Source organism: Blautia sp. CAG:257 (assembly GCF_000433815.1).
Lineage (GTDB): Bacteria > Bacillota > Clostridia > Lachnospirales > Lachnospiraceae > Blautia_A > Blautia_A caecimuris.
The window spans coordinates 1-57,671 of sequence record NZ_HF999069.1; the positions used below are offsets into that span (position 1 = coordinate 1).

General features: G+C 43.7%; 56 protein-coding genes (1 of these 56 running past the window's edge). 47 read left to right on the top strand and 9 right to left on the bottom strand.

Features of this window, described 5'->3' with window-relative positions:
• Nucleotides 1-262: 262 nt before the first annotated feature.
• The 10 genes from QVP40_RS08360 to QVP40_RS08405 all read left to right on the top strand — a co-directional run bounded on the left by QVP40_RS08360 (nt 263) and on the right by QVP40_RS08405 (nt 12,290).
• On the top strand, nt 263-592 hold the full coding sequence (locus tag QVP40_RS08360; protein ID WP_022068006.1) for a nucleotidyltransferase family protein: 330 nt from the start codon (nt 263-265) through the stop codon (nt 590-592).
• Nucleotides 577-915 (top strand): HEPN domain-containing protein, encoded by a 339-nt coding sequence (locus QVP40_RS08365; protein WP_022068007.1) that lies wholly within the window; start codon nt 577-579, stop codon nt 913-915. Before QVP40_RS08360 ends, QVP40_RS08365 begins: the two co-directional genes overlap by 16 nt.
• Nucleotides 916-987: 72 nt before the next feature.
• On the top strand, nt 988-2,340 hold the full coding sequence (locus tag QVP40_RS08370) for an alpha-amylase family glycosyl hydrolase (RefSeq protein ID WP_022068008.1): 1,353 nt from the start codon (nt 988-990) through the stop codon (nt 2,338-2,340).
• A 28-nt stretch (nt 2,341-2,368) separates the two neighbouring features.
• Nucleotides 2,369-4,255, top strand: coding sequence for a 1,4-alpha-glucan branching protein GlgB (glgB, locus tag QVP40_RS08375; RefSeq protein WP_022068009.1), 1,887 nt, complete (start codon nt 2,369-2,371; stop codon nt 4,253-4,255).
• A gap of 205 nt (nt 4,256-4,460) precedes the next feature.
• Complete coding sequence (locus tag QVP40_RS08380; RefSeq protein WP_022068010.1) at nt 4,461-4,694, top strand: hypothetical protein; 234 nt, start codon at nt 4,461-4,463, stop codon at nt 4,692-4,694.
• Between the two features lie 136 nt (nt 4,695-4,830).
• The gene (locus QVP40_RS08385; RefSeq protein ID WP_022068011.1) at nt 4,831-6,030 is read left to right on the top strand and encodes a CobW family GTP-binding protein; all 1,200 of its coding nucleotides are present in this window, start codon (nt 4,831-4,833) and stop codon (nt 6,028-6,030) included.
• Nucleotides 6,031-6,049: 19 nt separating this feature from the next.
• A complete protein-coding gene (locus QVP40_RS08390) occupies nt 6,050-7,000 on the top strand; it encodes a TIGR03943 family putative permease subunit (RefSeq protein ID WP_022068012.1) in 951 nt (316 codons plus the stop codon).
• Between the two features lie 10 nt (nt 7,001-7,010).
• The gene (gene pth, locus QVP40_RS08395) at nt 7,011-7,589 is read left to right on the top strand and encodes an aminoacyl-tRNA hydrolase (protein WP_022068013.1); all 579 of its coding nucleotides are present in this window, start codon (nt 7,011-7,013) and stop codon (nt 7,587-7,589) included.
• On the top strand, nt 7,586-10,903 hold the full coding sequence (gene mfd / locus QVP40_RS08400) for a transcription-repair coupling factor (RefSeq protein ID WP_022068014.1): 3,318 nt from the start codon (nt 7,586-7,588) through the stop codon (nt 10,901-10,903). Before pth ends, mfd begins: the two co-directional genes overlap by 4 nt.
• A gap of 112 nt (nt 10,904-11,015) precedes the next feature.
• Nucleotides 11,016-12,290: a peptidyl-prolyl cis-trans isomerase gene (locus QVP40_RS08405; protein ID WP_022068015.1), complete on the top strand. Its 1,275-nt coding sequence runs from the start codon at nt 11,016-11,018 to the stop codon at nt 12,288-12,290.
• A 71-nt stretch (nt 12,291-12,361) separates the two neighbouring features.
• On the opposite strand, the gene QVP40_RS08410 is transcribed toward QVP40_RS08405, so the two are convergent.
• On the bottom strand, nt 12,362-13,504 hold the full coding sequence (locus QVP40_RS08410) for a DUF4317 domain-containing protein (RefSeq protein ID WP_022068016.1): 1,143 nt from the start codon (nt 13,502-13,504) through the stop codon (nt 12,362-12,364).
• Nucleotides 13,505-14,002: 498 nt separating this feature from the next.
• Here QVP40_RS08410 and QVP40_RS08415 point away from each other — a divergent pair, with 498 nt between their 5' ends.
• On the top strand, nt 14,003-15,076 hold the full coding sequence (locus QVP40_RS08415; RefSeq protein WP_022068017.1) for a galactose ABC transporter substrate-binding protein: 1,074 nt from the start codon (nt 14,003-14,005) through the stop codon (nt 15,074-15,076).
• Nucleotides 15,077-15,102: 26 nt separating this feature from the next.
• Complete coding sequence (locus QVP40_RS08420; protein ID WP_022068018.1) at nt 15,103-15,807, top strand: FadR/GntR family transcriptional regulator; 705 nt, start codon at nt 15,103-15,105, stop codon at nt 15,805-15,807.
• A gap of 136 nt (nt 15,808-15,943) precedes the next feature.
• On the opposite strand, the gene nhaC is transcribed toward QVP40_RS08420, so the two are convergent.
• Together nhaC and QVP40_RS08430 are read right to left on the bottom strand one after the other, a co-directional pair.
• Nucleotides 15,944-17,428: a Na+/H+ antiporter NhaC gene (gene nhaC / locus QVP40_RS08425; RefSeq protein ID WP_022068019.1), complete on the bottom strand. Its 1,485-nt coding sequence runs from the start codon at nt 17,426-17,428 to the stop codon at nt 15,944-15,946.
• Nucleotides 17,429-17,444: 16 nt separating this feature from the next.
• Nucleotides 17,445-18,611, bottom strand: coding sequence for a trans-sulfuration enzyme family protein (locus QVP40_RS08430; protein ID WP_022068020.1), 1,167 nt, complete (start codon nt 18,609-18,611; stop codon nt 17,445-17,447).
• 251 nt (nt 18,612-18,862) lie between these two features.
• Here QVP40_RS08430 and QVP40_RS08435 point away from each other — a divergent pair, with 251 nt between their 5' ends.
• From QVP40_RS08435 to QVP40_RS08450, 4 genes are read left to right on the top strand one after another with little or no spacing between them, the layout of a single operon-like run.
• Nucleotides 18,863-20,485, top strand: a complete 1,623-nt coding sequence (locus tag QVP40_RS08435) for a response regulator (protein ID WP_022068021.1) — start codon at nt 18,863-18,865, stop codon at nt 20,483-20,485.
• Nucleotides 20,486-20,506: 21 nt separating this feature from the next.
• Nucleotides 20,507-22,309: a sensor histidine kinase gene (locus tag QVP40_RS08440; protein ID WP_022068022.1), complete on the top strand. Its 1,803-nt coding sequence runs from the start codon at nt 20,507-20,509 to the stop codon at nt 22,307-22,309.
• Complete coding sequence (locus QVP40_RS08445) at nt 22,306-23,268, top strand: sugar ABC transporter substrate-binding protein (RefSeq protein WP_022068023.1); 963 nt, start codon at nt 22,306-22,308, stop codon at nt 23,266-23,268. Before QVP40_RS08440 ends, QVP40_RS08445 begins: the two co-directional genes overlap by 4 nt.
• Nucleotides 23,269-23,287: 19 nt before the next feature.
• Nucleotides 23,288-24,355, top strand: a complete 1,068-nt coding sequence (locus tag QVP40_RS08450; RefSeq protein ID WP_288200407.1) for a galactose ABC transporter substrate-binding protein — start codon at nt 23,288-23,290, stop codon at nt 24,353-24,355.
• A 56-nt stretch (nt 24,356-24,411) separates the two neighbouring features.
• Here QVP40_RS08450 and QVP40_RS08455 read toward each other — a convergent pair whose 3' ends face one another.
• A complete protein-coding gene (locus QVP40_RS08455; protein WP_022068025.1) occupies nt 24,412-24,864 on the bottom strand; it encodes an Hsp20/alpha crystallin family protein in 453 nt (150 codons plus the stop codon).
• Nucleotides 24,865-25,132: 268 nt separating this feature from the next.
• Between QVP40_RS08455 and QVP40_RS08460 the strand changes: the two genes are divergently transcribed.
• The 3 genes from QVP40_RS08460 (at nt 25,133) to QVP40_RS08470 (ending at nt 27,148) form a co-directional block, all read left to right on the top strand.
• Nucleotides 25,133-25,519 (top strand): DUF6483 family protein, encoded by a 387-nt coding sequence (locus tag QVP40_RS08460; RefSeq protein WP_022068026.1) that lies wholly within the window; start codon nt 25,133-25,135, stop codon nt 25,517-25,519.
• Between the two features lie 537 nt (nt 25,520-26,056).
• On the top strand, nt 26,057-27,001 hold the full coding sequence (locus QVP40_RS08465) for a tRNA dihydrouridine synthase (protein WP_022068027.1): 945 nt from the start codon (nt 26,057-26,059) through the stop codon (nt 26,999-27,001).
• A gap of 21 nt (nt 27,002-27,022) precedes the next feature.
• On the top strand, nt 27,023-27,148 hold the full coding sequence (locus QVP40_RS08470; RefSeq protein WP_022068028.1) for a hypothetical protein: 126 nt from the start codon (nt 27,023-27,025) through the stop codon (nt 27,146-27,148).
• Between the two features lie 87 nt (nt 27,149-27,235).
• Here QVP40_RS08470 and QVP40_RS08475 read toward each other — a convergent pair whose 3' ends face one another.
• Nucleotides 27,236-28,903 carry an alpha-glucosidase gene (locus QVP40_RS08475; protein WP_022068029.1) on the bottom strand — a complete coding sequence of 556 codons (1,668 nt, stop codon included), beginning with the start codon at nt 28,901-28,903 and terminating at the stop codon, nt 27,236-27,238.
• Between the two features lie 309 nt (nt 28,904-29,212).
• On the opposite strand from QVP40_RS08475, the gene feoB reads away from it, so the two are divergent.
• The 18 genes from feoB (at nt 29,213) to QVP40_RS08565 (ending at nt 46,596) form a co-directional block, all read left to right on the top strand.
• Nucleotides 29,213-31,564: a ferrous iron transport protein B gene (gene feoB / locus QVP40_RS08480; protein WP_022068030.1), complete on the top strand. Its 2,352-nt coding sequence runs from the start codon at nt 29,213-29,215 to the stop codon at nt 31,562-31,564.
• Between the two features lie 218 nt (nt 31,565-31,782).
• Nucleotides 31,783-32,775, top strand: coding sequence for a beta-ketoacyl-ACP synthase III (locus tag QVP40_RS08485; protein WP_022068031.1), 993 nt, complete (start codon nt 31,783-31,785; stop codon nt 32,773-32,775).
• Between the two features lie 44 nt (nt 32,776-32,819).
• Nucleotides 32,820-33,044: an acyl carrier protein gene (acpP, locus tag QVP40_RS08490; RefSeq protein WP_022068032.1), complete on the top strand. Its 225-nt coding sequence runs from the start codon at nt 32,820-32,822 to the stop codon at nt 33,042-33,044.
• A 111-nt stretch (nt 33,045-33,155) separates the two neighbouring features.
• The gene (fabK, locus tag QVP40_RS08495; protein WP_022068033.1) at nt 33,156-34,094 is read left to right on the top strand and encodes an enoyl-[acyl-carrier-protein] reductase FabK; all 939 of its coding nucleotides are present in this window, start codon (nt 33,156-33,158) and stop codon (nt 34,092-34,094) included.
• A gap of 124 nt (nt 34,095-34,218) precedes the next feature.
• Complete coding sequence (gene fabD / locus QVP40_RS08500) at nt 34,219-35,145, top strand: ACP S-malonyltransferase (RefSeq protein WP_022068034.1); 927 nt, start codon at nt 34,219-34,221, stop codon at nt 35,143-35,145.
• Nucleotides 35,146-35,385: 240 nt separating this feature from the next.
• Entirely contained in the window at nt 35,386-36,135 is a 750-nt protein-coding gene (gene fabG / locus QVP40_RS08505; protein ID WP_022068035.1) for a 3-oxoacyl-[acyl-carrier-protein] reductase, read from the top strand.
• Entirely contained in the window at nt 36,132-37,370 is a 1,239-nt protein-coding gene (fabF, locus tag QVP40_RS08510) for a beta-ketoacyl-ACP synthase II (RefSeq protein WP_022068036.1), read from the top strand. Before fabG ends, fabF begins: the two co-directional genes overlap by 4 nt.
• A gap of 170 nt (nt 37,371-37,540) precedes the next feature.
• On the top strand, nt 37,541-38,023 hold the full coding sequence (gene accB / locus QVP40_RS08515) for an acetyl-CoA carboxylase biotin carboxyl carrier protein (protein WP_022068037.1): 483 nt from the start codon (nt 37,541-37,543) through the stop codon (nt 38,021-38,023).
• Nucleotides 38,024-38,036: 13 nt separating this feature from the next.
• Complete coding sequence (gene fabZ, locus QVP40_RS08520; RefSeq protein WP_022068038.1) at nt 38,037-38,465, top strand: 3-hydroxyacyl-ACP dehydratase FabZ; 429 nt, start codon at nt 38,037-38,039, stop codon at nt 38,463-38,465.
• Between the two features lie 9 nt (nt 38,466-38,474).
• A complete protein-coding gene (locus tag QVP40_RS08525) occupies nt 38,475-39,830 on the top strand; it encodes an acetyl-CoA carboxylase biotin carboxylase subunit (protein ID WP_022068039.1) in 1,356 nt (451 codons plus the stop codon).
• On the top strand, nt 39,827-41,650 hold the full coding sequence (locus QVP40_RS08530; RefSeq protein WP_022068040.1) for an acetyl-CoA carboxylase carboxyl transferase subunit: 1,824 nt from the start codon (nt 39,827-39,829) through the stop codon (nt 41,648-41,650). Before QVP40_RS08525 ends, QVP40_RS08530 begins: the two co-directional genes overlap by 4 nt.
• A 308-nt stretch (nt 41,651-41,958) precedes the next feature.
• The gene (locus tag QVP40_RS08535; protein ID WP_022068041.1) at nt 41,959-42,810 is read left to right on the top strand and encodes a CPBP family intramembrane glutamic endopeptidase; all 852 of its coding nucleotides are present in this window, start codon (nt 41,959-41,961) and stop codon (nt 42,808-42,810) included.
• An 82-nt stretch (nt 42,811-42,892) separates the two neighbouring features.
• Nucleotides 42,893-43,576 carry a C39 family peptidase gene (locus QVP40_RS08540; protein ID WP_022068042.1) on the top strand — a complete coding sequence of 228 codons (684 nt, stop codon included), beginning with the start codon at nt 42,893-42,895 and terminating at the stop codon, nt 43,574-43,576.
• 21 nt (nt 43,577-43,597) lie between these two features.
• Nucleotides 43,598-44,305 (top strand): response regulator transcription factor, encoded by a 708-nt coding sequence (locus tag QVP40_RS08545; protein ID WP_022068043.1) that lies wholly within the window; start codon nt 43,598-43,600, stop codon nt 44,303-44,305.
• Nucleotides 44,289-45,629 (top strand): HAMP domain-containing sensor histidine kinase, encoded by a 1,341-nt coding sequence (locus QVP40_RS08550; RefSeq protein WP_022068044.1) that lies wholly within the window; start codon nt 44,289-44,291, stop codon nt 45,627-45,629. Before QVP40_RS08545 ends, QVP40_RS08550 begins: the two co-directional genes overlap by 17 nt.
• 153 nt (nt 45,630-45,782) lie before the next feature.
• Nucleotides 45,783-46,106: a hypothetical protein gene (locus tag QVP40_RS08555; RefSeq protein ID WP_243271002.1), complete on the top strand. Its 324-nt coding sequence runs from the start codon at nt 45,783-45,785 to the stop codon at nt 46,104-46,106.
• A 129-nt stretch (nt 46,107-46,235) separates the two neighbouring features.
• Nucleotides 46,236-46,403: an ATP-binding protein gene (locus QVP40_RS08560; protein WP_022068046.1), complete on the top strand. Its 168-nt coding sequence runs from the start codon at nt 46,236-46,238 to the stop codon at nt 46,401-46,403.
• Nucleotides 46,390-46,596, top strand: a complete 207-nt coding sequence (locus tag QVP40_RS08565) for an ATP-binding protein (protein ID WP_022068047.1) — start codon at nt 46,390-46,392, stop codon at nt 46,594-46,596. The genes QVP40_RS08560 and QVP40_RS08565 overlap by 14 nt, the downstream gene beginning before the upstream one ends.
• A gap of 76 nt (nt 46,597-46,672) precedes the next feature.
• Here the strand turns inward: QVP40_RS08565 and glgD are convergent, their stop codons facing one another.
• On the bottom strand, nt 46,673-47,788 hold the full coding sequence (glgD, locus tag QVP40_RS08570) for a glucose-1-phosphate adenylyltransferase subunit GlgD (protein WP_022068048.1): 1,116 nt from the start codon (nt 47,786-47,788) through the stop codon (nt 46,673-46,675).
• Between the two features lies 1 nt (nt 47,789).
• Nucleotides 47,790-48,929 (bottom strand): glucose-1-phosphate adenylyltransferase, encoded by a 1,140-nt coding sequence (locus QVP40_RS08575; protein WP_022068049.1) that lies wholly within the window; start codon nt 48,927-48,929, stop codon nt 47,790-47,792.
• A gap of 367 nt (nt 48,930-49,296) precedes the next feature.
• Here QVP40_RS08575 and QVP40_RS08580 point away from each other — a divergent pair, with 367 nt between their 5' ends.
• From QVP40_RS08580 to QVP40_RS08590, 3 genes are read left to right on the top strand one after another with little or no spacing between them, the layout of a single operon-like run.
• The gene (locus QVP40_RS08580) at nt 49,297-50,658 is read left to right on the top strand and encodes an exopolysaccharide biosynthesis polyprenyl glycosylphosphotransferase (protein ID WP_022068050.1); all 1,362 of its coding nucleotides are present in this window, start codon (nt 49,297-49,299) and stop codon (nt 50,656-50,658) included.
• Between the two features lie 10 nt (nt 50,659-50,668).
• A complete protein-coding gene (locus QVP40_RS08585) occupies nt 50,669-51,412 on the top strand; it encodes a glycosyltransferase family 2 protein (RefSeq protein ID WP_022068051.1) in 744 nt (247 codons plus the stop codon).
• A 15-nt stretch (nt 51,413-51,427) separates the two neighbouring features.
• On the top strand, nt 51,428-52,597 hold the full coding sequence (locus tag QVP40_RS08590; RefSeq protein ID WP_022068052.1) for a CDP-glycerol glycerophosphotransferase family protein: 1,170 nt from the start codon (nt 51,428-51,430) through the stop codon (nt 52,595-52,597).
• Nucleotides 52,598-52,642: 45 nt separating this feature from the next.
• Here QVP40_RS08590 and QVP40_RS08595 read toward each other — a convergent pair whose 3' ends face one another.
• Nucleotides 52,643-53,380 (bottom strand): ABC transporter ATP-binding protein, encoded by a 738-nt coding sequence (locus tag QVP40_RS08595; RefSeq protein ID WP_022068053.1) that lies wholly within the window; start codon nt 53,378-53,380, stop codon nt 52,643-52,645.
• A 1-nt stretch (nt 53,381) separates the two neighbouring features.
• Nucleotides 53,382-54,167 (bottom strand): ABC transporter permease, encoded by a 786-nt coding sequence (locus QVP40_RS08600; RefSeq protein WP_022068054.1) that lies wholly within the window; start codon nt 54,165-54,167, stop codon nt 53,382-53,384.
• Between the two features lie 361 nt (nt 54,168-54,528).
• Here QVP40_RS08600 and rpmG point away from each other — a divergent pair, with 361 nt between their 5' ends.
• The 7 genes from rpmG to QVP40_RS08635 form a co-directional block, all read left to right on the top strand.
• Entirely contained in the window at nt 54,529-54,678 is a 150-nt protein-coding gene (rpmG, locus tag QVP40_RS08605) for a 50S ribosomal protein L33 (RefSeq protein WP_138270457.1), read from the top strand.
• Nucleotides 54,679-54,703: 25 nt separating this feature from the next.
• Complete coding sequence (gene secE / locus QVP40_RS13895) at nt 54,704-54,922, top strand: preprotein translocase subunit SecE (protein WP_022068056.1); 219 nt, start codon at nt 54,704-54,706, stop codon at nt 54,920-54,922.
• Nucleotides 54,923-54,938: 16 nt separating this feature from the next.
• Nucleotides 54,939-55,454, top strand: coding sequence for a transcription termination/antitermination protein NusG (gene nusG, locus QVP40_RS08615; protein ID WP_022068057.1), 516 nt, complete (start codon nt 54,939-54,941; stop codon nt 55,452-55,454).
• Between the two features lie 56 nt (nt 55,455-55,510).
• The gene (gene rplK, locus QVP40_RS08620) at nt 55,511-55,936 is read left to right on the top strand and encodes a 50S ribosomal protein L11 (protein ID WP_022068058.1); all 426 of its coding nucleotides are present in this window, start codon (nt 55,511-55,513) and stop codon (nt 55,934-55,936) included.
• Nucleotides 55,937-56,019: 83 nt separating this feature from the next.
• Nucleotides 56,020-56,712, top strand: a complete 693-nt coding sequence (rplA, locus tag QVP40_RS08625; protein ID WP_022068059.1) for a 50S ribosomal protein L1 — start codon at nt 56,020-56,022, stop codon at nt 56,710-56,712.
• 57 nt (nt 56,713-56,769) lie between these two features.
• Entirely contained in the window at nt 56,770-57,573 is an 804-nt protein-coding gene (locus QVP40_RS08630) for an EcsC family protein (RefSeq protein WP_022068060.1), read from the top strand.
• Between the two features lie 69 nt (nt 57,574-57,642).
• Nucleotides 57,643-57,671: the 5' portion of a D-alanyl-D-alanine carboxypeptidase family protein gene (locus QVP40_RS08635; RefSeq protein ID WP_022068061.1), read on the top strand. It continues 931 nt past the right edge of the window; the window shows 29 of its 960 coding nt (coding positions 1-29); the start codon lies at nt 57,643-57,645; its stop codon lies beyond the right edge, outside the window.

A 57,671-nucleotide genomic window follows, 5' to 3' on the forward strand; every position in this document is an offset into this window, starting at 1 on the left:
GTCCGTCGAGCCACCCGTTTTACGGGTGGGGGCGACTGGCTCTATGTCAAGTTTTGGGGTGGGATTATTTACCGGGAAACCAGCATATTTTGTCCTGTTCATCCCGGTAAATAAAAAATAATCTGTGAGAAAGTGAATCGTGCAGACAGTAACAGAATCGCCGGCAGAATGTCTGAAACAATACAAAATGCAGTTGAAGAGCCCGGGAAACTTGGGTATAATATGGATAGAGGAATTGCGGATCAAATCTGGGGGTGATCATATGCTGTCATCTATTATTGTAAATGAATTGATAAGCGGATTAACAGAAATTTTTCAGGATAAGATTTCCAGAATCATTCTGTTTGGTTCTGTTGCCAGGAATGAAGCAACAGAAGAAAGTGACGTTGATATTGCGATTATTATAACAAATGAAATAGATGAAGAGACAAAGGATAAATTCATCAACTGGGCTGCGGAGCTTGATATTCGGTTTAATCAAGTGTTCTCTATTGTTGATATTCCTGAAGAACGTATGAAAAAATGGGGAAAAATTCTTCCGTTTTATAAAAACATTGAGGAGGAGGGAATTGTACTTTGGAGGGCAGCTTAGAGGATTTGGCACAATATCGCATTAAAAGAGCGTGGGAGATGTTAGAAGCGGCAAAAGAGAATTTAAAAATAGGACAGTATAAAACAGCGCTCAATCGTTCTTACTACGCGGTTTTTCATGCTATGCGTGCAGCAAATATTTTAAGGGGATTTGATTCATCAAAGCATTCTGGTGTAATTGCTTTTTTTACAAAAGAATTTTTGAAAACTGAATATATGGATAGAAAATTATCATTTATTATTAAAAGCAGTTCGTTATTACGTGAGAAATCTGACTATGATGATTTTTTATTGCAAGCAGAACAGAGGCTGAGAAACAGGTAGAAAATGCTGGTCTGTTTGTGGCAGAAGTAGAGAGATTTATAAATATCTAGAACATCTCGGGAGGGCAGCTTAGTGGGAAAGTGGTATGAAAACGCAGTGTTTTATCACATGTATCCGATCGGAATGACAGGAGCACCAAGAAGAAATGAAGGTGGGGAGACGGTTCACAGATTTCAGGATCTGATGAAATGGCTCCCTCATATAAAGGAACTGGGATGTACGGCAATCTATATCGGGCCGTTATTTGAATCAACATCCCATGGATACGATACAAAAGACTACCGCATGGTGGACAGGCGTCTGGGAGACAACCGGGACTTTAAAGGCTTCGTGGAAAAAGCCCACGAAATGAATATACGAATTGTAGTGGACGGTGTATTTAACCATACAGGAAGAGAGTTCTTTGCCTTTCAGGATATTCAGAAAAACAGAGAACAGTCTCAGTACTGCAGCTGGTACAAGGGAATTAATTTTGGGTGGAATTCGCCTTATAATGACGGATTTGGCTATGAGGCATGGAGAAACTGTTTTGAACTGGTAAATCTCAATCTCCGGGAGCCAAAGGTGTGGGAATATCTTCTGGATGTAATCGGCTTCTGGATCCATGAGTTTGATATTGACGGAATCCGCCTTGACTGTGCGGACTGTCTGGAGTTTTCCTTTATGGAAGAAATGAGGCGGTTTACCAATGAAAAGAAAGCGGATTTCTGGCTGATGGGCGAGGTGATCCACGGAGATTACAGCCGCTATGTAAAACCGGAAATGCTGGATTCCGTGACAAATTATGAGCTTCACAAGGGGCTTTATTCCGGTCATAACGACCACAATTATTTTGAGATCGCTCATACTATCCGGAGAGAATTTGATGAAAACGGCGGAATATACAAAGGACTTCGGCTTTATTCCTTTGTGGACAATCATGATGTGGACAGGATCGCATCCAAGCTCAATGTTCCGGAGCATATTTTCACCGTATATACGCTTTTATTTACACTTCCGGGAATCCCTTCCATTTACTATGGATCTGAATGGGGTATACAGGGACGTAAAGAAGGCGGAAATGACGATCCTCTTCGTCCGGCAGTTGATATTGAGGAAGCGCTTCTGCATCCGGATAATCCGCAGCTTCTTAAGTGGGTGACGCTTCTTGGCAGGATCCACAGCCAGGAACCGGCTCTTGCGGACGGCAGATATCAGGAGCTTCTTCTGACTAACCGGCAGTATGCGTTTGCAAGAATACTGGGAGAAGAAGGGATCGTAGTGGCAGTGAACAATGATGACAGGCCTGCGGAGCTTTGCATCAGGGAACCTCTGAGCGGAAAGTCCTGGGCAAGCCTTATTGACGGCCGGGAGCCGGAACTTCAGGACGGCAGTCTCAGAGTGACACTGGCGCCGGGGGAAAGCCAGATTTATAAATTGAAATAGAAACAGGGATTAAGGGAGGTATTTCCGGATGGGAGAGAAAATGCATTTTTCAGAGTTAGACCAGTATTTGTTTGGTCAGGGAACACACTATGATATTTATAAAAAACTTGGTGCGCATCCCACAACGCAGGGAAGAAAAAAAGGAGTTTATTTTGCGGTGTGGGCGCCAAATGCTCAGTCTGTTTCTGTAGTTGGCGATTTTAACAGCTGGGATACAGAGGCAAACCCAATGGTAAAGGCAGGGCCTATCGGTGTGTTTGAGGTATTTGTGCCGGGGGCAAAGATCGGAGATCTTTATAAGTTTTTTATTGTGGGAATGCACGGCGAGGAGCTTTACAAGGCAGATCCTTATGGCAATGAAGCAGAGCTTCGTCCGGGAACCGCGTCAAAGGTTGCAGATATCGGGGACTATAAATGGAAAGATTCTACATGGATGAAAAAACGTGTGGAATTTGATGAAAACACAGATGCCATGTCCATTTATGAAGTGCATCCGGGTTCATGGAGAAAACATGCGGTGGAAAATGAGGACGAAAACGGATTTTACAATTACCGTGAGTTTGCTCATGAGCTGGCAAAATACGTAAAGGATATGGGGTATACTCATGTGGAGCTGATGGGAATCGCAGAGCATCCCTTTGACGGCTCCTGGGGCTATCAGGTAACCGGCTATTATGCGCCTACCTCCCGTTATGGAAGCGCCCAGGATTTTAAATATCTGGTAGATTATCTGCACAGAAACAAAATCGGCGTTATTCTTGACTGGGTTCCGGGACATTTCCCGAAAGATGCCCACGGTCTGGCGAATTTTGACGGAACAGCCGTATACGAACATCAGGATCCGCGCCAGGGTGAGCATCCCGACTGGGGTACAAAGATCTACAATTACGGCCGCCCGGAGGTTAAGAATTTCCTTATAGCAAATGCTCTTTTCTGGGTTGAGGAATGTCATGTGGACGGACTTCGTGTGGATGCAGTTGCTTCCATGCTGTATCTTGACTATGGCAAGCAGGACGGACAGTGGGTTGCCAACAAGTACGGGGACAATAAAAATCTGGAAGCCATTGAATTTTTTAAACACCTGAATACGGTTGTGCTGGGAAGAAATCACGGAACCGTGATGATCGCAGAGGAATCAACTGCATGGCCGAAAGTAACAGGCAAGGCAGAGGACGACGGACTTGGATTTTCCCTGAAATGGAACATGGGATGGATGAACGACTTTCTGGAGTACATGAAAACAGATCCGTACTTCCGTAAATTCAACCATAATAAAATGACGTTTTCCATGACCTATGCCTACAGTGAAAAGTACATTCTGGTTATTTCTCATGATGAGGTAGTTCATCTGAAGTGCTCCATGCTGAACAAGATGCCCGGGTATCCGGATGATAAGTTTAAGAACCTGAAGGCCGCCTATGCATTTATGTTTTTCCATCCGGGCAAAAAGCTTCTGTTTATGGGGCAGGAGTTTGGACAGCTTCGTGAGTGGAGCGAGGAAAGGGAACTTGACTGGTACCTTCTGGGAGAGGAGAACCACAAAGATCTTCAGTCCTTTGTAAAAACACTTCTTCATATGTACAAAAAATATCCGGCGCTGTATAAAGCGGACAATGATCCGGAAGGCTTTGAGTGGATCAATGCAGATGACGGAGACAGAAGTATTTTCAGCTTTGTGCGCAAATCTCCTACAAAGAGGAACAATCTTTTATTTGTGGTTAATTACACACCGGTAGAGAGAAGCGATTACAGAGTGGGCGTTCCGAAGAAAAAACAGTATAAGCTGATCATGGATGAGAACGGACTTCTGGAAAAACCACAGACCTTTAAGGCGGAATCCAAAGAGTGTGACAACCGGGAATTCTCTTTTGCATATCCCCTTGCGCCATACGGAGTAGCGGTATTTACATATTAAATATAAAAATGCTATCGTTTAAGGTGACTTGGAATACATTCTGACCGGTTTCCGGATATAAAAAACAAGTAATGTTTTGTCAGATTTTTTGGCAGAAAAACCATTGCATTTTATAAAAAGATGCGTTATACTGTACGCGTCTGAAGGAACAGACAATTACTTATGACGAAGAACCGATAATAGAAATTCTGAAAGGAGAATAAAAATGAAAGTATCCAATATTAAAGATGTAGACAAATTTTTTGAAGTAGTAGATAGCTGTAACGGTAAAGTTGAACTTGTAACAGGAGAGGGAGACAGACTGAACCTGAAATCCAAACTGTCCCAGTACGTATCTCTGGCAAACATTTTTTCCGGCGGAGAGATTCCGGAGCTGGAAATCGTTGCATATGAGAAAGAAGATATCGATAAGCTGTTAAACTTTATGATCAACGGCTGATATTATGAAGCAAAAAGCGGGGGCATGACAGGTTCATGTCCCCGTTGTGTGCATATATAAGTGGCTGCGACCAGGGGGTGTTTTTGCTTCCTGGTCAAATGTACGTTGAAAACAAAAACAGAAAAGAGGCAAAATCATGACAAAAATTGATATTATTTCAGGTTTTCTCGGAGCTGGAAAAACAACTCTTATTAAAAAACTTCTGAAAGAAGCTTTCCAGGACGAGCAGGTAGTTCTGATCGAAAATGAATTTGGAGAGATCGGTATTGACGGCGGATTTCTGAAAGAGGCAGGAATTGAGATCCGTGAAATGAATTCAGGCTGTATCTGCTGCTCTCTTGTAGGAGACTTCGGAGCATCTCTGAAAGAAGTGATCGACAAATATCATCCGGACAGAATCCTTATCGAGCCGTCAGGCGTAGGTAAGCTTTCTGACGTGATCCGCGCTGTGCAGGATGTTCAGGAGGAAACAGGTCTTGTGCTGAACAGCTATACAACAGTGGTAGATGCAAAAAAATGCAAAATGTATATGAGAAACTTTGGCGAGTTCTTTAACAATCAGGTAGAGTATGCAGGCGCTATCATTATGAGCAGAACAGACATTGTGGATGAGGAAAAGGCAATGCAGTCTATGGAACTTCTCCGCAGCCTGAATAAGAAAGCAGCTATCATTACTACCCCTATAGAAAATCTGGACGGAAAGAAGCTTCTTGAGGTAATGGAAAATCCGGTATCTCTGGAACAGGAGATGATGGAAGAGGAGGTATGCCCGGAGTGCGGACATGTACATGAACATCATCATGACCACGAATGCGGCTGCGGACACGATCATGAAGAGCATGAGCATCACCACGATCACGAGTGCGGCTGCGGACACGATCATGAAGAGCATGAACATCATCATGACCACGAATGCGGTTGCGGACACGATCATGAAGAGCATGAGCATCACCACGATCACGAGTGCGGCTACGGACACGATCATGAAGAGCATGAACATCACCACAACCATGAGTGCGGCTGCGGAAATCACCATCACGATCACCACCATCATCATGCAGATGAGGTATTTACAAGCTGGGGACGTGAGACTGTTAAAAAGTATTCCAGAGAGAATCTTGAAAAGATCCTTGCTACCCTTTCTGAGTCAGGGGAGTATGGCGTGATCCTTCGTGCAAAGGGAATGCTTCCGGCTGAGGACGGAACCTGGATCTATTTTGATATGGTTCCGGAAGAAACAGAGATCCGTGAAGGCGCGCCGGAATATACAGGCCGTCTCTGTGTTATCGGCTCCAAGTTAAATGAGGAAAAACTGGCTGAGATCTTTGGATTATAAGGCAGATCAGGAGGAATAAATGAACGAGATTACAGTACCGATTTATCTGATCACAGGCTTTCTGGAAAGCGGAAAAACCTCTTTCCTGAATTTTACCCTGCAGCAGGACTATTTTTATACAGAGGGAACTACTCTTCTGATTCTCTGTGAAGAGGGAGAAGTGGAATATGACAAGGCTGTTCTGGAAATGAGCAATACAGTAGTGGAGATCATTGAAAAAGAGGAAGACCTTACTACGGACCGTCTTGCTGCCATGAACATTCTGTACCAGCCGGAACGGGTTATCATTGAGTATAACGGCATGTGGCTTGTAAGCAATTTTGAAAAAATGCAGAAGCCGGAGGGCTGGGGAGTAGAGCAGCAGATCACCTGTGTAGACGCCAGCACCTTCCAGATGTATATGGCAAACATGAAATCTATTTTTATGGACATGGTAAGAAACAGCGATATGGTTGTGTTTAACCGCTGTAAAAAAGAAGATCCTCTTCCTACCTACAGAAGAGGGATCAAGGTGGCAAACCAGAGAGCTGAGATTATTTTTGAGGACGAAGAAGGCGAGCTTGACGATATTTTCCAGGATGAGATGCCCTTTGACGTCAATGCGCCTGTGATCGATATTTTGCCGGAGGATTATGGAATCTGGTTTGTGGACGCTATGGATCATCCGGAAACCTATGTAAATAAAACTGTAAAGTTTAAGGCAAGGGTAATGAAGCCCAGAGGAATGGGAAGCAAATTCTTTGTTCCGGGCCGTACGGCAATGACCTGCTGTGCAGACGATACAACCTTCCTTGGCTATGTGTGCAAAAGTGCATTTGCGCCTAAGCTTCAGCAGGGCCAGTGGGTAGAAGTGACTGCAAAGGTAGGAATTGAGAACCGTATGGAATACCAGGGAGAGGGAATTGTGCTTTACGCAGATTTTGTAGAGCCATGTGAACCTCTGGAAGAAGAAATGGTATATTTTAATTAAGGAGAGCGGCATGTATTTAGTAGTTGGTCTGGGAAATCCAGGAAGGCAGTATGAAGCCACCCGGCACAACATGGGCTTTGATGTGATCGACCGTCTGGTGGAGGAACACAGGATTCCCCAGGGCGGCGTTAAGTTCAATGCCATGTACGGAAAGGGAATCATCGGGGGAGAGCAGGTGCTTCTGATGAAACCACTTTCTTATATGAATTTAAGCGGCGGCCCGGTGCGGGATATGGCAAATTATTTTAAAATTGATCCGGAAACAGAGATGATCGTAATTTATGACGATATTGATCTGGAGCCGGGACAGCTAAGAATCCGCAAGCAGGGAAGTGCAGGCGGACACAACGGGATCAAGGATCTGATCAAACAGCTTGGAACGCAGAAGTTTGTGCGCATCAAGGTGGGCGTAGGAGCCAAGCCACAGGGCTGGGATCTGGCAGATCATGTACTGGGAAGGTTTTCCACACAGGAGCGCAAGCTTGTGGATGAGGCTCAGGAAAGAGCCTGCAAGGCTGTGGAAATGATCCTTTCCAGAGGAACAGATGCAGCAATGAATGAGTTCAACAAAAAGACGGGGGTCGTATGAAAACATTTTTGCAGCCTCTGCAGAATCTTGCAGAGATGGAACAGATACGGGAACAGGCAAAAGATAACCGTGGCGTCCTGGCTGTCAGCGGTTGTATGGAGTCCCAGAAGGCACATATGATATATGGGCTTTCCGGGCTTTTTCCATGTCATCTGATTATTTCCGAGGACGAGCGCAGCGCAAAGCAGATTTATGAGGACTATCGTTTTTATGACAAAAATGTTTATTATTATCCGGCAAGGGATCTTCTGTTTTTTCAGGCGGATATCCACGGAAATCTGCTGATACGGCAGAGGATGCAGGTGATCCGGGCTCTTCTTACTTCAGAAGAGATCACAGTGGTTACAAGTGTGGACGGATGTATGGACTTTCTCGCTCCTCTGGAGGAAATCCGGAAGCAGCTTCTCTATTTCCACAATGACAGCCAGCTTGATATTGATAAATTAAAGGCTGCTCTTGTAAGCATGGGCTATGAGCGCGTGGGGCAGGTGGAAATGCCCGGACAGTTTTCTGTGAGAGGCGGGATTATTGATATTTATTCTCTGACAGAAGAAAATCCCTGGCGAATCGAGCTGTGGGGAGATGAAATCGATTCTATCCGAAGCTTTGATACCCAGAGCCAGAGATCTCTGGAAAATCTGGAAGAGATCACCATTTATCCGGCGGCAGAGCAGCAGGCGGAAAAAAGCGGCCTGACCTTTCTGGATTATTTTGACCGGGAAAAAACAATGGTATTTCTGGATGAGCCCAACCGCCTTTCGGAAAATGCACAGGCTGTGGAGGAGGAATTCCGTCAGAGCTGCCGCAACCGTCAGGAAAAAGGCCAGCAGAATCTTTCCGAGGGATGGATGTGCTCCTGGGAGGAGGTCTGCCATAAGCTGAATAAACGCAACTGCGTTTCTCTTTCTGCGCTGGACCCCAAAAAATCAGGATGGAATATTACCGGAAATCACAATCTTACAGTGAAATCCATGAGCTCCTATCAGAGCAGCTTTGAGCTACTGGTAAAGGATCTTCAGCAGTACAAAAATAAGGGCTATCAGATCGTTCTTATGTCAGGCTCCCGGACAAGGGCGGAGCGTCTGGCAAAGGATCTTCAGGATCAGGGTCTGAATGCTTTTTACGGACAGGACAGCGAACGTATTCTGAATCCCGGAGAGATCATGGTGGTTTACGGCCATGCAAGAAAGGGCTTTGAGTATCCTCTTGTAAAGTTTGCGGTTATTACAGAAACGGATATTTTTGGCAAGGAGCAGAAGCCGCGCAAAAAAAAGAAAACCTATAACGGGCAGAGAATCCAGGATTTTTCCGAGCTGTCCATCGGAGATTTTGTTGTCCATGAAAAGCATGGACTTGGAATTTATAAAGGAATTGAAAAGGTTGAAGTAGACAGGATCGTAAAGGATTATATTAAGATTGAGTATAGGGGCGGAAGCAATCTTTATATTCTTGCTACTCAGCTGGATTCTCTTCAGAAATATTCCGGGGCAGAGGCTTCCCGAACACCCAGACTGAACAAGCTGGGAGGCCAGGAGTGGAAAAAGACAAAATCAAAAGTAAAGGGTGCTGTGCAGAACATAGCAAAGGAGCTGGTGGAGCTTTATGCGGTGCGCCAGGAAAAGGAAGGCTATGTGTGCGGTCCGGATACTGTGTGGCAAAGAGAATTTGAGGAAATGTTTCCCTATGAGGAAACAGAGGATCAGCTTGCCGCTATTGAGGACACAAAAAAAGATATGGAAAGTACCAAGATCATGGACCGTCTTGTGTGCGGCGACGTAGGCTACGGAAAAACCGAGGTGGCTCTGAGGGCAGCATTTAAGGCTGTTCAGGAAAGCCGTCAGGTGATTTATCTTGTGCCAACCACCATTCTTGCACAGCAGGTTTATAATACCTTTGTCCAGAGAATGAAAGAGTTTCCTGTACGAGTGGATCTTCTGTGCCGGTTCCGGACAGCCGCCCAGCAGCAGAAAACGATCAGTGATCTGAAAAAAGGCCAGGTTGATATTATTGTGGGAACTCACAGAGTGCTTTCAAAGGATGTGGAGTTTAAGAATCTGGGACTTCTGATCATTGACGAGGAGCAGCGCTTCGGCGTAGTCCACAAAGAAAAGATCAAACAGCTGAAAAAAGATATTGATGTTCTGACTCTGACTGCAACGCCTATTCCAAGAACACTTCACATGAGCCTCATCGGAATCCGTGACATGAGCGTTCTGGAAGAGCCCCCTATGGATCGTGTTCCCATTCAGACCTATGTTATGGAGTATGATGAGGAAACGGTAAGAGAAGCGGTAAACCGTGAGCTTCGCAGGGGCGGACAGGTATATTATGTATATAATCGTGTAAATGATATCGCAGAGGTTGCGCTGAGATTATCCAGACTTCTGCCTGATGCCAGGGTGGATTTTGCCCACGGACAGATGAGCGAGCGGGAACTGGAAAATGTTATGTTTGCATTTATCAACGGAGACATTGACGTACTGGTTTCCACAACCATTATTGAGACAGGCCTTGACATTTCCAATGTAAATACAATGATCATCCATGATTCAGACCGGTACGGACTTTCCCAGCTTTATCAGCTCAGGGGGCGGATTGGCAGATCAAACAGAACCGCCTATGCTTTCCTCATGTACCGGAAAAACACCATGCTGAAGGAAACGGCAGAAAAAAGACTTTCTGCTATCCGGGAATACACAGATCTGGGAAGCGGGTTTAAGATTGCCATGCGGGATCTGGAGCTTCGAGGGGCGGGAAATCTTCTGGGAGCAGAGCAGCACGGACACATGAATGCAGTTGGCTATGATCTTTACTGCAAAATGCTCAGTGAGGCTGTCAAGGAAGCAAAGGGTATTCATACAATGGAGGACTTTGAAACTACCATTGACCTGACTATAGACGCTTTTATTCCGGATACCTATATCAGCAACGAATATCAGAAGCTGGATATTTATAAGAGAATTGCAGGAATTGAAAGCCAGCAGGATTATGACGATATGCTGGAAGAGCTTCTGGACCGTTTCGGGGAAATGCCAAAGGCAGTGCTGAATCTTCTTGCCATTGCAAGAATGAAGGCTCTGGCCCACCGTTCCTATGTAACAGAGATCAAGCAGCTTGGAAGGGATATGAGAATCACTCTTTACGAAAAAGCGCATATAGATCCTGCAGGAATCCCGGTTCTTATGCAGAAGTACAGAAGAGGACTGCAGTTTAAGGCAGAGCAGGAACCGAAATTTATCTACACACCTCAGGGAAGGCCTCTGGAAGCTCTGACAGATTTCCTGACAGAGCTGAACAGCCTGGTAGAGGAGTAGGGAATCTGTGCAAAATGTGTGAAAAATCATGGAATTTTGTGATTCTCCTTGCTCTCAGGGTGAAAAAAGATTATACTTGTAGAAATGAAGTCAGGCTACAATGGAGGAAAATATGAGAGAAAGATTAAAAAGAGCAGCCGTTGCTGCGCTTGCAGGCGTAATGACTATGGGAATGCTTGCCGGCTGCGGTGAAAAGAAATTAGATGGAACTCAGACAGTTGCTACAGTAAACGGAACCGATATTCCAATGGGAGTATTAAGCATTATGGTTCGCCAGAGCCAGGCACAGGCAGAGGCAATGTATGCAAGCCTTATGGGAGGCGGACAGGCCGGATATCCCATCTGGGAATCCGAGGCAGAAGGCGGCGGAACCTATGGAGAACAGGCTGTAGAGGATTCTCTGAAGGATCTGGAGACCCTGTACATTCTGAAGGAAAAGGCAGCAGATTACAAGGTTGAGGTAACTGAGGAAGACCAGAAAGCCATTGCAGAGGCTGCATCACAGTTTATGAAAGCCAACAGCAAGGAGACGATAGAGACTCTTTCTGTAACAGAAGATCAGATAAAAACCTACCTGGAGCTGCGCACTTATCAGATGAGAATGCATGATGCCATCATAGCCGAGGTAGATACTGACATTCCGGATGAAGAGGCTCAGCAGTCCTCTTTCAGCTATGTAAGCATCAGTACAGCGGACCTGGAAGAAAAGGATGTTGAGGCCAAAAAGAAAGATGCGCAGAAAATCCTTGATGAAATGAAAAAAGATCCGGAAGCTGATTTTGACGAGACAGTAAAATCTGTCAGCGAGGATTACAACGCTCTGGAGGGAACCTTTGACACAAACGAAAAGAAAGAGGACAAAGAGGAAGGCGAAGAAGATCTGACATCCTCCGGTTATCCGGAAGAGGTTATTTCCGTGCTGAGAACTCTCAAAGACGGAGAATTTGCACCGGATGTAATTGAAACAGATACTGCTTTTTATGTTGTAAGACTGAACAAAGTAAACGATCCGGAAGCTACTGAGAACAAGAAGACATCAATTCTCAATGAGAAACAGAACGAGTTTTATGCAAATACAACCGGTAAATGGTTGGAGGAAGCAGAGGTCACTGTTGACAAAAAGGTGTTGAAAACTCTGGAACTGAAGGACAACCATAAATTTTTGATCGGTACAACTGCAGAACCTACAGAGACACCGGAAGCATCGGAAGAAGCTGCAGAGGAAACTACAGCAGAAGATGAAATTCTTGAGCCGGTAGAAGAAACAGAAGAGGAACCCACTGCAGCGCCGGAAAGTGATGCAGAGGAAACTGAAACAGAGAAAGCAGAAGAAGAGACTGCAGAGACAACAGTTACTCCTGAGCCAACAGAAGAAGCAGAAAAATAAGATGATTTCAGAAAGGGGATACCACAACAGGCTGACAGCCGTTTGTGATATCCCCTTTTTTATGAAGAGACTTAATGAGAAGAAGAGTCTTCTTTAAAAGACACATGGATTCCATTGATCTCCACATCGCCTTCCATGGGGATCACAAGACATTTTCTTCCGTCAATGATCTTTGTTTCCACAAGCTCTGCCCGGTCGGGATCTACATGGATCACCACATCAGGGGTTTTGATCTCCATGCGGCGGGTATTGGTAATATTGGAAGCCATGAGAGATGTGTTTTCTCCGGCAGTGGCCTCATAGCAGGAATCAAAGGTTTCCAGCTTTTCATCCTCCACACCGCATTCCTCAAAGAGCCGTTTTACTTCCGGCTTTGTCAGTACAGCCGGTTCCGGAGAATCTTTTTGCGTTTCTACCCATTCATTTAATTTTTCATGGATGTTCATGACCGTATCATAGGCACAGTCTTCGCCAAGAGTTTCCTCCACAAGGGCATTAAAGGAATCCCGCTGGCCTCCTGCAGACAGAGGAGTAACGCAGCCGAAAAGCTCGTCCACAAAGGTACTTCTCAGCTGTTCTGCATTTTTTGAATAATAGAGAAGCCCGTGGATATCTGTACTTCTGTCATTAAATACAGGAAACAGAAAGCCCAGATCCGGCATTTCCACGATCCAGTCGCGGATGCGGTCCTCAATATTATTTGTTTCCGCATTGTAGCAAAGTCCTGCCTTGGAAAGCTTTACCGGACAGATGCTGCAGAGAATATGGTCGTAGATCTCGTCAGAGGCATCAAACATTTCCATGCCGTCAGAGGACTTGCCGGGAATATCGTAAACTGCATGGATCAGTATAATGTAGTAGTTTTCCCCATAATCGTAGAACTGGATGATCTTATCATAAAATTCCTCCAGAAGTGCAGGATCCTGAAGCTTGCTTCCCCGGAGCTTCAGAAGGAATTCCTGGGTTCCTCCTTCTTTTTCCTGTTCCAGGGGAAATTCCATATTGATCAGATTTTTTCCGATGGTGCCGGAAAGAGTTTTTTTGAAAATTTCAAAGTATTTAAAAGCTTCCTCTTCAGAAAGAGAAAGGAAAGCTTCTTTCAGCTCTGTTTTTTTGTTTTTTTCACCATCCACATAACAGCCGCAGATACGGGTGATACAGCAGCGGTCAGGGGTAAACTGTTTTTTTATTTCAGATATTTCTTTTTTGTTCATAGGCTGGGACTCTCCTTTGTATGACAATATTCAGATTACTGTTAATTCTGTTCACAGCAGCTTTTTAATAAGAATACTCTGTGAACACTAACATATCCAGAACCTTATATCGGGCTGGGTTTTGCGTTTATTGAACTGATTTACAGTTCCGTATTACAAAGTTTTCGTATAAAAATGTAAGCAGCCGCTACAGAAATAGAAACGGCTGCAAATACAGTATAATGATAAAGACAGATGTCGTCTGTTCTTTCTTTTTTAATATAACACACGGGTTTTTCTTCTGCAAGTAATTTACCCCGGCATTTAACTTCTGGTTCAATTACAGTCTGAGAGGGGAAAATCCGGCTACTGTCTGCACAGTATTATTTTTGCATATGGTTGACATATTGATGCCAAAATCCCGGAACTCTAAAAAATATGTATATTTTTGGCAGCAATACTGTTAAAATAAAGATACCGGGAGTCAGATTTTCGGGCGCTTTGAGGGAGGAAAATGAAATGAAACGTAAGATACTGGCAGCAGTGTTCTGGACGATGGCGGCTGCATCAGCATTTGCAGGAGCAGAACCGGTTCCGGCTGCAGAGAAATCGGAAGAAGCCACCTGGCAAAAGCCGGATATGGAGGGCATAGATACAGAAAATACAAAGATCGGGATTTCCATTTATCAGTTTGACGATACGTTTATGACTTTGTATCGAACAGAACTTGTACGTTATCTGACAGAGGAACTGGGTTTTGATGAAAAAAATATCATTGTGGAAGATGGAAAAAACGATCAGGAGAAGCAGACAGATCAGATTGAAAGATTTATTGCGGATCAGGCAGATGTGATGATCCTGAATCTGGTTCACGCCTCTGCGGCTCCCATGATAACAGATTTTTGCAGCGAGGCAGGGATTCCTGTTGTTTATATAAATCGTCAGCCGGATTCCATGGAAATGGAAAGATGGGATCTGGAGGGGATCCAGGCAGCTTATATTGGCGCAGACGCAAGGCAGTCCGGTATTTTTCAGGGAGAGGAAATTGCGGCAACAGAGAATCAGGGCGATATTAATGGCGATGGAGAAGTTTCCTATATTATGATACAGGGGGAGCCGGAAAATATAGATACTCAATACAGAACAGCGTATTCTGTTAAGGCTCTGGAAGAAGCAGGAGTGGAAACCAGGGAGCTTCTGGATCAGACAGGAGACTGGAGTCAGTCACAGGGACAGAAGATCATGGAGGAAGCCCTTGATGAGTTTGGAAATGATATAGAAGTGGTATTCTGCAATAACGACGCTATGGCTCTGGGAGCCTTAGAAGCAATCCGGGAGGCAGACAGAACAGTAGGAGAGGACATTTACCTGACAGGGGTGGATGCCCTGGAAGAAGCAGTTCAGAGTGTTGTTGACGGAGAATTTACAGGCACGGTTTTTAATGACTATTTCAGCCAGTCACACGGGGCGGCAGAGCTTGCTGTTAGGTTTCTGAAGGGTGAGGAAACAGAGCCCGTTACCCTGGTTGATTACGTAAAAGTGACACAGGACAATGCAGAAGAGATTCTGGAACTTGTTAATTCGAAAAAATAATGCAATTAGTCGAAAAAGAGGAGAATATGAAAAAAAATGATGTTTTATTGAAACCTGTTGAAAAGGACTCACTTTATCTGAAAATTTCTGATGCTGTTTACAGTTATATAAAAATGAACAATCTGCAGCCGGATGATAAGCTTCCATCTGAGAGGGACATGGCGGCAATGCTTCAGACAAGCCGTAATTCTGTCAGAGAAGGCCTTCGTATTCTGGAAGACAGAGGACTTATTTATGTAAAAACAGGAAGCGGAGTTTTTGTAAAGGATCCGTATGGAGAACACAGCGCCATTTCTGTCCGTTTAACAGAATGTACCACAGAAGAGCTTCAGGAACTTCAGACGATTCTGGATCATCAGGCTGTTCTGAATGCAATCAGCAGAGGAACCAGGGAAGAAAAAGAAAAGCTCGTTTCTATTGCGTCTGAGCTTATGGAAAAGTATTCCAAAAATATCTACAGCCACACGCTGGATTACAGCTTTCATACAGAGCTTTATGAAATGGGAAGAAATAAGGCTGTGCATCAGGTGATCCAGGGAATCCGTGACAGGCGTTTTGTACAGCGGGAGAATGCTGATGGTGAAAATGATTCTGTGTGGCTTGCAACGATCCCGCAGCATTTTCAGCTTGCAGAAGCGATTTTTAATTCTAATTCTGCGGCGGCTCTGGCAGCTGTTGATGAAATCCTGGAGCATGGATTTAGTCTGCTCGATCATTCCAGACAGAAATAGTTGGACAGGAGTACTATATAGGAAGTGTGCTGGTTTTAGACAGAATCGTTTACCGGAACAGATTCTGGAAAAACAGCAGGTTATAAAAACAGACAGGAACCTATTTGATATCAATGTCGGTTCCTGTCTGTTTATTTTATAATTCTTTTCCTGTCAGTTCCACATATTCGTCGTAGTTATCTCCGCCCTTTTTAATTTTGGCAATACCAAATCCGGTAAAGCCCCAGATAATGGCAAAAATAACACCTGTGTAGCAAAGACATGCCCATGGAGCGTACTGAGCAGTAGGAACTCCCAGAGTGGAAGTCATGTAAACACCTGCCAGTGACCAGGGAACCAGAGGTTCCACAACAGTGATACTGTCTTCCAGTGTACGGGAAAGATTCTTTGTTTCAAGACCACGTTTAATATATTCTTCCCGGAACAGTCCTCCGATCATCAGGAAGGTAACAGAGGCCTCTCCGATTACAGTGATAATGATCACGCCCAGAAGAGCAGTAACAGTAATAAGCTGTCCGGTACCATGAATGTGCTTCATGATGTGGCTGAGGATCACATCCAGACATCCGGAGACAGTAAGCGCTCCGATAAATCCAAAAGCACAGAATGCCATCAGCGCTGTGTTCATCATGGAAGCCATACCGCCTCTCTGGAGAAGGTTTGGAACTTCCTGGACAATTCCTGCAAGATTCAGAGACGGATCAGTAAACATTTCCATTTTGAATCCACTTACCATACTTGTTGCGCAGGTCTGGAAGGAAAAATCCTGAACTGTCATTGCGATCACTACTGCTACGGCAGAGGAGATCATCATAACAGGAATGGTAGGCTTCTTTAAGAGGGAGCCTGCAACAACAATTACAGGCGGTACAAGCAGCAGAAGGCCTACCGGCATACTCAGGTCAAAAAGCTCTGCCAGAGTGGTGATGATAGAGTCAACCTGTGAGATTTCTCCGCTTCCGGCAAAGGAAATTCCGGCAATCACATAAACCACACAGCTGATAACAAAACCGGGGATCGTAGTGTAGAACATATGCCCGATGTGTTTATAAAGGTTTGTTCCGCTGGCAATGGCGGACATATTGGTGCTGTCGGAGAGCGGAGACATTTTATCTCCAAAGTAAGCGCCTGCAACAATGGCGCCTGCTACTGCCGGAAGAGGAGCGCCCATGCCGGCAGCCACGCTCATGAGAGCTGCTCCTACAGTTCCCGCAGCGCCCCAGGAGGTTCCTGTGCTGACAGAAAGAATCACTGTTACAAGGAAAGAGGTTACAATGATAAATTTTGGATTAATGATCTGAAGTCCGATATAAACCAGGAACGGGATAGTTCCGCTGACGATCCACGCGCCGATCATCAGTCCTACAGTGATCAGGATCATGATAGCAGGAAAAGCCTTTGCCAGCTTATCTACAATTTCATTTTCCACATCCTTCCAGGTATAGCCCAGAAGGAGACATAAAACAATGGTAAATGCTGCACAGATAAGAAGTAAGATCTTAATATCTATGCTGAAAATAATTAACCCCAAAAACAATACTACAAACATGAACGCCAGCGGCAGAAGCGCAAGTCCGAGCCCCGGTGTTTTTTTAGTTTTTCCGTTGGTATTCTCTCCCATAATTAAGTCCTCTCAATCAGATTTTATCAAGAGCCTGTGAAAGATCTGCAATGAGATTTTCAGCTCCCTCCAGCCCACAGTGAAGTCTCACAATGCTTCTGCTCAGGTTATGAAAAGCCTGTTCTTCTTCACTCCAGTTATAAGTATAGGCAATAGCAAGACTTTCAAAGCCACCCCAGGAACAGCCACGTTCAAAGATCTTCAGGCTGTCCACAAACCTTGCAGTGTCTTCTGCAGAACCGTCAATCTCAATACTCATCAGACCGCATTCTCCTTTTTGCTGCTTACGTGCAAGCTCATACTGAGGATGAGATTTTAATCCTGTATAGTATACATGTTTTACCTTTGGATGATTTTCCAGAAATTCAGCTACTTTCATAGCAGTTTCATAATGTCTCTGCATTCTCACATCCAGGGTACGCAGACCGCGGATTGCAAGCCATGCTTCCATAGGTCCCAGTACACCTCCGAACCAGTCTCTCTGAACCATGATTTTTTTCATAAATTCGTCATCCTTGGAGATCAGAACACCACCGATCAGATCACTGTGACCACCGATATATTTTGTCATGGTGTGCATAACAATATCAATTCCCATATCAAGCGGCTTCTGGAATACCGGAGTGGAGTAGGTGTTGTCGATATATGTTTTGATACCGTGTGCATGGGCAAGCTTTGCTACACCTTCAAGATCTACAACTGAAAAAATAAGGGTGGACGGGCTTTCCAGAATGATCAGGTCTGTTTCCGGGCGGATCGCATTTTCAAAATCCTTCAGATCGGTTCCGTCCACATAAGTTACGCTGATCTCCATTTTTTCTTTCAGGAAATCATTGAGAAGATGCTGTACAGGACCATAGCTTGCTTTCATACAGATCACATGGCTTCCGGTTTTACATACAGCGAGGATTGCGGCGGCGCAGGCTGCCATTCCTGCAGAAAAAACAACAGCTCTGGTTCCATGTTCCAGTGCGGCAAGTTTTTTTTCAAGAATGGTTACAGTTGGATTAGATGCTCTTCCGTAGTAATATTCATCTTTAAAAATATCTACAGAGAAATAGTCATCCACTGAGTCAAATACATGAAGAGAGTTCATAAAGATCGGCGGTGTTACAGACTTCATGTATTTGGAGGGATCTTCTCCCAGATGGGTCATTGCCAGTAAATCCTGGTTATCTGTCATTGTGCTTCCTCCTTTGGTATGGTGGCTCATTGGTTGAACCAATTTATAAGCGTATTATGTACTTTGTGTAATTTTTGTCAATATATGAAAGAAATATTTTTTGTTTTTGTAAAAATAATACAAAAACGGAGGCTGAAATTTGTGCGTTTTTAAGGTGAAAAAATACAGGAAGGCATTTTTCTGTGTTCAAAAATCCGTTTATAAAACAGGATTCCCATGGTATAATATTTTTATAATGGGGAGGAAATCTTATGGAATTATATAATGTTTTGCTTGTGGATGATGAGGCTGATGTTCTTCAGGCAATGAAGAAAAAAATCGACTGGGAGGCGCTGGGATTCTGTCTGGCGGGAACCGCAGAAAATGGTCAGGAAGCCCTGGAAATGGCAGAGCAGCTTCATATAGATGTGGTTATGACAGATATTAAAATGCCTTATATGGACGGACTTACTTTGTGCAAAAATCTGAAGCAGAGCTACCGGAATATGAAAGTGATCATTTATTCCGGGTTTGATGATTTCGAGTTTGCCAGAGAAGCGGTTCACCTGGAAGCAGAAGAATATCTTCTGAAGCCGATCAGCGCAGGAGATATGGAGGCTGCGTTTTCAAAAGTCCGGAAAAAGCTGGATCAGGAGTATGACGAATACAGGAATCTGAACAGACTGTCAGAGTATTACCGAAAGAGCCTTCCCGCTATGCGGGAGCAGCTTGTCATGGGAATTCTGGAGGGCAGGATTGCCGGAGAACGGGCCAGGATGATGATGGAAACCTACGAAATGCATCTGGAGGCTCCTTTTTATGTGGTGTCAGCTCTGTATATGGATGTAAGTCCCAGAGAAGAGCCTGCGCAGTCGGCCCAGCTTTTTACTTTATCCTTAAAGGACATGGTTCAGGACTATCTTCAGGACAGAATCCGCTTTTTCAGTACTGCTTTTCTGGATCAGGTAATTGTAATTTTTATGATGAAAGAGAGAGAAGAAACAGAGCAGGTTCTTTATCATCTGGATCAGATCTGTAAAATGGCATTTCGTGTTCTCAAGTCTTCTGTGACAGCTGCTGTGGGGCAGATCTGCACACATATTGACGCCTTGCATACTTCCTATGAAGAGGCAGTAAATGCCATGGAATACAGAAGTATTCTGGGAAGCGGACAGGTGCTTTATATCAATGATATTGAGCCCAGCTCTGAGGAAAATATACCTGTTACAGAATATGAGTTTCAGAATCTTGTTCATGCAGTGAAGCTGGGAAACAGGGACGAAACAAATGCAGCCATTGCTCAGATTATGGACAGTATCCGGAAGAAACCGATCTCTCCGGGACAGTATCAGCTTCTTTTTATGGAACTTTTGTCTGAGCTTATGAAGATCGGACGGGCGTATAAGCTTCAGCCCAGCCAGATTTTTGGAGACCATGCAGGCTCATGGCAGGAGCTTTACAGGATGGTAACAGTTGAGGAACTGGAAGGATGGCTGCAGGAAGTGTGTACCAATCTGCGCCATGTTCTCAGGCATGAAAGGCGGGATTCGGCAGCACGGCTGACAGAGCAGGCAAAGGCATATATTGAGGAACACTATAAAGAAAGCGACCTTTCTGCGGACAGTCTGTGCCGCTGTCTGAATGTAAGCGCCGCCTATTTTTCCACAATATTTAAAAGAGAAGTGGGCATGAGTTTTGTAGCTTATCTGACAAAAATACGTCTGGAACATGCGCTGGAGCTTCTTCGTACAACAGAGGATAAAACATATATCATTGCGTCCAGAGTGGGGTATATGGAGCCCAATTATTTCAGCTATGTATTTAAAAAGCAGTATGGAATTTCCCCGTCAAAATACAGGGCAGAGATGTCTGTAAAGGAGAAGAATGAGGATTAAAATTAAAAGAGTTATGGGTTTATGAAGTACATAAAAAATAAATGGAATCAGCTTGTCTGCCATATAAAACGACGGGATCTGCAGTTTGTGATCTCAGCTTCTTTTACTTTGGTTGCCTTGATTGGAATGGTATTTATTGGTGTTTTTCTTTATCAGAGCTATGGCAGAGCAGCAAAGGAAATGATGCTGAATGATACCCGTCAGCTTGTAAATCAGGTGGAGATCAATCTGAACAATTATCTCCGGAGCATGATGCGTATTTCTGACGCCATGTACTATAATGTGATCAAAAAAGTAGACATGAGCAAGGATGATATTTCTCATGAACTTAACCTTCTTTATGAGGTAAATAAAGACAGTCTTGTAAGCATCGCATGTTTTTCAGGGAATGGTGAGCTGCTGGGAGCAGCGCCTGTGGGAAACGTAAAAAATAATGTAGATATCACACAGCAGAGCTGGTTTACCAGCGCCCAGAATAAAATGGAGAATCTTCATTTTTCAGAGCTTCATGTGCAGAATATTTTTGAAAACAGCAATGGACGCTATTATTGGGTAGTGTCTTTAAGCAGGGGAGTTGAGCTTACCACAGAAGGAAAAATATCCGGTGGGATTCTGCTGGTTGACATGAATTTCAGCGGAATACGTCAGCTTTTTACAGAGATCAACAGCCAGGATATGGGGTATGTTTATCTTATTAACAGTGATGGTGAGATTATTTATCATCCCAAACAGAACCTTATTTTTTCCAATATGCTGAAAGAAAATAATATGGTAGCCAGTCACTACGAGGACGGTGTATATGAAGAAAGATTTCAGGGCGAAGACAGGACAGTTGTGGTAAAAACAGTGGGCTATACCGGGTGGAAAATTGTCAGTGTAACTCCGGCAGACAGACTGTTCCAGGATTTTAACAGAACAGAAATTATGGCTGTGATCATGATTATCCTGGCTGTATGCCTGATGATATTTGCCAATCAGTTTGTGGCTGTGCGAATTGTCAAGCCTCTGAAAAAGCTGGAAAATTCTCTGAAATCTATTGGTGTAGATCAGAAACCTGAAATTTATATTGGAGGTTCTTCGGAAATTCAGCATCTGGGAAATACCATTCGGTCTATGGTGGAACAGCTGCGGAAACTGACAGATGACATTGTAAAAGAGCAGGAAGAAAAGCGAAAAAGTGAGCTGGATGCCCTTCAGTCTCAGATCAATCCTCATTTTCTTTATAATACCCTGGATTCTATTATGTGGATGATAGAAAGTGAACGCTATCAGGACGCTGTATTTATGGTACATGCGCTTGGAAAGCTGTTCCGTATCAGTCTTTCCAGAGGAAGAAATATCATTACAGTAGGGGAGGAACTGCAGCATGCAGGAAGCTATCTGGATATCCAGAAGTACAGATATAAGAACAAATTCACTTCCTTTTTTGAGGTTGAAGAAGGGATTGAAAAGTACAGAACAATTAAGCTGATCATTCAGCCGCTGATCGAAAATGCAATCTATTATGGTATGGAATATATGGACGGCGAGGGAGAAATTTATATCAGGGCTTATACAAAGGATCAGGAGCTTTTTATAGAAGTTGAGGATAATGGTCCGGGAATGCCGGAAGAGCAGGTGGCCGGACTTCTGACAGAGGAATCTGAAACCCGGAGCAGAGGATCGGGCATAGGGCTGAAAAATGTACATCAGCGTATTCAGCTTTATTTTGGCTCAGAGTATGGCCTGGAGGTTGAAAGCGAGCCGGACGAAGGAACAACTGTAAGGATTCATCTTCCCAAAACAGAAGAGACTTCCAGTGTGGAGAAGGGGGACAGACAATGAAAAAGAAACGGTTTCAGTGGAAAAGTCTGGCGCTCCTTCTGGCTGCTGTGATCGCGCTGGGCGGCCTGTATTACTACGGGGTTTTTGCCCGGAAAAAAGAGTCTTCGGATGTTTATTCAGTGATTCTTTATCAGAATACAGAGGATGAGTGGGGGACTCTTATTCAGGGAATCATGCAGGCAGAAGAAGATCTGAACGTAGATGTAAATTATATTTACCTTTCAGAAAATGATACGGCAGAAGATCAGATGAAGGAAGTAAATAAGGAGATCCGCGGAAAAAGTTCAGGTATTTTAATGGCTGCTGTAAACAGCCGGGAGATTCAGGAAGCCCTGGAAAATATGATGATTTCTATTCCGATTATTTTTGTGGAAACAGGCGCGGGAGATTCTTTTCCTGTGATCCGGTCTGATGATTATGCTATGGGAAAGGCATTGGGGGAGGCTGTTCTGGAGGATATGGAGCGGACCAAAGCCCCTGGAAAGGTAACAATAATAACAGAAAATATGGAACGGGACAGTGTGAATCTGCGCTATAAAGGACTTAGAGATACCTTGAAAAATTCAGGTCGTAAGGTGCTGATAAGCAGCCTGAGCGGAGACTTCAGCGCCGGGCTTTTTGACCAGATTCCTTATCTGGTAACCCTGGATAAAAGCACAACAGAACGGGCAGCCGCACTGTGGAAAGAGAGCAGACAGAGCCGGGGAAAAAATCAGGACATCTGTAAAATATATGGAACCGGAAACACTGCTCAGACGGTAAATGCTCTGGATAACGAAGATATTTCCATGCTGGTTTATCAAAATGAATTTAACATGGGATATCAGGGGCTTACCTGCCTGGTAGAAAATAAGAAAAAAGAGTGGATAGAGAAAAATACCAGCATCAGATACAGAACAGTAACAAAGAAATCTCTGTATGAAGATGAAAATGAACGTTTGCTGTTCTCGGATATCTGATCCGTAGGAGGAAGGGAAAGTGAACAGGGAAAAAAGAACATGGGTCCTGGCAGGAATATGCTGTATGACAGTAGTTTTCAGCGGATGTTCGGGCAGCAAAAAGACTGCGGAAATACAGCCGCAGAGCATAAAGATCGGTGTCAGTGTGTACGATCAATATGATACATTTATGTCAGAAATCATTTCCCAGCTTCAGTCATATGCCAGAGAAAAGGAAAAGGACTGGGGAATTTCCATTACTTTGGATATTCAGAATGCAGATCAGAGTCAGTTTACTCAAAATGATCAAATGGAAAATTTTATTGAAGAAGGATGTGATCTTGCCTGCATCAATTTGGTTGACAGAACGGACGCTTCCATCATTATTGAAAAAGCAAAAAGTAATCATGTTCCGGTGATTTTTTTTAACAGAGAGCTGGTGGAAGAAGATCTGGAACGCTGGGAGGAGCTTTATTATGTAGGGGCAGATGCTTTTGAATCCGGGCAGCTTCAGGGAGAAATCCTGGTAGAACAATGCGAACAGGATTTTGCATCTATTGACACAAACGGGGACGGCATTCTTCAATATGTGATGCTGGAAGGCGAGGCAGGACATAATGATTCCATGGTACGCAGTATGTCCGTGATCAATAAAATTACAGAAAGCGGATACACAGTAGAAAAGCTTGCTGATGAGATTGCCAACTGGAACAGAGATCAGGCCTCTAATAAAATAACGCCGTTTCTTAATTCTTATGGATCTGAAATTGAAGTGATACTTGCCAATAACGACGATATGGCGCTAGGGGCTGCCGATGCTCTTAAGGCCCGGGGAATGGACAGTCAGTCAGATAACTGGCCGGTGATTTTGGGAGTTGACGGAACAGATGTAGGGCTGAAAGCCGTAGAAAAGGGAGAGCTTCTTGGCACTGTTCTGAATGATGCAAAAGGACAGGCCCAGGGAATGCTGGAGCTGGCGGGCTCTCTTATTCTGAAAAAGGACCTCAGTCCTGAATATACGCTTCAGGATGGAAAATATATTCGTCTTCCCTATCAGAAAGTAACGGCTGAGAATGTAAGCGAGATACAGAGCCGCCAGTCAGAATAAGGTATATAAAAACCGGGGTCTGAAAGACCCCGGAGAATAAAGAGAAGATGAAAGCATCAGCCTTCAATTGAAATATAGCCGGTGTTTTCTATTTTTTTCGGCGCTTTCTTTGGTACAGAAAGCCTCAGGATGCCGTCCTCATATTTTGCATGGATATCTTCCTGGGCAACATCCTCTCCTACAAAGAAGCTTCTGCTCATAGTGCCTGCATAACGCTCTCTGCGGATGTAATTGCCCTGTTTATCCTGCTGATCTTTGTCAAGACCTTTGGCAGCGGATAAGGTAAGATAGCCGTCTTTCAGCTGAACTTTGATTTCATCTTTTTTAAAGCCTGGCAGATCAACATCAAGTTCATAGCTGTCGTCTTTTTCGCGGACGTCTGTTTTCATCATGTTCTGAGCATGTTTTCCATATAATGGATTTTTCTTTCCCCAGAAGTTGTCATTGAATCCAAAGTTCATCCAGTCATCATCAAATAAGTTTTCTCCAAAAATACTAGGCATTAACATAAGTCATCTCTCCTTTTTTTATTATCTATGTTAATATGTGTTATTACGGAACCGGGAGGTTTCAGGAAACGAAAGATGCAGGTTTTGTATCTTTTTATTTCCCTTCCTTTGTTCTGTATGTAATATAACACTTGCTGCTAGCAGAGTCAAGAGGTGAGTGCTAATTATTTTGTGAAAAATGTGTGAACGGATATAAGAGATTGCAATAGAAGTATTATTTATGTTAATCTATGAAAAACTATCATAGATACTGAAAGGAGTTTACGCTATGCTTCAGGATGACTACATACTCAGACAGATCCGGGAAATGGTGCGTGCAGTGCTGAAAATGCTGTTTCAGGTGGATGCGCAGGAGCTGACGCCAGAGATAATTGAGAACGAGAGTGAAAGGGCTGAACTTGAAAGGCTGATAGCCTTAACAGAAGAGGGGAAAATAGATGAGGCAGAAAATCAGCTTTATGAAATGACCTGCGATGGAGACAGAAGCAGGCTGAAAACAGGGCTGCTGTTTTATTACAGTCTGAATGGAAAAACGGATGAGTTTCTGGAGGAGCATAATTTCAGTCGGGAGGAAATTATGACGGGAATCCAGGATCTGGCAGACAGATATGGATTAAGTGGGATTGCGGAAGCCTTCCGCACAGAGATTATGTAAAAATATCAGCCACATATAATGTCGAAAAATGTAAAAAACTTGCGGTGAATAAAGAAGAATAAACATTGAAATAAAATATGCGAATATGCTATGATATGGAAATGGAATAACCGTGTTACAGGGTGGCTGACCTCTATTCTTACATAGAATGGGGGTGGTGCTGATGAAACATTTTGATTTTAAAGACCTTATGGCTTTTGGAATGTTCATTCTTGCATTGCTGACATTCGTTTTTACGTTCTGTCGATAATGATTTAAAGCATAGAAAAACCACCCTCAGAACTTTGGCGAGTTTAGGGTGGCATTTTCTATGTACGCTTTTAAACAGGTCAACCCCTTGTGGGCGGTTGTTCCTCTAAACATATTATAGAGCAGAAAATGGAATAATGCAAATGATTTTTGGGAGCCTGAAAACAGGCTTTTTTGTATAGCAGGAAACATTGATTTTGCATATATCAGGTGGAAATATTGCCATAAACTGTGCAAAACGATATAATACAGACTGTAAAAATAAATCACAGATAAGGAATTTGATATATGCAGTTTTATATGGCACCAATGGAAGGAATTACCGGATATATTTACCGGGCAGCGTATCATAAAAGCTTCGGGAACATAGATCGTTATTTTGCTCCGTTTATTATGAGCAGGCGTCTGAATCAGAAGGAGATCAGGGATATCCTTCCGGAAAATAATGAAGGGATGGAGCTGATCCCTCAGATTCTGACAAACCGGGCGGAGGATTTTCTTGCTATTGCAAAAGAGATCAGACAATATGGATATGATAAGGTGAATCTGAATCTGGGCTGTCCTTCTCCTACGGTTACATCAAGAAACAGAGGCTCCGGTTTTCTGGCGTTTCCCAGGGAACTGGATCGTTTTCTGGAGGAAATTTTTGCGTCCTGTCCAATGACTGTTTCCATAAAAACAAGAATTGGAGTGGAGGATGAGGAGGAATGGCCTCAGCTTCTGGAAATTTTTGAAAAATATCCTCTGGAGGAGCTTATCATACATCCCAGGCTGAAAACAGATCAGTATAAGAAGAATACCATTCACTGGGAGGCCTTTAAAAAAGCAGAGGAAAGCAGCAGGCACTCTCTTTGTTATAATGGGGATATTGTAAGCAAAGATGATTATGAGAAAGTTGTGCAGAGATTTCCCGGTACGGAAAAGATTATGATCGGAAGAGGGATTCTGAAAAAACCGTGGCTGGCAGAGGAAATCAGCAATGGAGACCAAAAAGACAGCAGCCGGTATAAAGAGGAGCTTTTTGAATTTCATGAAGAGCTTTTAAAGGGATATATGGATTATATGTCCGGAGACAGGAACACTTTGTATAAAATGAAGGAACTGTGGGCATATCTTGGAACCTCATTTACAAATCCGGAACGCTATATGAAAAAAATCCGAAAGTCTCAGCATATCAGTGAATACAGGATCTGGGTTGGAAATCTGTTCCGGGAGCAGGATTTAATTTTGTGATCTATCCGGAGAGGCAACATCATGGGGATGTATATTCTGACCGTAGAAGATGAAGAAAAACCGGAACAATTTTCGGAGCGGAAGCTTCTTCATGGAGGATATCAGATAAGCAAAAATGGAACAACTGTACTGGATATGGCAGAGTAAGAATTGTATAAAAAGAGAAATAAAGTGCCTCATTTCTTTCCTGATCAGGGGATAGAAATGAGGCGTTTTATAAAATATTGGAGCTTTTTACAGTTCCAGAATGACAGCCTGATAATTCTTTAAATGAAGAATGTTTTCGGAAATATCTGTCTCCGGATAGTTGTTCAGCAGCACGTTTTTGCATTTGCCCGGAAGGGTAATATCCTGAGGCTCTGTCTGGAAGTTTCCAATAACCAGCAGCGTTTTTTCTCCTTTTCGGAAGTATGCCATCAGGTTATGCTGATCTTCCAGATAAGGGATCAGATTGCCGTAGACAATGGTCTCTTTATAGTCCGGATCCTTGCGCAGAGCAGTCAGCTTTTTATAAAAAGACAGCAGAGAATCAGGATCGTTCAGCTGTGATTTTACGTTGATTTCACGGTAATTCGGGTTCACGGAAAGCCACGGGGTACCGGAGGTAAAACCGGCATTTTCCGTGCAGTCCCACTGCATTGGTGTACGTGCATTATCCCGGCTGTAAATGGAAATGCATTTCAGTGCTTCTTCTCTGGTACAGCCTGCATTCAGCGCCACATGGTATTCGTCAATGGTGCTGATATCATCAATCTGATCAATAGAGGAAAACTTCATATTTTCCATTCCGATTTCCTGTCCCTGATAAATAAAGGGCAGACCCTTAAGCATAAAATACATGACAGCAAGCATTTTTTTGCTGTAAATGCTTACTTCACCCTCTGGAATATAATGGCTGACACCTCTTGGTTCATCATGATTTTCAATAATATTTGAGAGGAATCCGATATCTCCCACACGCTTCTGAGAGTGGAAGCAGCAGCGTTTATAATCATCAGGAGTGATTGCTTTACGGTCGTACCAGCCCTTGCTGCTTGCGCCGAAAACAACAGGAGCAAAGTCAAACATACTGGAAAAATATCCGTTATCTCCAATGAAATCAGGGAGCTCTTCATCCTTTTCATTAAAGACTTCACCTACGGAAAAAGCCTCATGCGGACCAAAGGTACGGTCCCTCATTTCTCCCAGAAATTCTCCTACACCCCGGGCCTCTGCAAGCATATTGTCAACCGTGCAAAGTCCGTCTGCCCGGTCAGAAGCATAATCTTTATAGGGGAGTTTTTTCTTAATATTGATAATGGCATCGATGCGGAAGCCGCTGAGACCGCGATCCAGCCACCAGTTGATATTTTTGTAAACTTCTTCCCGGACGTCCGGGTTTTCCCAGTTAAGATCCGGCTGTTTTTTATGGAAAAGATGCAGGTACTGTTTGTCAGGATGTCCGGGGAGAGGCTCCCATACGGAACCGCCGAAGTAACTGCGCCAGTTACAGGGTAGCTGTCCTTCTTTTCGGTCCTCAATGTAGAAGAAATTGCTGTATTTTCCCTCGGGATCTGCACAGGCTTTTTCAAACCATTCATGCTCGTCAGAGCAATGATTGACAACAAGATCCAGAAGAATGTACATGTCTTTTTTCCGGGCTTCAGTAAGAAGTCTGTCCATGTCATCCAGGGTACCGAAAGCGGGATGAATATTGTAATAATCTGAAATATCATAACCCTGATCTGCCATTGGGGAAGGATAGCAGGGTGAAATCCATACAATGTCCACTCCAAGTTCTTTCAGATAGTCAAGCTTTGATATAATACCCGGAATATCTCCGATTCCGTCGCCATTGGAATCAAAAAAGCTTTTTGGGTAAATCTGATAGGCAACCTTATCGTGCCACCATTTACGTTTCATAATCGTCCTCCTCAGTTCATGTGAATACTTATTGCCGAAAGCCATTGGGCTTGTGCCGGCCTTATTTTAATATGGGATTTATAGTATAAAGCATGGAACAGAAAATTGCACTGGTCATTCTGTCAAAATTTCAGCATATATAAGTCGGAAATTTACTGCTGTGAAGGCCGTGAACAGGAATGACAATATGAAATAATGGCGAAATAATCCGTCGAAACAGAGGGTTTTCTATTGACAAACAGTGATATTTGTCATAAAGTTTTCTATGACAAACAATAAAGATTATCAAATGAAAAGAGGAAGAGTCAGATGACGCTAAAGGATCTGCCGATCGGAAAGACGGCAACAATACGTTCTGTAGGCGGAGAGGGGGCTCTCAGACAGCATTTCCTGGATATGGGACTGATCCCGAAGGGAGATGTAACTATGGTAAAGTATGCTCCTATGGGAGATCCCATGGAGCTTCGAATCCACAGCTATGAGCTTACACTTCGTCTTGCTGATGCGGACAAAATTGAAATAGAAAATGTGAGAGATGCAGGAGAAAAAAGAGACGCATCTAAGAAAAACAACAGCCATTCCATCCCTCATCCGGGATTGGGAGAAGGCGGAAAATTTCATTTTAAGGAAACGGAAAATCCCCTTCCGGACAGTGAAATGCTTACCTTTGCACTGGCAGGAAACCAGAACTGCGGAAAGACAACTTTGTTTAATCAGCTTACCGGCTCCAGCCAGCATGTGGGAAATTTCCCAGGTGTTACTGTGGACAGAAAGGATGGATCGATCCGTGGAAAAAGCAATACCCTGGTAACAGATCTTCCGGGAATTTATTCCATGTCTCCGTATTCCAGCGAAGAAATCGTAACAAGGAATTTTGTACTGAATGAGCATCCAAGAGGTATTATTAATATTGTGGATGCCACAAATATTGAGCGGAACCTTTATCTTACCATGCAGCTGATGGAGCTGGATATTCCCATGGTTCTTGCCCTGAATATGATGGATGAGGTCAGGGAAAACGGTGGTTCGATCGTTATCAACCGGATGGAGGAAATGCTTGGAATCCCTGTAGTTCCTATTTCCGCAGCAAAAAATGAGGGAATTGACGAGCTGGTAGCCCATGCTCTTCATGTGGCAAAATATCAGGAAAAGCCGGAAAAAATAGACTTTTGTGATGCGGATGATGACGGAGGAGCTGTTCACAGATGCCTTCACGCCATTATGCATCTGATCGAAGACCATGCACAGGAAGCCGGGATTCCGGTACGCTTTGCAGCAGCCAAGCTTGCAGAGGGGGATCAGCTGATCCTTGAAAAACTGAAGCTTGACCAGAACGAAAAAGAGATGCTGGAGCATATCGTAAAGCAGATGGAAAGTGAGCGCGGACTGGACCGTGCAGCTGCCATTGCGCACATGCGATTTGACTTTATTGAAAAAATCTGCGATGAGACAGTCATTAAGCCCAAAGAGAGCAAGGAGCATATCAGAAGTACAAAGATAGACCGGATACTTACTGGAAAATATACGGCAATTCCCTGTTTTGTGGGAATTATGGCCCTTGTGTTTTACCTGACCTTCGGAGTGATCGGAGAGTTCCTTTCCGGTATTCTTGATATGGGAATTGAGGCTCTTGGCGGAGCTATTGATCAGCTTATGGCAGCGGCTCATGTAAACAGTGTGCTTCATTCTCTTGTGATGGACGGCATTTTTAATGGTGTGGGTAGTGTGCTGAGTTTTCTCCCTGTTATTGTGACCCTGTTCTTTTTCCTGTCTCTTCTGGAGGACAGCGGATATATGGCAAGGGTTGCCTTTGTAATGGATAAGCTGCTGAGAAAGATCGGGCTTTCCGGACGGAGCATTGTGCCTATGCTGATCGGATTCGGCTGCACTGTACCCGGAGTTATGGCCAGCAGAACTCTTCCCTCAGAGCGGGACAGAAGAATGACAATTCTTCTTACACCTTTTATGAGCTGCTCTGCAAAGCTTCCCATTTATGCATTTTTTGCAGCAGCCTTTTTCCCGGAAAACAGCGCGCTGGTTATGATTCTTCTGTATTTTGGCGGCATTGTTATGGGGATCCTGATGGCGCTTCTGCTGCGCCGTACCATGTTCAGCGGAGAGGCGGTTCCCTTTGTTATGGAGCTTCCGAATTACCGTATGCCGGGAGCAAAAAACGTAGGACATTTGCTGTGGGATAAGGCGAAAGACTTTTTGCAGAGAGCGTTTACCGTTATTTTTATCGCTACTCTTGTAATCTGGTTTTTACAGACCTTTGATATCCATCTGAATGTTGTAACAGATTCAAAAGACAGTATTCTTGCCATGGCAGCAAGTGTTATTGCTCCGATTTTCCGACCTATGGGATTTGGAGACTGGCGGATATCTACTGCTTTGATTACCGGATTTATGGCAAAAGAAAGCGTTGTTTCCACACTTTCAGTTCTTTTTGGAAGTACGGAAGCCCTGCTTGCAGCCATCACACCTCTGGCAGCAGCAAGCCTTTTGGTATTCTGCCTGCTTTATACCCCATGTGTGGCAGCAGTTGCCGCTATCAAGCGTGAGCTGGGCGGAAAATGGGCGGCAGGTGTTGTGATCGGACAGTGCGTGATCGCATGGATCGCAGCTTTTGTGGTCTACATGATCGCAGGAATTTTTATCTGATAAAAATACAGGATTTGTGATTTCCTGAAGGAAAAACTGAATAATTGAAATGCAAGACACTGTGGATAAGATATAAATATTCTGCAGTGTCTTTTTATTTTTTTCTTGACATTCTTTATTTACAGGATTATACTTTGATAATCAAAATATTAAATATTCAAAATAAATAACAACCCAAACGGAATCGTGATCAGGTTCCGAAAAAAGGAGGGCAGATCATGAAAGGTGTGATTTGCGGAACTGGCGCCTGTGTGCCGGAAAGAGTTCTGGATAATCATAAAATCGCAGAATTTGTGGACACCAGTGATCAGTGGATACGGGAACGTACCGGGGTACTCAGAAGACACATTGCGGAAAAAGAAACCACAGTGTCTATGGGGGCGGAAGCAGCCCGGCAGGCAATAGAGGAATCAGGCATCAGTTCCGATGAAGTAGATCTGATCATAGCAGCGACTTCCACACCGGATCAGATTTTTCCATGCACTGCGTGCGGGATACAAAAGGAACTGGAGCTTTATCAGGCGGCAGGCTTTGATCTGAATGCGGCATGCAGTGGATTTCTGTTTGCATATCAGACTGCGCAGGCCTACATATCGTCAGGAATCTATAAAAACATTCTTGTTGTGGGAAGTGAAAGACTTTCTCGGATCGTTGACTGGAAAGACCGGGGAACCTGTATTCTTTTCGGAGACGGGGCGGGGGCTGTGATGCTGTGCGCCCGGGAAGGCAGGAATTATGCTTCCTTTGCCCGGTCAGACGGACGGGGCGGAGAGGCTCTGACCTGTCCGGCAGTGAAAAGCAGTCCGAATAGGGAGCCGCAGACGGAAACAGCCGGGAGCGCAGCCCTGAAATCAGAGAAGTATCTGTTTATGGACGGAAGGGAAGTATTTCAGTTTGCTGTCAGAAGTGTTCCGGAAGCGATCCGCCGGGTACTGGAAAAAAACAATTTAAAAACAGAAGAAATTGACTGGTTTATTCTTCACCAGGCAAACCGCAGGATCGTAGAAGCAGCAGCCAGGAGACTGGGAATGGGAATTGAAAGGTTTCCCATGAATCTTCAGGAATATGGCAATACTTCCTCGGCAAGTATCCCCATACTTCTCCATGAAATGAACCGGAACGGAAAGCTGAAAAAAGGCCAGAAGCTTGTTCTGGCAGGCTTTGGGGCAGGGCTTTCCTGGGGGGCATCTGTACTGGAATGGGGTATTTAAAAATAAATTCAAAAATCAGAGATATAGCAGAAAAGGAGATTATTATGTTACAGAAAATTATTGAGATCACAGCAGAAACACTTGGAGCAGAAGCAGAAAGCATTACAGAGAACATTTCTTTTACAGAGGATCTTCATGCAGATTCCCTTGATCTTTTTGAGCTGGCAATGGCCCTGGAAGAGGAATTTGGAGTAGAGATTCCAAGCGAGGATCTGGAAAAAATAACAACCGTAGGCGCTGCGGCAGCGTACCTGGAAGAGAATAAGTAACCTTCGGGCTGATATTTTGCAAAACAAAGAAATCGTAAGAATATGCAAAAATGCTTGAAGGCTGTAAGCCGCAGCTTTCAAAATCGGTGATGATTCAGATGAGGATTTATTATGAAAACAAAAATTACAGAATTATTGGGAATTGAATATCCTGTGATCCAGGGCGGTATGGCGTGGGTGGCTGAGTCCAGTCTGGCGGCTGCAGTGTCAGACGCAGGAGGCCTTGGACTGATTGCGGCTGCCGCAGCCCCTGCAGAGTGGGTAAGAGAGCAGATCAAAAAGGTGAGAGAAATGACTGACAGACCTTTTGGAGTCAACATTATGCTCATGAGCCCGGAAGCAGATCAGGTGGCAAAAGTCATTGTGGAAGAAAAGGTTCCCATTGTTACAACAGGAGCCGGAAGCCCGGAAAAATATATGGCAGACTGGAAAGCGGCAGGGGTGAAGGTGATTCCGGTAGTCGCCTCCACTGCTCTGGCCAGACGTATGGAGCGCTGCGGCGCAGATGCAGTTGTGGCAGAGGGAACAGAGGCCGGAGGACATATCGGAGAGATCACTACAATGACACTGGTACCGCAGGTGGCGGATGCAGTGGAGATTCCGGTGATCGCTGCCGGAGGCATTGCAGATGGAAGAGGAATGGCAGCAGCGTTTATGCTGGGAGCGGAAGGCGTGCAGGTCGGCACTGCTTTTGCAGCTTCCCGTGAGTCTGTGATCCATCAGAATTATAAAGACAGTATCTTAAGGGCAAAGGATATTGATACCCGTGTTACAGGACGCACAACAGGTCATCCTATCCGGGTTTTGCGCAATGACATGTCCAGAAAATATCTGGAAATGGAAAAAAGCGGGGCTGATTTTGAGGCTCTTGAAGCACTTACACTTGGAGGCTTAAGAAAAGCAGTGCAGGACGGCGATACCAGAAACGGAAGTCTGATGGCAGGCCAGAGCGCCGGACTTGTAAAGGAAAGCCTTTCCTGCAGGGAGATTATCAGCAGAATGGTTTCCAGGGCTGAGGATTTAATGATCAGGAAGCCATGGCAGGAATAAATGTTAAAGAGATTTCGTAACTGTCCGCACGATATTATTCTGTGAACAAAGGAAACAGTAAAAAGATTTTTGCAGAGAGCAGGCGGAACAGGAACATGATATTTAGGAAATGGAGCGGAACAGTATGAGCAGGATTGCATTTCTTTATCCCGGACAGGGAGCCCAGGAAGTGGGAATGGCAGGAGATTTTTATGAAAAAAGCCAGGAGGCAAAGGCTGTTTTTGATCAAGCCTCCAGTATACTGGATTTTGATGTCCGGGAAATCTGTTTTCAGAAAAATGACCTCTTGGACAAAACAGAATATACTCAGGCGGCTATGGTCACAGCCTGTCTTGCTATTACCCGTGAACTGGAAAAAAGAGGACTTTATCCGGAAATGACAGCAGGTTTAAGCCTTGGTGAATACTGTGCGATTGCAGCAGCAGGCAGTATGAGCGGTATGGATGCAGTCCGCACTGTCCGCGCCAGAGGGATATTCATGGAACATGCGGCGCCGGAAGGAACCGGAGCTATGGCCGCTGTTCTTGGAATGGACGGAGAAGCTGTGGAAAGAACTGTTCATGATCTTGAAGGTGTTTTTATTGCAAATTATAACTGTCCCGGACAGATCGTGATCACAGGGGAAAAGGAAGCAGTGGAACAGTCGGCTGCAGTTCTTAAAGAAGCCGGGGCCAGAAGGGTACTTTCTTTAAAGGTCAGCGGTCCTTTTCATTCTCCAATGATGAAACCGGCAGGAGAAAAGCTGGAAGAGGTTCTGAAAAAGGTTTCTGTTAAGGATCCGGACATTCCCTATGTGACAAACGTGACAGCGGAAGTGGTGAAGAGCGGAGAAGCCATAAAAGAACTTCTGGTGAGACAGGTAAGCTCTTCGGTTCGCTGGGAGCAGAGCATGAGAGCAATGATCGCGCAGGGAATTGACACCTTTGTGGAGATTGGCCCGGGGAAAACCCTCAGCGGTTTTATGAAAAAAATAGATAAAAATGTAAATATGTACCGGATCAGTACCTGGGAAGAAGCGGAAGCTGTATGCGGGGAACTGCTGAAGCAGTGATCGGCAGAATTTCCGAAGGGAACAGAAACAGCGGGAAGGACATGTAATTGCCGAGGGGAACAGAACCAGTGGAGGGGGACATGTAATTTCCGAAAGGCATGGAAGCAGTAATGCGGTATGTATAAGCGCTGGGCGATTTGTGCAGCCATGCAGGGAAAAACATGCAGAACAGGTGAGTTTAAGGACATATTTATTCAGAATAATAAAACAGACAGTGGATGATTGCAGGAAAGGGGAAACATGGCGGAGTATACAGAAAAGCAGGTAGCTGTAGTAACAGGCGCATCCAGAGGAATTGGAAGAGCAGTTGCTCTGGAGCTGGCAGCAAAAGGAATTTTTGTGATTATTAATTATAACGGTTCAGCTGACCGGGCAGAAAAAGTAAAAAAAGAAATTGAAGAAAACGGCGGCTGTGCAGAAGCTTTACAGTGGAATGTTGCGGATTATAAAGCCTGTGAACAGGCTGTCAGAGATATTGTAAAAAAATACCGAAAAATAAATATCCTTGTAAATAATGCAGGAATCACAAAAGACGGGCTCCTGATGGGGATGTCCAGGGAGGACTTTGACAGCGTAGTTGATGTGAATCTGGGAGGAACCTTTAACATGCTGCGTTTTGTTTCCAGACAGATGCTGAGACAGAAAAGCGGACGAATTGTAAATATGGCTTCTGTGGTAGGAATTGCCGGAAATGCAGGACAGGCAAATTATGCGGCGTCCAAAGCAGGTGTGATCGGACTTACAAAGACAGCGGCAAGAGAACTGGCATCCAGAGGAATTACAGTAAACGCAGTGGCTCCGGGATTTATAGAAACAGAAATGACTCAGATCCTGCCTGATTCTGTGAAAGAGGCTTCTGCGGCACAGATTCCCCTGGGGCATTTTGGAAAGCCGGAGAATGTAGCGAAGACAGTGGCATTTCTTGTATCAGAAGATGCTTCTTACATTACCGGACAGGTCGTTCAGGTTGACGGAGGAATGGTAATATGAGCAGGCGGAGAGTAGTAATTACAGGACTGGGAGCAGTGACGCCCACAGGAAACAATGTACAGGAGTTCTGGCAGGGAATCTGTGCCGGAAAGGTGGGAATCGGACCGATCACCAGATTTGACGCCCAGGGCTATAAGGTAAAGCTTGCAGCTGAGGTAAAAGGCTTTGAACCTAAAAAGTATATGGAACCTAAACAGGTAAGACGTATGGCTCTTTTTTCTCAGTATGCAGTTGCGGCAGCCAAAGAAGCTTTTGAGGATTCCGGGCTGGATATGAAGGAAGAAGATGCTTTCCGGGCGGGAGTTATCATTGGTTCCGGAGTTGGAGATCTCCGTCAGGTGGAGCTTTGCTATGACAGAATCACTCAGAAGGGACCCGGCCGTGCGCTTCCTCTGATGGTGCCTATGATGATCTCCAATATGGCTGCAGGAAATGTTTCCATTGAGCTTGGCCTGAGAGGAAAATGTACAGACGTGGTGACTGCCTGTGCGTCAGGAACCCACAGCATTGGAGATGCTTTTCGGGCGATCCAGTACGGAGACGCGGACATTATGGTGGCAGGAGGCGCGGAAAGCTGTATCTGTCCTACGGGAGTTGCAGGATTTGACGCACTGACTGCTCTTACAGAAACGGACAACCCTTTAAAGGCATCTGTTCCATTTGACAAAGACAGAGACGGATTTGTTCTTGGCGAAGGCGCAGGCATTGTGGTACTGGAGGAGCTGGAGCATGCCAGGGCAAGAGGAGCGGGAATTTATGCAGAGATAGTCGGTTACGGGGCTACTGCAGATGCATATCACATTACCTCTCCTGCTGAGGACGGAAGCGGAGCCGCAAAGGCAATGAGCCTTGCCATGGAAGAAGCAGGCGTATGTCCGGAGGAAGTGGAATATATCAATGCTCATGGAACAAGCACTCATCATAACGATCTTTTTGAAACAAGAGCCATTCACCTTGCCTTTGGCGCAGCGGCGGAAAAGGTTCTGGTAAACTCTACAAAATCCATGATCGGACATCTGCTTGGCGCAGCAGGAGGCGCAGAGCTTGTCACCTGTGTAAAGGAGCTTCAGGAAGGCTTTATCCACCAGACAATGGGAACCGAAACACCGGGAGAAGGCTGCGATCTGAACTATGTACTTGGCGCCCCGGTGAAAAAGGAGATCCGTTACGCTATGAGCAATTCCCTGGGATTTGGGGGACATAACGCCACACTGTTAATAAAAAAATTCGATTAAGCAGAAAAGAGGTAATCCTCAAGAGGATACCTGGATGCTCAGAAACAGCGAGCAGAAAAGAGGTAATCCATAAAAGGATACCTGGATGCTCAGAAACAGCGAGCAAGAAAGAGGTAATCCTCAAGAGGATACCTGGATGCTCAGAAACAGTGAGCAAGAAAGAGGTAAGTATGGAATTTGATAATCTTCTTACGTTGATAAAGGCTGTGTCGGACTCTGAACTGACAGAATTTCAGTATGAAGAAAACGGTACCACCCTGCGCTTTGTCAGGGAAACGCCAAAAACAGAGCTTGTCCTTCCAATGGAGGGAACCCCGCAGAATCAGAATGTACAAAGCATACCGTCTGTTTTACCACAAAACACAGAAACCCGGCAGGCGCCGGAAGCAGCAATGGACGGAAACGGGGAAGTTCAGGAAGGAAAACTGATAAAATCTCCCCTTGTGGGAACTTTTTATGCGGCTCCTTCAGAAGACGCAGAGCCCTTTGTGGCAGTGGGCGACGGAGTGAAAAAAGGAAAAACTCTGGGAATTGTGGAAGCCATGAAGCTGATGAATGAAATTGAAAGTGAATATGAGGGAATCGTGACGGAAATTCTGGTGGAAAACGGCCAGATGGTAGAGTACGGACAGCCCCTTTTCAGAATAAAATAAAAAGAGGTGCAGCATGAAGCATTTGGGAATTAAAGAAATTGAAGAGATTCTTCCTCACAGACATCCGTTTCTTCTTATAGATTACATAGAGGACTATGAGCCGGGAGAGTTTGCGGCAGGATATAAATGTGTGACCTTTCATGAGGATTTTTTCAGAGGTCATTTTCCTCAGGAACCGGTGATGCCGGGTGTTCTGATCGTGGAGGCTCTTGCTCAGACCGGCGCGGTAGCCATTTTAAGCAAGGAAGAAAATAAAGGAAAAACTGCATATTTCGGAGGAATAAAAAGCTGCCGTTTCCGGGGAAAGGTTGCTCCGGGAGATAAACTGAAGCTTGAGACAAAGATCATTAAATGCAAGGGACCTGTAGGGGTCGGACATGCAGTTGCCAGCGTGGACGGAAAAGTTGTTGCAGATGCGGAACTGACCTTTATGATTGGATAGGTGGTAAATATGATAAAAAAAGTGCTGATAGCAAACAGAGGAGAGATTGCAGTGCGGATCATCCGTGCCTGCAGGGAAATGGGAATTGAAACAGTAGCTGTTTATTCGGAGGCTGACAGAGAGGCTCTGCATACACAGCTTGCAGATGAAGCTGTCTGCATTGGCCCGGCTCCTTCTTCTCAGAGCTATCTCAGTATGGAAAATATCATAAGTGCGACCATTGTATCAGGAGCGGATGCGGTTCATCCGGGATTTGGATTTTTGTCAGAAAACAGCAGATTTGCAGAGCTGTGCGAGCAGTGCCATATTACTTTTATCGGGCCTCCCTCTCATGTGATCGCAAGTCTTGGCAATAAACAGGCTGCCAAAAATACCATGGCTGCAGCAGGGGTTCCGGTAATCCCGGGAAGTGAAAAAGCAATTTATACAGCGGAGGCAGGATTTGAAGAGGCAGAAAAAATCGGATATCCTGTAATCATCAAGGCGGCTCTTGGAGGCGGCGGAAAAGGAATGAGGACAGCGGATTCTCCTGAGGATTTTGCGGAAAGCTTTTGTACGGCTCAGAAGGAAGCCCGGATGGCGTTTGGCGACAATACCATGTATGTGGAGCATTTTGTCAGGAAACCCAGACATATTGAGTTTCAGATTCTTGCAGATCAGAAAGGAAACGTAATACATCTGGGTGAGAGGGACTGTTCTGTTCAGAGAAATCATCAGAAAATGATCGAGGAGTCTCCCTGTGAGATTATTTCAGATAAGCTGCGCAAAAAAATGGGAGAGGCTGCAGTAAAGGCTGCAAAGGCCTGCGGCTATGTGAATGCCGGAACCATTGAATTCCTTCTGGACAGGGACGGAAGCTTTTATTTTATGGAAATGAATACCCGGATCCAGGTAGAACATCCGGTTACAGAGTGGGTCACAGGGGTGGATCTTGTAAAAGAACAAATCCGTATTGCATCCGGACAACCCCTTTCCTACAGACAAAAGGATATCCATATTACAGGTCATGCCATTGAATGTAGGATCAATGCGGAAAATCCGGAAAAAGGCTTCCGTCCTTCTCCCGGAACCATTACAGATATGTACTTTCCCGGAGGCAAGGGAATCCGGATCGACTCTGCAGTGTACAGCGGTTATACAGTCCAGCCCTATTATGACTCTATGATCGCAAAGCTGATCGTGTGGGCAAAAAACAGGGATGAGGCGATCCGTAAAATGCAGAGCGCTCTTGGGGAGATTATCATAGAAGGAATCGACACAAATGTAGATTATCAGTATGAAATTCTGAATCATCCGGATTTTCTTACCGGAAATACAGATGTGGAATTTATTGAACGAATGGAAGGCAGAGGTAATGGAGCATGAAGCTGGAAAATATGTTCAAAAAAACAAAAAGTCTGTACAGGGAACAGAGCGCAAAGCACACCGGTACTTTGAAGCCTGAGGTTCCTCAGGGACTTCTGCGCAAATGCAATAAGTGCGGAGCGGCAATCGTCACCGAGGATGTAAAAAACGGAAACTATATCTGCCCGAAATGCGGCGGATATTTCAGGATCCATGCATATACAAGAATCCGTATGATTACAGACGAGGGAAGCTTCGAGGAATGGGACAAAGATCTTGTTGGCGGAAATCCAATGGAATACCGGGGCTATGAAGAAAAGCTTAATTCTGTAAGGGAGAAAACAGGGCTTCAGGAAGCTGTTGTTACAGGAAAGGGACGTATCAACGGTCGGGAAGCAGTGATCGGTGTGTGCGACGGCCGTTTTTTTATGGCAAGTATGGGATGGGCTGTAGGCGAAAAAATTACAAGAGCCGTGGAGCGTGCCACCCGGGAACAGCTTCCGGTGATTCTTTTTGCCTGTTCCGGTGGCGCCAGAATGCAGGAGGGAATTACTTCTCTTATGCAGATGTCAAAAACTTCGGCAGCACTGAAAAAGCACAGTGACGCGGGACTTCTTTATATTTCTGTTCTGACCGAGCCTACTACGGGAGGCGTTACAGCCAGCTTTGCCATGCTGGGAGATGTGATACTGGCGGAGCCGGGAGCCCTGATCGGATTTGCAGGTCCAAGAGTGATCGAGCAGACAATTCGCCAGAAGCTTCCCAAAGGCTTCCAGAGAGCAGAATTTCTCCTGGAGCATGGATTTGTGGACGAAATCGTGAAACGGGAAAATCTGAAGAGAACCCTGACAAAGCTTTTGAAGCTTCATGGTGGAAAAAGCAAGACAGAGGGAACTGATCTGGCGGGCTCAGATAAAGTACAGGAGATCAATAACAGATCAGCGGCAGAAGTGAAGCTGTCTGACAACGTAGGTACAGCCGACAGAGAGAAGCATATTTTTTCACAGGAGACCTCAGACTCATTTTGCGAAAAAGAGTTTTGCCAGAACAGCAGGACGGAACATACGGCATGGGAGCGTGTTCAGATTTCCAGGAAACTGGAGAGACCTTCGGGCAGCAGCTACATTAAGTCATTGTTCACGGATTTCATGGAGCTGCACGGAGATCGGAAATACGGAGACGATCCTGCAGTGATCGGCGGGATTGCTGCTTTTCACGGGATGCCGGTAACAGTGATCGTTCAGGAAAAGGGCTGCGATACAAAGGAAAACATACACAGAAACTTCGGTATGCCTATGCCGGAGGGGTATCGGAAGGCGCTGCGGCTAATGAAGCAGGCGGAAAAATTTCGCCGGCCGGTGATCTGCTTTGTAGACACTCCGGGAGCTTTCTGCGGTATTGAGGCAGAAGAGAGAGGACAGGGAGCAGCCATTGCAGACAACCTGATGGAACTGGCCGGCCTGACGGTTCCGGTACTTACCATAATTACAGGTGAGGGAGGAAGCGGAGGGGCGCTTGCTCTGGCAGCAGGAGATCAGGTATGGATGCTTGAGAATGCAGTCTATTCCATTCTTTCCCCGGAAGGATTTTCCAGTATTTTATGGAAGGACAGCACAAAGGCAAAAGAGGCGGCAGAGGTAATGAAGCTCACTGCGGCTGATCTTTATTCTCAGGGAATCATTGAGAAAGTGATCTGTGAACCAGAGGGATACAGTGAACAGACACTTTATCAGGTGACAGATATTCTGGACAAGGAAATAACAGATTTTCTGGAAGAATACAGAAATTATTCTGAAGAAGTACTTCTGGAAAAGCGATATGAGAGATTCAGGAAGTTCTGAGATCTCTGCCGGGGGAGAACCGGGGAAGCTCCGGCGATATGAAAAGCCGGATGCTATAGAAATACACAGGATAAGCCGAAACGAAAAGCAGTTTTATAACAGGTGAAACAGAGGTCTGCTATAAAGCTGCTTTTTATTTGCTGTTAAAGCAGGGTATTTTGTAACAATCTTTCCGGGAAATAAAATTGGTCTGCCAGGTTGTGACCGGATCCATGTGAAATAGTTAAGAAAAGTTAAGAACCTGTTAAGACATACTGTAAGAAATATATGTTATCTTATAACCATCTTATAAGTTAAAGGGGTACTTTATGAGAATAAAATCAATCGTCCATGTTATGGCTGCATGGATCATGCTGGTTCTGACATCGGAATGCAGTCTTACGGCAGCCTATAATATATGTGATACAAATCCCTGGGCACGTATTTTGTATGTGGCATTGAATATTTCCAGTCTGTTGGCTGCTTTTTATTTATATACCAGATATATTATGAAGATAAAAATGCAGGATCTTCGATTGGGGAAACCTTTCCCGGAAAGAAAATGGTGCGTTACAGCAGTTATTATGCCGTTGGCAATATGCTGCTTTTATTTTCTTTTTGTAAAGGGAACATTTGCTTCACAAAATCTTACAATGAAAGAAATGATAAATGCTCTGACTCTTTCTGTTTTATCTCTTGGTATTTTGCCTGCAGTTACAGAGGAAATGGTTTTCAGGGGAATGATCTTGAGTACCTTGCAAAGTGCTTTTGAAAAGAAAACAGCAGTGTTTATTTCAAGTATTTTATTTGCTTTGTATCATTTGGAGTACATTGACAGCTCGGACTGGAAAAAGGTTGTTTTACTGATTGTGTCTGTTGGAATTATTGGCTGGGCTCTTTCGCTTGTTACAATCCAGTCCCGTTCCATATGGTCTGCGGTTGTCATACATGGAATGTATAATATCCTGTCAGGAGAAAGCCAGATTCTGCATATTGATATGGAGCAGAATTTTCCAGCCATATGGACCTATACGGTAAATACAGAAAATCCATTACTGACCGGAATTAACGGAGCAGTTGGCTTTACTGCAGCGATTCCTGCAGTAGTTGGATTCATTGTAATTATAATAATGGTAAAATATTATGAGAAAAAGGAAAAGAAAGCAGCAGAAAAAGAATAGAAGGAAGAAGATCATCTGGTATTCTGTTTTTCTGATCGTTGTTCTGACAGGGAGATTTATAATTTCAGGAAGAGATGACAGCATGATATTGACAGAAACAAAAAGGAATCAGATAATAAACAGTAATGAGTGGAAAGAAATATTTGAACATTCCGAGGATTATCCCCCTGTTCTGCTGGAGGATCTGAAACGAAATCCGGAACTACTGGATTTTGTGAAAAAATATCCGGTGGAACAGACTGCACAGGAAGCAGGGCTTACATTCAGAGAAAAACTGAAGAAATACCCGTTGTTTATTCAATGGGATGAAAGATGGGGATATCAGCCATATGGACAGAGTAATATTGGGATATCCGGATGCGGTCCTACCTGTATGGCAATGGTCATATACAGTCTAACGCGAAATTCTGATGCATTGCCGGATATGCTGGCACAAGAGGCAATGACAGGCGGATATTACATAATGGGAACTGGAACAGCCTGGTCTTTTATGAATGAGTGTGCGTCTGCGTATGGGGTAATTGCCTCTCAGTTTGCTTCTCTGGAACAGTGGGAACTGGAAGATCGGCTTGAGGATGGAAATATGATTATCTGTGCTATGGGACCTGGAGATTTTTCTGCACAGGGACATTTTATTGTAATCTATGATTATACATCGGATGGATTTTGTGTAAATGATCCTTTCAGTTATACGAACAGTTCAAAAAAATGGGATTATGCAACACTTTCTTCTCAATGGCAGCAAATATGGGTGTACGCAGCGTAAAATGCAGGATAAGAGGATAAAATGAAAAATCATATTTTAATTGTGGAAGATGATGAAGCGATCCGGGAGGGCGTAAGAATTCTGCTGGAGGGAGAAGGTTATACTGTGCAGGAGGCAGAAGATGGATTCCAGTGTCTGAAAAAGCTTTCAGCAGAAACAGATCTGATTATACTGGATGTTATGATGCCCGGAATCTCCGGTATAAAGACATGTGAAGAAATTCGAAAAACTTCTCATGTTCCAGTATTATTTCTGACTGCTAAAGGGCAGGAATCAGACAAACTGATCGGTTTGATGGCAGGAGGGGACGACTATCTGGTAAAACCGTTTTCTTACGCAGAGCTTCTGGCAAGAGTGAAAGCTCTTCTTCGCAGATATTGTGTTTACAGTCAGCCGCTGAATACAGGAAAAAAAACAGAACAGTGGCTGGAATATGGTAAGCTTAAGTTAAATACACAGTACAATGAAGTTTACCGTGAGGGAGAGGAAATTCATCTCCGAGAAATGGAATACAGACTGCTGTTGCTAATGATGGAAAATCCTCAGAAGATTTTTTCTGTAAAAAATCTGTATGAGAGCTTATGGGAGGAACCTTTTCTGTATTCCTCCGGAAATACGGTTATGGTTCATATCAGGAGATTGAGGACAAAAATAGAAGATGATCCTCAGAAGCCTGAGATGATACAGACTGTGTGGGGAAAGGGGTATCGTTTTGGGGAGAATCAATAAAGACAGTCTGACCGGAAAAATGGTCCGGCGCTTAGTCAGAGGACTGCTGGCAGGCTTGTTTGTTATGGGACTTTTGTATTTTGGAGGAAAGGGCTGCCTGCAGCAGTTCTTTTTTAATACAGGTTATATTTATAAAAGAGAAATTCGGAGAGCAGATGAGCTTCAGAATTATGTGGATAAAAATTGTTTAAAAGCGGTAGATCATAAACAGTTGAAACAATGGGCGACTCAGCGTAATATTCGAGAATTTACAGTTTCCAGAGATAAGTGGCTGTTATTTGATGTTTCATATGATGGCATTCTCACTCCGGGAAGCAGAGAAATCACTGATTTTTCCTGGAAAGTATTTCACACAATAAAATTTGCAGATGGGAATGCAGATGTATATCTTTACGAGGGGTTTGCAGATAAATATTATGATATTCTGGCAGGAGTTTCTGTAATTGTGGGATTTGCTGTGTGCATAGGAATATTTTCATATGAAATGCAGGAGGATTTAAAATATATCCAGTGTCTGAAAGAAGAAGTAGATGTTATCAGTAAGGGAAACCTGCAGGAACATGTTACAGTAACAGGAAATGATGAGCTGGCTCAGCTGGCAGGAGGACTGGAAATAATGAGACAGACTCTTATACAAAGAGAGCAGTCAGAACAGGAATTGCGGGCGGCACAGGAAAAGCTTGTTCTGGGAATGTCTCATGATCTTCGTACACCTTTAACAGGACTGATGACCTATCTGGAAATTCTTAAAAAACAGCAGAAAAACAGAATTGTTACAGATGAATATATTCAAAAGTCTCTGGATAAGGTGATTCAGATAAGGAATTTGTCAGACCAGATGTTTGAATATTTTTTTGTCAATTCACAGCATAAGGTTGAATTGGAAGAACCTGAAGACATATTCAGTGCATTTGGAGATTATCTTTCCGAATTATGTGTTTTGCTGGAAGATGAAGGATTTACAGTAGATACGGAAATGCTTGAATGGAATCCTGCTGCTGTGCGAATAAATACAGATTTATTTGGAAGAATCATGAATAATATTATTTCCAATATTGAAAAGTATGCCAGCAGAAATAATCCCATCCAGGTACAGATTCTTTATGAAGAAAATTACACTGGTATTTTAATCAGAAATACAGTTGCTCAGACAGAGCAGACAGCCCATAAAACAGGTATCGGGTTACAGAATATATCTGTTATGATGGAACATATGCAGGGATATTTGGAAGCTTCAGAAAAGGACAAAGAATATTGCGTGATTTTGTATTTTCCGTATTCTGTTATACAGAAGTATGGAAACGACAAAGGACTGACTGAATGATAAATGCTCATTTGATAAATTTATTTTTTCTAAGGCTTATTTAAACTTCTTCTTATAAACTGTCCCCATCCAAACAAAAACAACACTCAGAAAGATACAGCAGGAGGTATCCATGCGGCAGGAGGCGGAACACTTTATGCCTGAGACATGAATGTGGAGACAAACGGAGAATCCGCGGCAGCTATCCGAAGCGACAGAGGAGGCGGAAAGATGGTAGTGGACGGCGGAACCTATACTTCCAACGGTGTGGGCTCTCCGGCTATTTACAGTACAGCAGATATTGCAGTAAATAATGCGGTGCTTACTGCCAACGGTTCTGAGGCTATTTGTATAGAAGGTCTGAATTCCATTCATCTTTTTGATTCAGATCTGACAGGAAATATGAGTGATTTGGAACAGAATGACTGCACCTGGAATGAATCCTGTATCAGAGTATGTCGGGAGATTCTCAGGTGGGAAACAGTATTTTTGAAATGAATGGCGGAAGCTCTCAACCGTTTGGATGAAAACAGGGATATAGGTGAAAAAACAGAAATTTCTGCTTCTGATGCGGCATTGGAAACGGTGCAGCCTTATGAAGCCCCTGTCCGGACGGGAGGAAAATAAATGGAACAGCTGGTAGATGAGGGAAATCTTTTTACAGGAAATGAGAGGGATTTTCGCCAGATTGTGGGGATTCTTGTGGATAACGCTGTAAAATATACGCCTGAAGGTGGAAAAATAAGAATTGCTTTGAAGAAAAAAAGGAAAGAAATGCCAGTTGGAAATTTTTAATGATGCAGAGGAACTTCCCGTGGGAAAACTGGATGTTCTGTTTGAGAGGTTTTACAGACTGGACAGTTCCAGAAATTCCTCTACAGGAGGTTCAGGAATCGGGCTTTCTGTAGCAAAAGCGATTGTTCAGGCACATAAAGGAAAAATTACCGCAGAAAGTCCGAATGGAAAAATCATGAAAAGATCACAGTGATCATATAAAGAAAAAGCAGGCGGCACAGACTGATGAACAGTTTGCGCCGCCTGATTAATTTAGAGAATACCTTGTTTTACAGGATATCGTCTCTTCGGATATATCCCGGATGCCCGGCTTCTGCCACGATTTCTCTTTCACGGGTAATCTGAGCCCATTTGTCAATTACCTGATTTTCCACATGGACATCTTCACCGATAATACTGTTTGCCAGGATCACACAGTTTTTGACAACTGCGCCCTTTTTGATCTGACATCCACGGCCGATAACGGAATTTTCTACAGTTCCCTCAATCAGACAGCCATTGGATACAACGGAATTTTTCACGTCAGCATTGTCAAAATACTGTGTGGGGCAGGAATCGTTTGTCCTAGTGTAGATCGGCCATTCCGGATTGAAAAGATTTAGTGAATTTTTCAGATCGATCAGGGACATATTGGCATCAAAATAGCTCTTGAAATCTGTGATACTTGCAAAGTAGCCTCTGTGTGCCACTCCGCGGATATCAAGCTCACTGCAGGATGCGTTTACGATCTGCGGAAGAGTGATCATGGAGGACATTTTTTTAGCCTTATGAATCAGTTCTACAAAAAGATCTTTTTTCATAATATAGGTGTCCATAAAGATATTGCGGTTTTTGGCGCTGCCGCGGTTCTTTTCAATAGATTCCACACCTTTCTGTTTGTTCAGGTTCAGAATATCACAGTTGAGAAAAGCTTCCTTGGCGTTATCAACAGAGTGATATAAAAGAGTGATATCTGCTCCGGAATCAATATGAGTCTGGAGAAGAGTATCGTAATTTGCTGCATAAACCATGTAGCTTGGAGCAATGATCACATATGGCTGATGCACACGTTCGATCATTTCGATGTTTTCCAGATAGCCTGCGATATCTGTGTTATAAACATCATTTTCAGAGCTGTTCTGTGCAAAAAGAATCTGCAGTCTGCCTTTTTTGGAGTTGATGTTATAATGACGGCCGGTTCCCAGATGTTCTACCAGAGAACGGGGTTTACGTCTTATATATACCTGAATATGATCAATATCGCTGTTGCTCATATTGGAGATCGGAAAGTCAATGACGCGGTAACGTCCAAGGAAAGAAAATGCTGCGATAGGACGGTAATCTAAAAGACCTTCCACCTTAATATGAGTTCCTGATGATGCAATAATTCCAAAAGCGTTAGCCATTTTATTCTACCCCCTTTACACGTTTGGAAACAAGCTCGATATGCTCGCTGTCTGCGCTTCCCACACAGGCGCCGCTGCCAATGTGGATGTCTTCAGCCACAAGAGCTCTCTGAACAACAGCATTTTCTTCAACCTCTACACCGGGCATGAGAACACTGTCAATGACCTTTGCGCCCTTGCCTACTTTTGCGCCGGTAAAAAGAACGGAATTTTTTACTTCACCTTCTACAATACAGCCCTGTGTAATAAATGCACGGTTGATTTTGGCATCCGGACCTATGTACTGAGGCAGAGCGGGGATATCTTCGGTATATATTTTCCAGGTAGGGTCGTTCAGGTCCAGTTCGTTGTTGCTGTCCAGAAGATCCATATTTGCTTCCCAGAGGGAGTCAATGGTTCCAACGTCTTTCCAGTAACCCTGGTATTTATAAGCTGCCAGAGTTCTGTTGTCAGCAAGAAGCTGAGGAATGATATCCTTGCCGAAATCATGGTGAGAATCAGCACTTTTCATATCTGCAAGGAGCATTTTGCGCAGAAGCTTCCAGTTAAAAATATAAATACCCATGGAAGCAAGATTGCTCTTTGGATGCTCCGGTTTTTCTTCAAATTCAACAATATGTCCTTCGCCGTCTGTGTTCATGATACCAAAGCGGCTTGCTTCTTTCATGGGAACCTCAATAACAGCGATGGTAGCATCTGCATTCATTTCTTTGTGGTAAGCCAACATTTTTGCATAGTTCATTTTGTAAATATGGTCTCCGGAAAGGATCAGAACATATTCCGGAGCATAGTTATCAATAAAATCAATATTCTGTGAAATCGCATCTGCAGTTCCACGGTATACATCCAGATCCGCGTCAGCCTTCTCGCGGGGAGGAAGTACAAATACGCCGCTTTCTCTTGCATCAAGTCCCCAGCGTCCGCCGGCAGCGACATAGCTGTTAAGCAGAACAGATTCATACTGTGTAAGAACACCTACAATATCCACTCCACTGTTTGCGCAGTTACTTAAAGGGAAATCAACAATGCGGTATTTTCCGCCGTATGAAACTGCGGGTTTGGCTACTTTGTTTGTAAGTTCATGGAGTCTGCTGCCACGTCCGCCAGCTAAAATCATCGCTAACATGTTGTTTTGTTTCATAGTGAACCCTCACTTTCCTTTTATATGCTTGTACTTTTTTATTATACATTTTTTAGCTGAAAAATTCTACTGGTTTATGTTAAAAAATGCAAGAAAAATGCTCAAATTTTGTTAAAACTGTATTAAAAAATGAAACAAATAAAAATAAATATGTGATATATGACAAGAAAAAACATGGTTCGACAAAAAGGTGCAGTAAAAGTACATATGAATAAAGCGTATTGAAAATACAGGGGATCGGAGAATCTGTGAATTACTGGACGGGACCGGAGATTTACGTTATAATAACAGGGTTAAAAGGAAACAATAAAGACAGAAGCAGGGATATGATATATTCCTGAATCAACAGAGATAAGAGGGATCTTTTGTGAAAAAAAGAGATGATTTTAAGAGATTTATTGTGTATTGCCTGGCAAGTATTGTCGTAATCGCTCAGACAGCAGTATTTGCCTATATCTGGTATGATTTTTACAGAGGGCTGATTTTTGAACCCTTCTGGAGAAAGGGAAACTGGGTTCTGATCGCTATTTATGGACTGATCAGCTTTATGTTCTCCAAGTTCTACGGGGGACTGAGAGTAGGATACCTGAAAAAGATAGATGTATTTTACTCTATGACTCTTGCTGCGATCTGTACAAATATCATAACCTACCTTCAGATCACTCTGATCAATAGATGGTTTCTGGATCCATGGCCTATGGTGGAAATGACTCTTGTTCAGATTGTTATCATCATCGTCTGGGTATGGGGATCCCGGTTTATTTATTCCAGACTTTATGGCGCCCGTAAGCTTCTTGTGATCTATGGGGACAGAGATCCGGGAGATCTGATCCAGAAAATGAATTCACGCAGTGACAAGTATAATGTCAGCGGAAAAGTTCATGTAGATAAGGGGGAAAAGGCTATTCATCAGATGATGAGAGACTATGAGGGAGTAATCATCTGGGATCTTCCGTCAAATATCCGAAACCGTTATCTGAAGTACTGTTTTGCCCATTCTATTCGCTGTTATATGAGTCCGAAGATTTCTGATGTGATTCTTATGGGAAGCGAGCGGATCCATCTGTTTGACACGCCGCTGCTTGTAGCGAAGAATATGGGACTTTCCATAGAGCAGAGAGCAATGAAACGGGTTCTTGATATTGTGGTATCGGGAATCGGTATTGTAGTTTCCTCTCCGATCATGTTGATCATTGCGCTTTTTGTAAAGCTGTATGACGGCGGCCCTGTGCTTTACCGTCAGGATCGTCTGACTCTGGGAGGAAAGGAATTCCGTATCTGTAAATTTCGCAGTATGTGTGTGGATTCTGAGAAAAACGGCGCCCGCCTTGCATCAAAAAACGACAGCCGTATTACCCCAGTAGGCCGTGTTCTGAGAAATCTTCATCTGGATGAGCTGCCGCAGCTTTTTAATGTATTTATGGGAGATATGTCTCTGGTAGGTCCACGCCCGGAACGAAAAAGCATTATGCATGACTACCAGAAAGAACTGCCGGAATTTTATTACCGCCTGAAAGTAAAAGCCGGGCTTACCGGATATGCGCAGGTTTACGGGAAATATAACACTACCCCTTATGACAAGCTGAAACTTGACCTTTTTTATATTGAAAATTATTCGTTTCTGCTTGATCTGAAGCTTCTTCTTATGACAGTGAAGATTTTCTGTCAGAAAGAGGTTTCTGAAGGTGTTGATGAAAATCAGAAAAATGCTTTGAAAAATCAGAAGTAGGAGAAGGTTTATGGAAAAGCCGCTGGTATCCGTGGTGATGCCTGTATATAACGGAGAGAAATATATTCAGAGAGCTGTAGATTCTGTTTTTGAACAAAAGGTATCTCTGGAGTTGATTGTGATTGATGACTGTTCTGTGGATGGTACGGAAAAGGTTATGGATGAATACAAAAGCCGTGGGGAAGTACGCTATTTCAGAAATAAAACGAATATTGGAGTTTCCGGTTCAAGAAACAGGGGAGTCCGGGAAGCCAAGGGGATCTATGTGGCTTTTTTGGACGCAGATGACTGGTGGGAAAAGGACAAGCTAAAAAAACAACTTATTCTTCTTGAAAAAACAGGATCCGTAATCTGTTCCACAGGAAGAGCGCTGATGCATCCAGATGGAACATCAGCAGGAAAATATATTCCCGTAAAGCAAAGGATTACTTACCGGGAATTGTTAAAGCATAATAGTATTAATTGTTCTTCCGTGCTGGTACGGCGAGACGTGATCAGTCGTTTTCCTATGGAGCATGACGACAGCCATGAAGATTATATTACCTGGCTGAAGATACTCAGAGAATACCAGTGTGCGGTCGGAATTAACGAGCCACTTTTAAAGTATCGGCTCAGTGAAGGCGGAAAATCCAGAAACAAATGGAAATCTGCTATTATGACATACCGGGTTTACCGTTATATGGGATTTAACATACTGAAAAGTACAGTACTTTTTATTTCCTATGCGATTCATGGTTTGTGGAAATATCGCTGATGGACAGGAGTAGTTATGGGTAAGATTAGAAATTTGTGTATGACACAGCTTGTCAGAATGAAAAAAATAAAAGAGCCTGATATGTATACCTGGATATTTTCTTCTGTGGACAACTGTTATTATAATTATAATTCCAGGTATTTGTTTGAGTATGTAAAAGAGCATCTTCCGCAGATTACTCCTATTTTTGTGATTAATGAGGAAGGATTGCGCCGGGAATTATCGAAGAAGTACGGTGAACAGTATTTTATTGAAACGGAATCAAAAGAGGGAATTCGACGAGTACTGGAGGCCGGTGTATGGTTTACCTCAGCAGGACTCCCGGTATATGGACCGAGGCTTGGAAGGAATCGTCTGATTATAAATCTGTGGCATGGAGTTCCGCTGAAAAAGATTGCACTTATGGATCCTAATCTCAAAAAAATGTCCCGCATCTATTTTAAAAAAATCTTTTCTGAGAATTATACCTGGATACTGACAACTGCCAGGGAGCTTATCCCTGTTATGGCAAAAAGTTTTCAGGTTTGTGAGGAACAAATCCGTGTATGGGGGCAGCCTCGTAATGATCTTATTTTTTTTCCTCCGGACAGAAAAAAAATTCTCGGGGAAATTTATCCAGCGTTACCCAACTATCAGAAGGTGATTCTTTATGCACCTACCTTTCGTGATTATGGAAATACCAGACTTTTTCCCTTTGAAGATTTTGACAAAAAAGCGTTTCAGGATTTTTTAGAGAAGGAGCAGATTCTTCTCCTTCTTCGGCTTCACATTAAGGAGGCTACGGCGGCAGAAGATTTTGTGAATTCCCGCATCCGGTGCTTTGGCAGCAAGGAGGTTGGGGATGTGACTGGAATGCTTGGGATGTTTGACCTTTTGATCACAGACTATTCCAGTATTTATATTGATTATCTTCTGACGGATAAGCCTATGATATTCCTTCCTTATGATAAAGAACGTTATCTGGACGGAAGGGGAATGAACTTTGATTATGAGGAGGTAACTCCGGGACCCAAGCCGAAAACCATGAAAGAATTCACAGAAGAGCTCAGGGCATTTTGCCATGGAGAGGATTCCTGGAAACAGAAACGTGAGCAGGTCAGTAAGAAATTTAATGAGATAAGGAGACCCTGTTCTGCAGATATTTGCAAACAGGTACTTTTGGAAATCAAGAAAAGAACAGAGTAAAAGAAAATCCGGAGGCTGCAAAGCAGGCTCCGGATTTTTGGCTTTTCAGCTTTTTTCCATAAATTTAACGTATTCGTCAAGTACAGGCCCTGGTTCCCCGATTTTTTTAATCTGTCCTTCATGCATCCACATCACTGTGTCACAAAGCTGCTTTAAAGTATCAATACTGTGAGAAACAATCACAACAGTTCTGTCTTTGTTGGAGATCAGGCTTTTCATTTTATTGTAGCTTTTCTTTTTAAACTTCTGATCGCCTACACTGAGAACCTCGTCAATAAGCATGATATCTGTTTCCAGAATAGCTGTAATGGAAAAGGCCAGTTTGGAATACATACCGCTGGAGTAGGTTCTTACGGGTTTGTCAATAAAATCTCCAAGCTCTGCAAAGTCTATAATCTCCTGCTCTTTGGCATGAACCTGTTCTTCTGAAAATCCCAGAAGCATACCGGAAAGAATAATGTTTTCCCGGCCTGTCATTTCGCCCTGAAAACCAACTCCGATAGAAAGAAGAGAAATACTGTGGCCTTTCAGGTCAATGGTACCACTGTCAGGGGAGAAAATGCCTGCCAGAGCGTTCAGAGTAGTGGACTTGCCGCTTCCGTTTTTGCCGATAATTCCCAGAATCTCGCCCTGACGGACATAAAAGGAAATTCCTTTTACTGCAACAAAACGATCTATGGTACGGCGTTTAAAATGAAGCAGACTTTTTTTGATAGATGTTTTTTTCAGATTCTGATAACTGATCACAAGGTCAGTTACTTCAATGGCGTGCTGTTCTTCCATATTATATCACCTTTACATAACTGTTTTCGTTTTTGTAGATTTTTCGGATACCGATAATACTGATCACAAGTCCGATTAGAAACCATGCCAGAAGAAGTTTGCGGTGCGGAGTCTGACCATAGATCAGACATTCTCGCATGGATGTCAGGAGAAAGGCAATGGGGTTACCTTTTCCAATATAGGCATTATATGGAGCCGGAAGACGGTCCATAATGTTCCAGAATACACCGGTAAGGTAAAAAATAAGTCTCAGAGCAATATTCAGTACATTTCCAAGGTCTTCCACGAACACTCCGTAATGCAGAAGAAAGCAACCGAAGCCGAATACCAGCATAAACAGGGTCAGAAGGATTGGAATACAGTACAGTATGTTCCAGGTGATCGGAACTCTCCATACGATCAGCATGACTGCAACAATCAGAAAGGAAATGAACATTTTGAATCCATTAATGCACATTCTGATTATGACAAGTATAAATTTCGGTATATATACTTTGGAAACGATAGGCTTGTTACTTTTGATTACCCTTACACTCTGCAACAGGCATCGATTAAAGAAGTCCCACATGGTAATACCGACAAAGACAAAAATTGCAAAGTACTGTTCGTCAGATTTAAACACATAGCCGAACATAAACACATAAATCAGCATGAAGCAAAGGGGGTCCAGTATCCACCACAGCCAGTTCAGATATGAATTGGCAATTTCGGACTTTAGCTGGGCTCTGGAAGAATACACTGCGTATTTCCAGTATTTCTTCATGTCATCCATGAATCGTTTAAACATAAAATCCGCTCCTGTATTTATTTAAAATATATAACTGTGACCCTTTTTACAACAGAAAAACTGTCGAAAAAGGGTCTGAACCTTCCTTATCATACACTAGGAGAAGCTGATTGACAAGGGGGAAATACAGATTTGAAAGGGAATCACAAATAAATCCTTCCTAATATTATGACTGCTTTTTTGGTAAATATGGAAAAACTCCGTGAATTCAAGGAAAAGGCTTGACTTCAACATGGAATCTGTGCTAAACTTGACAAGCGACATGGAAGTTGGGTCTTTTTTTTATGCCCGAAATCAGCGTAGTTCTGAGGAATGGGATACAGGAAAGACCATGCAAATGAAAACACTGGAGGTGGAAGTTGTGCGCGTTAAGATTACATTGGCATGTACGGAGTGCAAGCAGCGTAACTACAATATGACCAAGGAGAAAAAGAACCATCCTGAGCGTCTTGAGACTAAGAAATATTGTAAGTTCTGCCATAGACATACTCTGCACAAGGAAACGAAGTAATCACAGAGAATTGTGAGGTTAGACTATGCAAGAGAAAGACAAATCTACTGGCAAAGCTAATAAAACTCAGAAAAAATCATGGTTTCAGGGACTTAAGTCCGAATTCAACAAAATCGTTTGGACGGACAAAGCTACTCTCGCAAAGCAGACAGTAGTTGTCTCAGTAGTCACGATTATTCTGGCTGTGATGATCAGCATTATGGATTCAGCTATTCTGGAAGGTATTAATCTTATAATCAGATAAGGGTAACGGTGATTGTATGTCAGAAGCGAAATGGTATGTTGTTCATACCTATTCCGGGTATGAGAACAAAGTAAAGGCCAACATTGAAAAAACAATTGAAAACAGACACCTGGAGGATCAGATCCTGGAAGTGCGTGTTCCGCTGGAAGAAGTAGTGGAAATGCGTAATGGTGCTGCGAAGCAGGTCCAGAAAAAGATGTTCCCGGGATATGTGCTTCTTAACATGGTCATGAATGATGATACCTGGTATGTTGTCCGCAATACCAGAGGCGTAACCGGTTTTGTAGGTCCGGGCTCCAAGCCTGTGCCGCTGACTGAGGAAGAAATGCGCCCGCTGGGAATTAAGGAAGAAAACATCCGGGTGGACTTTGCAGAAGGCGATATGGTAGTAGTTACAGGCGGAGCCTGGAAAGATACTGCCGGAGTTGTTACTGCAATTAATACTCAGAAGCAGACAGTAACCATCAATGTTGAATTGTTCGGTCGCGAAACGCCGGTAGAAATAAGTTTCGCAGAAATTAAAAGAGCGTAACACATTCAAGTGGGAGGGAAAAACCCCCGCCAATACCACATAGGAGGTGCCGAAAAATGGCAAAAAAAGTAACAGGTTATATTAAATTACAGATTCCGGCAGGCAAGGCAACCCCAGCACCGCCGGTTGGTCCGGCTCTTGGACAGCACGGTGTAAACATTGTACAGTTTACAAAAGAGTTCAATGCAAGAACAGCAGATCAGGGCGATCTGATCATCCCGGTTGTTATTACTGTTTATGCAGACAGAAGTTTCAGCTTCATAACCAAAACTCCGCCGGCAGCCGTTCTTCTGAAGAAGGCAGCTAACATCAAATCCGGTTCCGGTGTGCCGAACAAAACAAAAGTAGCAAAAGTTACTAAGGCACAGGTTCAGGAAATCGCTGAGATGAAGATGAAAGACTTAAATGCAGCAACTCTTGAAGCAGCTATGAGCATGATTGCAGGTACTGCAAGAAGTATGGGAATCGAAGTTGTAGACTGATTTTCCGTCAGAACTGCGAAATAGAGAAACTACTATATGAAGTGGGAGGGAAATCCCCGCAATTACCACAGGAGGTTATAGAAATGAAACGAGGAAAGAAATACGTGGAAGCTGCGAAAGCAGTAGACCGCGCAACATTATATGATACCGCAGAGGCTATCAGCCTTGTAAAAAAAGCAGCAGTTGCTAAATTTGACGAGACTATCGAAGCTCACATCCGTACAGGCTGCGATGGACGTCATGCAGATCAGCAGATTCGTGGAGCTGTTGTTCTGCCGCACGGAACCGGTAAAAAGGTTCGTGTTCTTGTATTTGCAAGAGATGCAAAAGCTGAGGAAGCAAAAGCTGCAGGCGCAGAATTCGTAGGAGCTGAGGACCTTATTCCGAAGATCCAGAACGAAGGATGGCTTGATTTCGACGTTGTTGTTGCTACACCGGACATGATGGGCGTTGTAGGACGTCTTGGTCGTGTACTTGGACCAAAAGGTCTTATGCCAAACCCGAAAGCCGGAACTGTAACTATGGACGTTACAAAAGCGGTTCATGATATCAAAGCAGGTAAGATTGAGTATCGTCTTGACAAAACCAATATCATCCATGTTCCGGTAGGTAAAGCATCCTTTACTGAGGAACAGTTAAGCGACAACTTCCAGACGCTTATTGAAGCTATCGTTAAGGCTCGTCCGAACACTCTGAAAGGTCAGTACCTGAGAAGCGTAACAATCGCTCCTACAATGGGACCTGGTGTGAAGATCAACCCGGCGAAATTAGTTTAATATATGAAAACAGGGGCATTCCTTTCGGGGGATGCTCTTTTGTTTTTGGAGATCATTATGAGAAAACGAAAAACTCCTTTACAGAAGGAACTGCAGCTGCTTGAAAAACAGGAAAAAAGATATCTGGAACAGAGACAGAATCAAAGTGATTCTAGGCTCAATAGATTTCTGGAGGACAAGGTTCCGGATAAACTGCAGAAAACACTGGAAAAAGCCTTTGCCAGCGCCTTTAAACTTATATTTGTAAAAGGCGTACAGGTCATAGAAAAAACATATAAAAAGCAGGAACTGGAAAAAGATTTTAAGGTTCAGGATTATGCAAATCAGATTAAAAATGACAGAAAGTCATTAAAAACAATAAGGAAAAATGCCGGTAATACAGGACGCCTGAATACGCTTGCCTCAGGTGCGGCAGGACTTGGAATGGGACTTATTGGAGTGGGTATTCCGGATATACCTGTATTTACAGGATTTTTGCTGAGAAGTATTTATCAGATTGCCTTGAAATATGGATTTTCTTATGAAGAGGAAAAAGAAAAAAAGTGGATACTTCTTCTGATACAGGGAGCGGCATCTTATGGGGAAAAACAAAAGGCAGCGGATAAAGCGGTTGAGTGCTACATCCAAAATGAACTCGTTGATAATTCCATTCCGCTGGATGAAATAATTCAGGAAACAGCCAGGATTCTTTCCGGAGAGCTGCTTTATATGAAATTTCTTCAGGGTATTCCCATTGTGGGAGTGGTCGGGGGAGCCTTTGACTTCAAGTATATGAAAGAGATTACAACCTATGCGGAAATAAAATACAGGAAACGATATTACAGGAATCTGTCGGAATATGATATGATAGAAAAGAAATAATGGTAGTTTAGAGAAAAATTCCAGAATTATTTTTTATGATAGAACAGGGATGGAAAGAGAGGAATCAGCGTGGAAAAAAGAAGATACAGAAAAAAGAA

What these genes read in the sequence shown, in the direction of transcription:
- QVP40_RS08630 (WP_022068060.1), top strand. Translation starts at nt 56,770, where the DNA reads ATGAGAAAACGAAAAACTCCTTTACAGAAGGAACTGCAGCTGCTTGAA.
- feoB (WP_022068030.1), top strand. Translation starts at nt 29,213, where the DNA reads ATGACGCTAAAGGATCTGCCGATCGGAAAGACGGCAACAATACGTTCT.
- fabG (WP_022068035.1), top strand. Translation starts at nt 35,386, where the DNA reads ATGGCGGAGTATACAGAAAAGCAGGTAGCTGTAGTAACAGGCGCATCC.
- QVP40_RS08405 (WP_022068015.1), top strand. Translation starts at nt 11,016, where the DNA reads ATGAGAGAAAGATTAAAAAGAGCAGCCGTTGCTGCGCTTGCAGGCGTA.
- glgD (WP_022068048.1), bottom strand. Translation starts at nt 47,788, where the DNA reads ATGGCTAACGCTTTTGGAATTATTGCATCATCAGGAACTCATATTAAG.
- QVP40_RS08530 (WP_022068040.1), top strand. Translation starts at nt 39,827, where the DNA reads ATGAAGCTGGAAAATATGTTCAAAAAAACAAAAAGTCTGTACAGGGAA.
- accB (WP_022068037.1), top strand. Translation starts at nt 37,541, where the DNA reads ATGGAATTTGATAATCTTCTTACGTTGATAAAGGCTGTGTCGGACTCT.
- QVP40_RS08435 (WP_022068021.1), top strand. Translation starts at nt 18,863, where the DNA reads ATGGAATTATATAATGTTTTGCTTGTGGATGATGAGGCTGATGTTCTT.
- QVP40_RS08475 (WP_022068029.1), bottom strand. Translation starts at nt 28,903, where the DNA reads ATGAAACGTAAATGGTGGCACGATAAGGTTGCCTATCAGATTTACCCA.
- nusG (WP_022068057.1), top strand. Translation starts at nt 54,939, where the DNA reads ATGTCAGAAGCGAAATGGTATGTTGTTCATACCTATTCCGGGTATGAG.
- QVP40_RS08600 (WP_022068054.1), bottom strand. Translation starts at nt 54,167, where the DNA reads ATGTTTAAACGATTCATGGATGACATGAAGAAATACTGGAAATACGCA.
- QVP40_RS08360 (WP_022068006.1), top strand. Translation starts at nt 263, where the DNA reads ATGCTGTCATCTATTATTGTAAATGAATTGATAAGCGGATTAACAGAA.
- QVP40_RS08485 (WP_022068031.1), top strand. Translation starts at nt 31,783, where the DNA reads ATGAAAGGTGTGATTTGCGGAACTGGCGCCTGTGTGCCGGAAAGAGTT.
- nhaC (WP_022068019.1), bottom strand. Translation starts at nt 17,428, where the DNA reads ATGGGAGAGAATACCAACGGAAAAACTAAAAAAACACCGGGGCTCGGA.
- QVP40_RS08410 (WP_022068016.1), bottom strand. Translation starts at nt 13,504, where the DNA reads ATGAACAAAAAAGAAATATCTGAAATAAAAAAACAGTTTACCCCTGAC.
- QVP40_RS08590 (WP_022068052.1), top strand. Translation starts at nt 51,428, where the DNA reads ATGGGTAAGATTAGAAATTTGTGTATGACACAGCTTGTCAGAATGAAA.
- QVP40_RS08595 (WP_022068053.1), bottom strand. Translation starts at nt 53,380, where the DNA reads ATGGAAGAACAGCACGCCATTGAAGTAACTGACCTTGTGATCAGTTAT.
- QVP40_RS08440 (WP_022068022.1), top strand. Translation starts at nt 20,507, where the DNA reads ATGAAGTACATAAAAAATAAATGGAATCAGCTTGTCTGCCATATAAAA.
- rplK (WP_022068058.1), top strand. Translation starts at nt 55,511, where the DNA reads ATGGCAAAAAAAGTAACAGGTTATATTAAATTACAGATTCCGGCAGGC.
- QVP40_RS08560 (WP_022068046.1), top strand. Translation starts at nt 46,236, where the DNA reads ATGGAACAGCTGGTAGATGAGGGAAATCTTTTTACAGGAAATGAGAGG.
- secE (WP_022068056.1), top strand. Translation starts at nt 54,704, where the DNA reads ATGCAAGAGAAAGACAAATCTACTGGCAAAGCTAATAAAACTCAGAAA.
- QVP40_RS08390 (WP_022068012.1), top strand. Translation starts at nt 6,050, where the DNA reads ATGAACGAGATTACAGTACCGATTTATCTGATCACAGGCTTTCTGGAA.
- pth (WP_022068013.1), top strand. Translation starts at nt 7,011, where the DNA reads ATGTATTTAGTAGTTGGTCTGGGAAATCCAGGAAGGCAGTATGAAGCC.
- QVP40_RS08525 (WP_022068039.1), top strand. Translation starts at nt 38,475, where the DNA reads ATGATAAAAAAAGTGCTGATAGCAAACAGAGGAGAGATTGCAGTGCGG.
- QVP40_RS08540 (WP_022068042.1), top strand. Translation starts at nt 42,893, where the DNA reads ATGATATTGACAGAAACAAAAAGGAATCAGATAATAAACAGTAATGAG.
- fabK (WP_022068033.1), top strand. Translation starts at nt 33,156, where the DNA reads ATGAAAACAAAAATTACAGAATTATTGGGAATTGAATATCCTGTGATC.
- QVP40_RS08470 (WP_022068028.1), top strand. Translation starts at nt 27,023, where the DNA reads ATGGGGATGTATATTCTGACCGTAGAAGATGAAGAAAAACCGGAACAA.
- QVP40_RS08460 (WP_022068026.1), top strand. Translation starts at nt 25,133, where the DNA reads ATGCTTCAGGATGACTACATACTCAGACAGATCCGGGAAATGGTGCGT.
- fabD (WP_022068034.1), top strand. Translation starts at nt 34,219, where the DNA reads ATGAGCAGGATTGCATTTCTTTATCCCGGACAGGGAGCCCAGGAAGTG.
- QVP40_RS08465 (WP_022068027.1), top strand. Translation starts at nt 26,057, where the DNA reads ATGCAGTTTTATATGGCACCAATGGAAGGAATTACCGGATATATTTAC.
- QVP40_RS08430 (WP_022068020.1), bottom strand. Translation starts at nt 18,611, where the DNA reads ATGACAGATAACCAGGATTTACTGGCAATGACCCATCTGGGAGAAGAT.
- mfd (WP_022068014.1), top strand. Translation starts at nt 7,586, where the DNA reads ATGAAAACATTTTTGCAGCCTCTGCAGAATCTTGCAGAGATGGAACAG.
- rplA (WP_022068059.1), top strand. Translation starts at nt 56,020, where the DNA reads ATGAAACGAGGAAAGAAATACGTGGAAGCTGCGAAAGCAGTAGACCGC.
- QVP40_RS08380 (WP_022068010.1), top strand. Translation starts at nt 4,461, where the DNA reads ATGAAAGTATCCAATATTAAAGATGTAGACAAATTTTTTGAAGTAGTA.
- QVP40_RS08585 (WP_022068051.1), top strand. Translation starts at nt 50,669, where the DNA reads ATGGAAAAGCCGCTGGTATCCGTGGTGATGCCTGTATATAACGGAGAG.
- fabF (WP_022068036.1), top strand. Translation starts at nt 36,132, where the DNA reads ATGAGCAGGCGGAGAGTAGTAATTACAGGACTGGGAGCAGTGACGCCC.
- QVP40_RS08385 (WP_022068011.1), top strand. Translation starts at nt 4,831, where the DNA reads ATGACAAAAATTGATATTATTTCAGGTTTTCTCGGAGCTGGAAAAACA.
- QVP40_RS08535 (WP_022068041.1), top strand. Translation starts at nt 41,959, where the DNA reads ATGAGAATAAAATCAATCGTCCATGTTATGGCTGCATGGATCATGCTG.
- QVP40_RS08415 (WP_022068017.1), top strand. Translation starts at nt 14,003, where the DNA reads ATGAAACGTAAGATACTGGCAGCAGTGTTCTGGACGATGGCGGCTGCA.
- QVP40_RS08455 (WP_022068025.1), bottom strand. Translation starts at nt 24,864, where the DNA reads ATGTTAATGCCTAGTATTTTTGGAGAAAACTTATTTGATGATGACTGG.
- QVP40_RS08445 (WP_022068023.1), top strand. Translation starts at nt 22,306, where the DNA reads ATGAAAAAGAAACGGTTTCAGTGGAAAAGTCTGGCGCTCCTTCTGGCT.
- QVP40_RS08575 (WP_022068049.1), bottom strand. Translation starts at nt 48,929, where the DNA reads ATGAAACAAAACAACATGTTAGCGATGATTTTAGCTGGCGGACGTGGC.
- acpP (WP_022068032.1), top strand. Translation starts at nt 32,820, where the DNA reads ATGTTACAGAAAATTATTGAGATCACAGCAGAAACACTTGGAGCAGAA.
- glgB (WP_022068009.1), top strand. Translation starts at nt 2,369, where the DNA reads ATGGGAGAGAAAATGCATTTTTCAGAGTTAGACCAGTATTTGTTTGGT.
- QVP40_RS08545 (WP_022068043.1), top strand. Translation starts at nt 43,598, where the DNA reads ATGAAAAATCATATTTTAATTGTGGAAGATGATGAAGCGATCCGGGAG.
- QVP40_RS08420 (WP_022068018.1), top strand. Translation starts at nt 15,103, where the DNA reads ATGAAAAAAAATGATGTTTTATTGAAACCTGTTGAAAAGGACTCACTT.
- fabZ (WP_022068038.1), top strand. Translation starts at nt 38,037, where the DNA reads ATGAAGCATTTGGGAATTAAAGAAATTGAAGAGATTCTTCCTCACAGA.